Source organism: Limosilactobacillus pulli, from assembly GCF_947381555.1.
Lineage (GTDB): Bacteria > Bacillota > Bacilli > Lactobacillales > Lactobacillaceae > Limosilactobacillus > Limosilactobacillus pulli.
Genome location: NZ_CANCWQ010000009.1, coordinates 1 through 57,671 on the forward strand (window position 1 = coordinate 1; position 57,671 = coordinate 57,671).

55 protein-coding genes, 2 tRNA genes, 1 rRNA gene, 1 pseudogene and 1 other annotated feature (1 of these 60 running past the window's edge) are annotated in these 57,671 nt (G+C 46.7%); of the genes and pseudogenes, 51 read left to right on the forward strand and 8 right to left on the reverse strand.

Features of this window, described 5'->3' with window-relative positions:
* Positions 1 to 85: ribosomal RNA gene (gene rrf / locus QOS03_RS09725) — 5S ribosomal RNA — on the forward strand; the annotation flags it as partial.
* A gap of 5 nt (positions 86 to 90) precedes the next feature.
* Positions 91 to 163, forward strand: a tRNA-Thr gene (locus tag QOS03_RS04080).
* A gap of 108 nt (positions 164 to 271) precedes the next feature.
* On the opposite strand, the gene QOS03_RS09675 is transcribed toward QOS03_RS04080, so the two are convergent.
* Positions 272 to 484 (reverse strand): transposase, encoded by a 213-nt coding sequence (locus QOS03_RS09675; RefSeq protein WP_408612071.1) that lies wholly within the window; start codon positions 482 to 484, stop codon positions 272 to 274.
* A 91-nt stretch (positions 485 to 575) separates the two neighbouring features.
* Here QOS03_RS09675 and QOS03_RS04085 point away from each other — a divergent pair, with 91 nt between their 5' ends.
* Entirely contained in the window at positions 576 to 2,339 is a 1,764-nt protein-coding gene (locus tag QOS03_RS04085) for a glycoside hydrolase family 13 protein (protein ID WP_283575438.1), read from the forward strand.
* A 70-nt stretch (positions 2,340 to 2,409) separates the two neighbouring features.
* On the opposite strand, the gene QOS03_RS04090 is transcribed toward QOS03_RS04085, so the two are convergent.
* Positions 2,410 to 2,859 carry a hypothetical protein gene (locus QOS03_RS04090; protein WP_283575439.1) on the reverse strand — a complete coding sequence of 150 codons (450 nt, stop codon included), beginning with the start codon at positions 2,857 to 2,859 and terminating at the stop codon, positions 2,410 to 2,412.
* Positions 2,860 to 3,051: 192 nt separating this feature from the next.
* Positions 3,052 to 3,288: a binding site (T-box leader), on the forward strand.
* Between the two features lie 205 nt (positions 3,289 to 3,493).
* Here QOS03_RS04090 and QOS03_RS04095 point away from each other — a divergent pair.
* Together QOS03_RS04095 and bsh are read left to right on the forward strand one after the other, a co-directional pair.
* Positions 3,494 to 4,300, forward strand: a complete 807-nt coding sequence (locus QOS03_RS04095) for a 2-keto-4-pentenoate hydratase (protein WP_283575440.1) — start codon at positions 3,494 to 3,496, stop codon at positions 4,298 to 4,300.
* Positions 4,301 to 4,548: 248 nt separating this feature from the next.
* A complete protein-coding gene (bsh, locus tag QOS03_RS04100; protein WP_272208398.1) occupies positions 4,549 to 5,529 on the forward strand; it encodes a choloylglycine hydrolase in 981 nt (326 codons plus the stop codon).
* A gap of 51 nt (positions 5,530 to 5,580) precedes the next feature.
* Here bsh and QOS03_RS04105 read toward each other — a convergent pair whose 3' ends face one another.
* Positions 5,581 to 6,177, reverse strand: coding sequence for an alpha/beta fold hydrolase (locus QOS03_RS04105; protein WP_283575441.1), 597 nt, complete (start codon positions 6,175 to 6,177; stop codon positions 5,581 to 5,583).
* Between the two features lie 123 nt (positions 6,178 to 6,300).
* On the opposite strand from QOS03_RS04105, the gene QOS03_RS04110 reads away from it, so the two are divergent.
* From QOS03_RS04110 to QOS03_RS04155, 10 genes and pseudogenes are all read left to right on the forward strand, one after another.
* Positions 6,301 to 6,474, forward strand: coding sequence for a hypothetical protein (locus QOS03_RS04110; RefSeq protein ID WP_169462635.1), 174 nt, complete (start codon positions 6,301 to 6,303; stop codon positions 6,472 to 6,474).
* Positions 6,475 to 6,490: 16 nt separating this feature from the next.
* Positions 6,491 to 6,988, forward strand: coding sequence for a phosphatidylglycerophosphatase A family protein (locus tag QOS03_RS04115; RefSeq protein WP_283575442.1), 498 nt, complete (start codon positions 6,491 to 6,493; stop codon positions 6,986 to 6,988).
* 325 nt (positions 6,989 to 7,313) lie between these two features.
* Positions 7,314 to 8,741 carry an amino acid permease gene (locus QOS03_RS04120; RefSeq protein ID WP_169462642.1) on the forward strand — a complete coding sequence of 476 codons (1,428 nt, stop codon included), beginning with the start codon at positions 7,314 to 7,316 and terminating at the stop codon, positions 8,739 to 8,741.
* 1 nt (position 8,742) lies between these two features.
* On the forward strand, positions 8,743 to 9,171 hold the full coding sequence (locus tag QOS03_RS04125; RefSeq protein WP_272214891.1) for a universal stress protein: 429 nt from the start codon (positions 8,743 to 8,745) through the stop codon (positions 9,169 to 9,171).
* A gap of 39 nt (positions 9,172 to 9,210) precedes the next feature.
* On the forward strand, positions 9,211 to 10,389 hold the full coding sequence (locus tag QOS03_RS04130; RefSeq protein WP_283575443.1) for an aminotransferase class I/II-fold pyridoxal phosphate-dependent enzyme: 1,179 nt from the start codon (positions 9,211 to 9,213) through the stop codon (positions 10,387 to 10,389).
* A 168-nt stretch (positions 10,390 to 10,557) separates the two neighbouring features.
* Positions 10,558 to 11,343, forward strand: coding sequence for a sulfite exporter TauE/SafE family protein (locus tag QOS03_RS04135; RefSeq protein ID WP_283575444.1), 786 nt, complete (start codon positions 10,558 to 10,560; stop codon positions 11,341 to 11,343).
* 277 nt (positions 11,344 to 11,620) lie between these two features.
* Positions 11,621 to 12,997, forward strand: coding sequence for a hypothetical protein (locus tag QOS03_RS04140; protein WP_283575445.1), 1,377 nt, complete (start codon positions 11,621 to 11,623; stop codon positions 12,995 to 12,997).
* Between the two features lie 208 nt (positions 12,998 to 13,205).
* A pseudogene (locus QOS03_RS04145) lies at positions 13,206 to 14,465 on the forward strand (MFS transporter).
* Between the two features lie 74 nt (positions 14,466 to 14,539).
* Positions 14,540 to 14,613 (forward strand) — tRNA-Thr (locus tag QOS03_RS04150).
* A 132-nt stretch (positions 14,614 to 14,745) separates the two neighbouring features.
* Positions 14,746 to 15,909 carry a cation:proton antiporter gene (locus tag QOS03_RS04155; protein WP_283575446.1) on the forward strand — a complete coding sequence of 388 codons (1,164 nt, stop codon included), beginning with the start codon at positions 14,746 to 14,748 and terminating at the stop codon, positions 15,907 to 15,909.
* Positions 15,910 to 15,949: 40 nt separating this feature from the next.
* Here the strand turns inward: QOS03_RS04155 and helD are convergent, their stop codons facing one another.
* A complete protein-coding gene (gene helD / locus QOS03_RS04160; RefSeq protein WP_283575447.1) occupies positions 15,950 to 18,265 on the reverse strand; it encodes an RNA polymerase recycling motor HelD in 2,316 nt (771 codons plus the stop codon).
* A gap of 174 nt (positions 18,266 to 18,439) precedes the next feature.
* Between helD and QOS03_RS04165 the strand changes: the two genes are divergently transcribed.
* The 23 genes from QOS03_RS04165 (at position 18,440) to QOS03_RS04275 (ending at position 42,189) form a co-directional block, all read left to right on the forward strand.
* Positions 18,440 to 19,399, forward strand: a complete 960-nt coding sequence (locus tag QOS03_RS04165; protein ID WP_283575448.1) for a Ppx/GppA family phosphatase — start codon at positions 18,440 to 18,442, stop codon at positions 19,397 to 19,399.
* Positions 19,374 to 20,678, forward strand: a complete 1,305-nt coding sequence (locus tag QOS03_RS04170) for a hydroxymethylglutaryl-CoA reductase, degradative (protein WP_283575449.1) — start codon at positions 19,374 to 19,376, stop codon at positions 20,676 to 20,678. The genes QOS03_RS04165 and QOS03_RS04170 overlap by 26 nt, the downstream gene beginning before the upstream one ends.
* On the forward strand, positions 20,656 to 21,627 hold the full coding sequence (locus QOS03_RS04175; protein WP_283575450.1) for an IpaB/EvcA family protein: 972 nt from the start codon (positions 20,656 to 20,658) through the stop codon (positions 21,625 to 21,627). The genes QOS03_RS04170 and QOS03_RS04175 overlap by 23 nt, the downstream gene beginning before the upstream one ends.
* A gap of 16 nt (positions 21,628 to 21,643) precedes the next feature.
* Positions 21,644 to 22,360, forward strand: coding sequence for an NAD-dependent protein deacylase (locus QOS03_RS04180; protein WP_169462268.1), 717 nt, complete (start codon positions 21,644 to 21,646; stop codon positions 22,358 to 22,360).
* 78 nt (positions 22,361 to 22,438) lie between these two features.
* The gene (locus QOS03_RS04185; RefSeq protein WP_169462269.1) at positions 22,439 to 23,293 is read left to right on the forward strand and encodes a DUF72 domain-containing protein; all 855 of its coding nucleotides are present in this window, start codon (positions 22,439 to 22,441) and stop codon (positions 23,291 to 23,293) included.
* Positions 23,294 to 23,363: 70 nt separating this feature from the next.
* A complete protein-coding gene (gene metG, locus QOS03_RS04190) occupies positions 23,364 to 25,388 on the forward strand; it encodes a methionine--tRNA ligase (RefSeq protein ID WP_283575451.1) in 2,025 nt (674 codons plus the stop codon).
* Positions 25,388 to 26,182: a TatD family hydrolase gene (locus QOS03_RS04195; protein WP_283575452.1), complete on the forward strand. Its 795-nt coding sequence runs from the start codon at positions 25,388 to 25,390 to the stop codon at positions 26,180 to 26,182. The genes metG and QOS03_RS04195 overlap by 1 nt, the downstream gene beginning before the upstream one ends.
* Positions 26,183 to 26,193: 11 nt before the next feature.
* Positions 26,194 to 26,766, forward strand: a complete 573-nt coding sequence (gene rnmV, locus QOS03_RS04200; protein ID WP_283575453.1) for a ribonuclease M5 — start codon at positions 26,194 to 26,196, stop codon at positions 26,764 to 26,766.
* The gene (gene rsmA / locus QOS03_RS04205) at positions 26,756 to 27,649 is read left to right on the forward strand and encodes a 16S rRNA (adenine(1518)-N(6)/adenine(1519)-N(6))-dimethyltransferase RsmA (protein WP_283575454.1); all 894 of its coding nucleotides are present in this window, start codon (positions 26,756 to 26,758) and stop codon (positions 27,647 to 27,649) included. The genes rnmV and rsmA overlap by 11 nt, the downstream gene beginning before the upstream one ends.
* A gap of 90 nt (positions 27,650 to 27,739) precedes the next feature.
* Positions 27,740 to 27,982, forward strand: coding sequence for a Veg family protein (locus tag QOS03_RS04210; protein WP_169462274.1), 243 nt, complete (start codon positions 27,740 to 27,742; stop codon positions 27,980 to 27,982).
* 252 nt (positions 27,983 to 28,234) lie between these two features.
* The gene (ispE, locus tag QOS03_RS04215) at positions 28,235 to 29,086 is read left to right on the forward strand and encodes a 4-(cytidine 5'-diphospho)-2-C-methyl-D-erythritol kinase (protein WP_283575455.1); all 852 of its coding nucleotides are present in this window, start codon (positions 28,235 to 28,237) and stop codon (positions 29,084 to 29,086) included.
* Positions 29,087 to 29,416: 330 nt separating this feature from the next.
* Positions 29,417 to 30,640 carry an arginine deiminase gene (arcA, locus tag QOS03_RS04220; protein WP_283575456.1) on the forward strand — a complete coding sequence of 408 codons (1,224 nt, stop codon included), beginning with the start codon at positions 29,417 to 29,419 and terminating at the stop codon, positions 30,638 to 30,640.
* 304 nt (positions 30,641 to 30,944) lie between these two features.
* Positions 30,945 to 32,366, forward strand: a complete 1,422-nt coding sequence (locus QOS03_RS04225; protein ID WP_283575457.1) for a basic amino acid/polyamine antiporter — start codon at positions 30,945 to 30,947, stop codon at positions 32,364 to 32,366.
* A gap of 202 nt (positions 32,367 to 32,568) precedes the next feature.
* Positions 32,569 to 33,477 carry a metal ABC transporter solute-binding protein, Zn/Mn family gene (locus tag QOS03_RS04230; protein ID WP_283575458.1) on the forward strand — a complete coding sequence of 303 codons (909 nt, stop codon included), beginning with the start codon at positions 32,569 to 32,571 and terminating at the stop codon, positions 33,475 to 33,477.
* Positions 33,474 to 34,145: a metal ABC transporter ATP-binding protein gene (locus QOS03_RS04235; RefSeq protein ID WP_283575459.1), complete on the forward strand. Its 672-nt coding sequence runs from the start codon at positions 33,474 to 33,476 to the stop codon at positions 34,143 to 34,145. The genes QOS03_RS04230 and QOS03_RS04235 overlap by 4 nt, the downstream gene beginning before the upstream one ends.
* Positions 34,138 to 34,932, forward strand: coding sequence for a metal ABC transporter permease (locus QOS03_RS04240; protein ID WP_272208378.1), 795 nt, complete (start codon positions 34,138 to 34,140; stop codon positions 34,930 to 34,932). Before QOS03_RS04235 ends, QOS03_RS04240 begins: the two co-directional genes overlap by 8 nt.
* A gap of 266 nt (positions 34,933 to 35,198) precedes the next feature.
* Complete coding sequence (purR, locus tag QOS03_RS04245; protein WP_033935239.1) at positions 35,199 to 36,044, forward strand: pur operon repressor; 846 nt, start codon at positions 35,199 to 35,201, stop codon at positions 36,042 to 36,044.
* Positions 36,045 to 36,050: 6 nt separating this feature from the next.
* On the forward strand, positions 36,051 to 37,418 hold the full coding sequence (glmU, locus tag QOS03_RS04250) for a bifunctional UDP-N-acetylglucosamine diphosphorylase/glucosamine-1-phosphate N-acetyltransferase GlmU (protein WP_283575460.1): 1,368 nt from the start codon (positions 36,051 to 36,053) through the stop codon (positions 37,416 to 37,418).
* Positions 37,419 to 37,489: 71 nt separating this feature from the next.
* The gene (locus tag QOS03_RS04255; RefSeq protein ID WP_283575461.1) at positions 37,490 to 38,473 is read left to right on the forward strand and encodes a ribose-phosphate diphosphokinase; all 984 of its coding nucleotides are present in this window, start codon (positions 37,490 to 37,492) and stop codon (positions 38,471 to 38,473) included.
* 106 nt (positions 38,474 to 38,579) lie between these two features.
* Positions 38,580 to 39,305 (forward strand): hypothetical protein, encoded by a 726-nt coding sequence (locus tag QOS03_RS04260; protein ID WP_283575462.1) that lies wholly within the window; start codon positions 38,580 to 38,582, stop codon positions 39,303 to 39,305.
* 27 nt (positions 39,306 to 39,332) lie between these two features.
* On the forward strand, positions 39,333 to 40,085 hold the full coding sequence (locus QOS03_RS04265) for an NUDIX hydrolase (RefSeq protein WP_283575463.1): 753 nt from the start codon (positions 39,333 to 39,335) through the stop codon (positions 40,083 to 40,085).
* Positions 40,086 to 40,157: 72 nt separating this feature from the next.
* Positions 40,158 to 40,712: a cysteine hydrolase family protein gene (locus QOS03_RS04270; protein ID WP_283575464.1), complete on the forward strand. Its 555-nt coding sequence runs from the start codon at positions 40,158 to 40,160 to the stop codon at positions 40,710 to 40,712.
* Between the two features lie 31 nt (positions 40,713 to 40,743).
* A complete protein-coding gene (locus QOS03_RS04275; RefSeq protein ID WP_283575465.1) occupies positions 40,744 to 42,189 on the forward strand; it encodes a nicotinate phosphoribosyltransferase in 1,446 nt (481 codons plus the stop codon).
* Positions 42,190 to 42,237: 48 nt separating this feature from the next.
* On the opposite strand, the gene yidA is transcribed toward QOS03_RS04275, so the two are convergent.
* Positions 42,238 to 43,065 carry a sugar-phosphatase gene (yidA, locus tag QOS03_RS04280; protein WP_283575466.1) on the reverse strand — a complete coding sequence of 276 codons (828 nt, stop codon included), beginning with the start codon at positions 43,063 to 43,065 and terminating at the stop codon, positions 42,238 to 42,240.
* Positions 43,066 to 43,082: 17 nt separating this feature from the next.
* Entirely contained in the window at positions 43,083 to 44,435 is a 1,353-nt protein-coding gene (locus QOS03_RS04285; protein ID WP_283575467.1) for an HD domain-containing protein, read from the reverse strand.
* A gap of 141 nt (positions 44,436 to 44,576) precedes the next feature.
* Between QOS03_RS04285 and QOS03_RS04290 the strand changes: the two genes are divergently transcribed.
* The 6 genes from QOS03_RS04290 to QOS03_RS04315 all read left to right on the forward strand — a co-directional run bounded on the left by QOS03_RS04290 (position 44,577) and on the right by QOS03_RS04315 (position 50,003).
* On the forward strand, positions 44,577 to 44,993 hold the full coding sequence (locus tag QOS03_RS04290) for a DUF1934 domain-containing protein (protein WP_283575480.1): 417 nt from the start codon (positions 44,577 to 44,579) through the stop codon (positions 44,991 to 44,993).
* Positions 44,994 to 45,063: 70 nt separating this feature from the next.
* Complete coding sequence (gene rpoE, locus QOS03_RS04295; protein WP_283575481.1) at positions 45,064 to 45,642, forward strand: DNA-directed RNA polymerase subunit delta; 579 nt, start codon at positions 45,064 to 45,066, stop codon at positions 45,640 to 45,642.
* Positions 45,643 to 45,804: 162 nt separating this feature from the next.
* A complete protein-coding gene (locus QOS03_RS04300) occupies positions 45,805 to 47,412 on the forward strand; it encodes a CTP synthase (protein ID WP_283575468.1) in 1,608 nt (535 codons plus the stop codon).
* A gap of 201 nt (positions 47,413 to 47,613) precedes the next feature.
* Positions 47,614 to 48,873, forward strand: a complete 1,260-nt coding sequence (locus QOS03_RS04305; protein WP_283575469.1) for a UDP-N-acetylglucosamine 1-carboxyvinyltransferase — start codon at positions 47,614 to 47,616, stop codon at positions 48,871 to 48,873.
* Between the two features lie 103 nt (positions 48,874 to 48,976).
* Positions 48,977 to 49,222 carry a type B 50S ribosomal protein L31 gene (locus tag QOS03_RS04310; protein WP_169462291.1) on the forward strand — a complete coding sequence of 82 codons (246 nt, stop codon included), beginning with the start codon at positions 48,977 to 48,979 and terminating at the stop codon, positions 49,220 to 49,222.
* 85 nt (positions 49,223 to 49,307) lie between these two features.
* Positions 49,308 to 50,003, forward strand: a complete 696-nt coding sequence (locus tag QOS03_RS04315; RefSeq protein ID WP_272208370.1) for a class A sortase — start codon at positions 49,308 to 49,310, stop codon at positions 50,001 to 50,003.
* A gap of 39 nt (positions 50,004 to 50,042) precedes the next feature.
* Here the strand turns inward: QOS03_RS04315 and QOS03_RS04320 are convergent, their stop codons facing one another.
* Entirely contained in the window at positions 50,043 to 50,513 is a 471-nt protein-coding gene (locus tag QOS03_RS04320) for a low molecular weight protein-tyrosine-phosphatase (protein WP_272208369.1), read from the reverse strand.
* Between the two features lie 142 nt (positions 50,514 to 50,655).
* Between QOS03_RS04320 and QOS03_RS04325 the strand changes: the two genes are divergently transcribed.
* The 7 genes from QOS03_RS04325 (at position 50,656) to QOS03_RS04355 (ending at position 57,127) form a co-directional block, all read left to right on the forward strand.
* Positions 50,656 to 51,213 carry a LemA family protein gene (locus QOS03_RS04325; protein WP_283575482.1) on the forward strand — a complete coding sequence of 186 codons (558 nt, stop codon included), beginning with the start codon at positions 50,656 to 50,658 and terminating at the stop codon, positions 51,211 to 51,213.
* A gap of 20 nt (positions 51,214 to 51,233) precedes the next feature.
* Positions 51,234 to 52,133: a zinc metalloprotease HtpX gene (htpX, locus tag QOS03_RS04330; protein WP_283575470.1), complete on the forward strand. Its 900-nt coding sequence runs from the start codon at positions 51,234 to 51,236 to the stop codon at positions 52,131 to 52,133.
* A gap of 185 nt (positions 52,134 to 52,318) precedes the next feature.
* Positions 52,319 to 53,707 (forward strand): UDP-N-acetylmuramoyl-tripeptide--D-alanyl-D-alanine ligase, encoded by a 1,389-nt coding sequence (locus tag QOS03_RS04335; RefSeq protein WP_283575471.1) that lies wholly within the window; start codon positions 52,319 to 52,321, stop codon positions 53,705 to 53,707.
* 48 nt (positions 53,708 to 53,755) lie between these two features.
* On the forward strand, positions 53,756 to 55,270 hold the full coding sequence (locus tag QOS03_RS04340) for a DEAD/DEAH box helicase (RefSeq protein WP_283575472.1): 1,515 nt from the start codon (positions 53,756 to 53,758) through the stop codon (positions 55,268 to 55,270).
* 3 nt (positions 55,271 to 55,273) lie between these two features.
* The gene (acpS, locus tag QOS03_RS04345; protein WP_272208366.1) at positions 55,274 to 55,648 is read left to right on the forward strand and encodes a holo-ACP synthase; all 375 of its coding nucleotides are present in this window, start codon (positions 55,274 to 55,276) and stop codon (positions 55,646 to 55,648) included.
* Positions 55,641 to 56,759 (forward strand): alanine racemase, encoded by a 1,119-nt coding sequence (alr, locus tag QOS03_RS04350; RefSeq protein ID WP_283575473.1) that lies wholly within the window; start codon positions 55,641 to 55,643, stop codon positions 56,757 to 56,759. The genes acpS and alr overlap by 8 nt, the downstream gene beginning before the upstream one ends.
* 14 nt (positions 56,760 to 56,773) lie before the next feature.
* Entirely contained in the window at positions 56,774 to 57,127 is a 354-nt protein-coding gene (locus tag QOS03_RS04355) for a type II toxin-antitoxin system PemK/MazF family toxin (RefSeq protein ID WP_283575474.1), read from the forward strand.
* A 61-nt stretch (positions 57,128 to 57,188) separates the two neighbouring features.
* On the opposite strand, the gene cbpA is transcribed toward QOS03_RS04355, so the two are convergent.
* On the reverse strand, positions 57,189 to 57,671 hold the 3' portion of the coding sequence (gene cbpA / locus QOS03_RS04360; protein ID WP_169462299.1) for a cyclic di-AMP binding protein CbpA. Its footprint extends 162 nt past the window's final position; 483 of the gene's 645 nt are visible here — the last part of the coding sequence; the start codon falls outside the window, past its right edge — the gene reads right to left on this strand; the stop codon is at positions 57,189 to 57,191.

Below are 57,671 nucleotides of genomic sequence, written 5' to 3' on the forward strand. Positions count from 1 at the left end.
TCCCATGCCGAACACAGAAGTTAAGCTTCAACGCGCCGAAAGTAGTTGGGGGATCGCTCCCTGCGAGGATAGGGCATCGCCACGCATCATGCTGACTTAGCTCAGTTGGCAGAGCAACGCACTAGTAATGCGTAGGTCGAAGGTTCGAATCCTTTAGTCAGCACTATTTGATAACTCGATGATAGTTAGATCTATCATCGAGTTTTTTTGTTTTTGTCAAATCGTATTGGCGAAGATCTATTCCCTGCTTCAAAAATGAAGTGGGGATTTTTTAATAACGGATGCATTCAATGAGCCGAAGCAGATTTTTAAAGTTACGGAAGCCAAAACAGCTACGTTTTAAGTTTTTGATCTTATGCTTGATGCCTTCCATTGGACCATTGGAGTAGTCATATTTGGTACTATTAGCGACAAAATGGGCCGATTGATGAAGCGTATGGAGGTTGATCCATAGCGGTTTTGGAGTTTTATAGTTAGAGATGATATTGAGTGCTTATCTTGGCTTGATCTTATGCTGGCAAAAAATTAAAATCAACTGTAACTTAAAATACTGATTCTTAATAAAGGAGCATTTTATGAACTTTGCTGGAGTCTATCATCGCCCCGAAAGCGAAATGGCCTATCTTTATACTAAAGATATCATGCATATTCGTTTGAAAACGGCTAAAGATGATATTGCTGGTGTCAGTCTATTGCACGGTGATCCATACAGTCTGCGCAGCCGACCGGACCTACCAAAATTTTATACGCAGCCGACGCCAATGAAAAAGATTCATACCGATGAGCTGTTTGACTATTGGCAATTGGCCGTAACTGAGCCTAAGAAACGTTTAGCCTATGCCTTTGAACTGATTGATCAGTCTAACAATTGTTTTATCTATACTGACCAGGGATTTATCAAGTCAGATGATTTAAAAATGCTAGAGGACGCTAATACCTACTTTCGAATGCCTTATTTTCAAGATATTGATGCCTTTCACGCACCAAAATGGGTTGAGCAGACGGTTTGGTATCAGATTTTTCCAGAGCGCTTTGCCAATGGTGATGCTGCCAATGATCCGGTAGGCACTAAGCCTTGGGATCCCCAAACGCATCCTGGGCTCCAGGACTTTTATGGTGGTGATCTGCAAGGCGTTATCAATCATCTGGATTATCTTAAACAGCTAGGCGTTAATGGCTTGTACTTTAATCCAATCTTTAAGGCACCTTCTAATCATAAGTATGACACGCAAGATTATTATCAAATTGATCCACATTTTGGTGATGCTAAGCTGTTTAAGAAACTGGTTGAGCAGGCACATCAAAGAGGGATGCGCGTTATGCTGGATGCCGTTTTTAATCATATTGGTGATCAGTCGCCTATGTGGCAAGACGTTTTGAAAAATGGCCAGGATTCAAAGTATGCCGACTGGTTTCATATCAATCGTTTCCCAGTTACCTATACACCGACGGACAACTTTGAATTTGCCAAGGATGCGACCTACGACACGTTTGACTACACGCCACATATGCCAAAGCTTAATACGGCCAATCCCAAGGTACAGGACTGGCTTTTAGATATTGCGGGCTATTGGGTGCGTGAATTTGATATTGATGCCTGGAGGCTGGACGTTGCCAATGAGATTGACCATCACTTTTGGCGTCGTTTCCATAATGAGATGCTGACACTCAAAGATGATTTTTATATTCTGGGGGAGATCTGGCATTCTGCACAGCCATGGCTCAATGGCGATGAGTTTACCGGTGTGATGAACTATGACTATACTGGAGCGATTATTAATCATTTCATCAAACACGAGCTGAGCAGCCAAGTACTGGTTGAACGTTTAAGTCATCAATTAATGCTTTATCGCGATCAGACTAATGCCATGATGTTTAATGTGCTTAATTCGCATGATACGGCTCGTATTATGACCTTAGCCAACGAAGATGATCAGCTGGTCAGACAGACACTGGCATTTACGTTTCTACAGCCGGGGAGTCCATCAATTTATTACGGTACCGAATATGGGATGACGGGGGGCAATGATCCGGATTGTCGCAAGCCGATGAACTGGTACCCCGATGCAAAAGCGATAGCAATGCATGATTTTGTTCGTGATTTGATTAAATGGCGAAAAGAACACTGGCAGCTGATAGCACAGGGCACGATTGAACTGACTGCTTTGCCGAATGATCAAGGTATCGTAATTAAGCGTCAACTGCAGCATAAGCAGCTAACGGCAGTTTTCAATACGGGGCGCGAATCATTGGACTGTCAACTGGTGCCGTTGATTTCGCAGGGCCTGCAAAAACGGCGGCTGCGGTCTAAGGGATTCGTGATTGCCATGCAAAACTGATTATTGGCCGCGGCTGTTGAAGCTTTAGTCGTTTTGCGGCTAAATAAAAAGCCACCGCTGCTGGCGATGACTATTGCGTTCCGAATACAGCTTTGACTTTAAGGCCTTTTTGACTGCGGTACCAGCCGCGATGATCGATTTTGATCTGGGCAATGATCTGGCCGTGTGGATTTTGTACGTAGATGGGTAGATGTGTCTGGGCAGCTTTTTGCAGCGTGCTGATCTGATTGGTCAACTGATCCAGCCGACTTTTTAGCTGCTGATCGGTAAGATTCTGTGCCGATGTTTTTAAAAGAATGCGGCGTTCAGATACATCGATTTTTATGTATTGATCATGGTCTAGATTTTGGTTGAGCGATCTTTTTAGGTGTGTGGTACGACTTTGTAAAATGGTCGGATCCGGATCGGGATGATCATCAAAAATGGCCATAATTACAGCCGCAATGATGGCAACGGCAAACATCAGTCTGATCATAGCACGATAGTTTTGGCCAATTTGGCGATTGTTGTTCCACCGCATCTTCTCACCTCGCGTCGTTGATTGATTATATTTTACGCTTGGCGGGGCAATAATGTAACGACAGAATCAGCATTTTGTGGTGTTTTATAAACGTTAAATTAGAAAATGATGATAAAATTTTAAAAACCTATTGACTTTGAGGATTGTGGTGCTTATTATATAAACATAAATTAAATACGAATTAGAAAATGATTAAAAACATTGATTAGGAAGAGTAGTTCCAGCCGCAGGAAATCAGAAAGCTGACGGTAGTTGTGAGTCAGCCAAGCCCTTGAATGAAAATCGCCTATGAGTTGGGCGTCAAAAACTTAGTAAGACGCACCTGGCAGCACCCATTATCGTGCCGATGAATCCAAATTTGGGTTTGTTTGAGGTTAAGTTTGTACTTAACGAAAAAAGGTGGTACCACGCCCGTGTGACGTCCTTTAAATACTTGGCAGCAGCCGGTATTTAAGGGGCGTTTTTTAATTCGTATTCAAATCAGACAATAAAAGAGGTGAGTGTCATGAAAGACAGCGACATTAGCGATATTAATATTCAAATGCACGGTACAAAACGAACAAGACATGAACACTCACGCCGGAACCATTATAATCTGCCAGCGTGAGGCAATTAAAAATGGAGGAATCTAATTATGGCTGAACAACAAGCAACCCTGACCGACGCACAAGAAAAATTTGCTCAAGCACTGTATGATGCCTACAAGTCTGGCAGCCCATTACTGGAATCAGAATGGGAAGGCGTCGTTACCGATGACGATACGGCCTACCGCGTCCAAGATCGCGTTACGGCTTTGAAGAACCAAAAATTGGGCGGCTACAAGGTCTCATTAACCAGTGAAGAAACGCAAAAGATGTTTGACTCTGACTCACCACTGTATGGTCAACAGGTTGAAGACCACTTCTTAAAGTCGCCAGCAACGGTTAAGCTCAGTGATCGCATGGCGGCACTGACTGAAGTAGAACTAGGTTTTCGGGCCAAGGAGGATCTGTCACCGGACGACTCGCTGGAAGATCTGATGAAGAAGACAACGGTTTGCGGCACGCTTGAGGTTCCTGACTCACGCTTTAAAGACTGGTTCCCAAGTCTTTCCAAGTACAACGTTATGTCAGACTGTGCGGTTGGCGGCCTGGTTGTCTATGGTGAAGAACGCGACACGGATAAGGTCTTTGCCACGCCAGAAGATGCAGCTAAGGTTCATGCCGAGCTATATTTTAATGGCGAGAAGAAAGATGAAGGGGATTCCTCAGAAGTTCTTGGCAATCCGCTGAAGTCGCTGCAATGGCTAGTTGCCAAGCTGGCTGAACAAGGTAAGCAGTTTAAGAAAGGTCAGCTGGTGTCTTCCGGAACGTTTGTGCTGCCGCCAAAACTGGCTGCCGGCAAGTGGGAAGCCAAGTTTGATCATGGTTTTGGTACGGTTGAACTGAACGTTACCGATTAGGATTATGTTTCCCTACCTGATTTGATTTTTATAGAAATTGACAAAAAATTAGTTTAAGAATTGTTTAAAAACACAATAAGAATTGTTTAAATCTATTAATCGACAAAAACGTAAAAAAGCTGTTATAACGGGATTGGGCCCTCGTGATAGCAGTTTTTTTTATTTATGTAATACTTGTTTTAAAAATAGTTTGCACTAAAATGACGATCGAATAATGATAATTTACATTTGTAAAGGAGTAAAGGCTCATGTGTACTGCAGCAACCTATACTGCTGGTGACCACTATTTTGGTCGGAATTTGGATTTGGAACTGTCTTATGGTGAAAAGGTTACGATCACGCCGCGCAATTTTCCGCTGACGTTCCGTAAGATGCCAACGCTTGAACATCACTATGCTTTGATCGGTATGGCAACGACGGTCGACAATTATCCGCTTTATTTTGACGCTACCAATGAAAAAGGGTTAAGCATGGCTGGCTTGAACTACCCAGGCAACGCCGACTACAAGCCATACGCAGAAGGCAAGGACAACGTATCGCCATTTGAGTTCGTATCATGGATTCTGGGCCAATGCGCAACACTGGCCGAAGCTAAGGTTTTGTTAGACAAGATCAACCTGGTTAAGATCGACTTTAGCGAACAGCTGCCGCTTTCACCACTGCACTGGCTGATGGCTGAAACGGCATCTGAAAAGACTTTAACGATTGAATGTGATCGTGATGGTCTGCACGTCTATGACAATCCAGTTGGCGTCTTGACCAACAATCCTCAATTTGACAAGCAGCTGTTCAACTTGAACAACTACCAGTTCTTAAGTCCTCAGCAGCCAGAAAACAAGTTCAGCCAAGACCTTGAGCTCGATAACTACAGTCGTGGCTTGGGAACGCGGGGCCTGCCTGGCGGGATGGACTCAATGTCGCGTTTTGTCAAGGTTGCCTTTACCAAGCTTAACGCACCTAAGGGAGAAACCGAAAACGAGAACGTCGGCAACTTCTTCCACATTCTGCACTCGGTTGAACAGCAAAAGAACCTGGATGGCGTCGAGAATAATCAATTTGAGTTTACGATTTATTCATCCTGTGTCAATGCCGATCGTGGGATCTACTACTACACGACCTATGACAACAACCAAATCAATGCCGTTGACATGCACAAGGTTGATCTGGATGGTAAAGAGCTGGTTGACTATGCCTTGGCCAATGAACAAAACATCAACTGGCAAAACTAAGCAATCAAAAAACCGCCTGGAACAATTTCCAAGCGGTTTTATTTTGTCTGGTTAGCGTAATTGATTGCCTAATGATTTTAAGCCGTCATCATTAATGGCAGCCTCCATTTTGTCAATCCAGATCAGATGACCATCAAAAAGCCGGTTGCTAAGGCCTTGAGCTGCCGTGCGGTTTTGCCGGTCGCGACTGCCGCAAAAAACGGTGGTGGGGCATTGAATATGCATCAGCTGATTGGTCAGGTCGACGTCATACAACGACTGCAGCAGCGCTAAGGATGATTTTTTATCAAGCGGCCGGTCCTTAAAACTGCCTTGGGGAAGCAGTCGCCAGCGTGCAGCCTGACGTTTGAGCCGAGCAGTCGGGATCTCATATTGCGGCTTGACCAAAAGTAGATTGTCAATACGGCCGAATGCTGTTACAGCGACTTTCAGCGCGATGATGGCTCCAATGCCATCACCAATCAGCGTGACCGGCTGTGGAACCTGACGCACCAGTTGTTCAACGGCCTGTGCCAAGGACTGGTAGTCTAAAGCTGCATCGCTGAATTGACGATAATCAACGAGCCTTAGCTGATGACGACCAATATTGAGCTGTTGCCAAAATGCGGATGACTGTTTTAAATCAGGCAAGACGATGACGGTTCCCATAACTAGTGCCAACTTTCTATAGTGTTCTTTAAGAAAGCTATTTTACCACAAAACAACAATAAAAGCCGAAGTGATGGTCAGTCGCGTTATAATTGCAATGTGTTAAATTAAAGGGGGCTTACGATGCTATTTTGGCTGTTAAGGCATGGCTGGCTGATTTTACCATTTGTGTTTGTTTTTCCACTGCCAGATGGTCCCCACAAAAAGTTCTGGCTGTTGATTGAATTACTCGGTCTGATTATTATAATCATTTTATTAATCTGGTGGTGGCAGACGACAGGAAAAGCAGCGGTTTGATAATGAGGTGAAGATTTTGCTGACAAAAGACTTTAAGTATCCAGATACCAAGGCATATGAATTTGTAGTGACTCGATTAAAAGAACGCGGCGTTGATCTGCACCAGCTGGCCAAGATTGCGTTTGACCTGCAGCAGCAGTTTATTCCCGAACTAACGGAAGAAGACTGCTATAAAGAGCTGCTCAACGTCATGCACAAGCGTGAGCTGCTCAATAATGCCATGGTGGCACTGGAATTGGATCGCCTGGCGGAAGAAAATCAAATCAAAGAACCACTGCTTTCGATCATCAGAAAAGATGCAGGGGTATTTGGCGTGGATGAGGCACTGGCACTGCAGATCTCTGATATTTACGGCACGATCGGCGCAACTAACTTCGGCTATCTGGATCGCGTCAAGTATGGCATCATTAAAAGCTTTGATACCGATGAAAAACATATCAACACGTTTATTGATGATCTATTGGGAGCAATCGTCGCGGCTGTCTGCGGCAAAATCGCGCATAAGTATGCTTGATGGCGAACCGATTTAGACGACTGCTCAGACTAAAAAGAGCGCTCCTCTTGAAAGTGATTGCTGGGACGGCCAGGACATCATTTTTAAGAGGATTTTTTGGTAGATTAATTTGCTCACGATCCGTTTGATAACGCTTTTATTATCCATAAATCAAAATGGTACTACTTTATTAAAAAAAGATTAGATAGATAACTACATTAACGTTATTTGTTATAAAGCGCTTTATTGACAAAATTTGCAACGATTTAAGACAATCTTATTTACTCCCGTATTAAAAGTAGCTAAAGTTTATGTTAATTTTTGATTAGAAGGGAGCTTGCCTATGTTGTCTCTGTTTCGCAAAAAAGATGTTAATGTCTTGATCAATAATGCGTCACCACTAAAACGAACGCTCCGTACCTGGGACCTGACTTTTCTAGGAATTGGTGCCATTATTGGGACTGGAATCTTCGTTTTGACCGGTAAGGGGGCTCTTACAGCTGGACCGGCGCTTTCCGTCTCGTTTTTGATTGCGGCTATCTGCTGCGGCTTTGCCGGCCTATGTTACGCCGAATTTGCTTCTATGGCGCCGATTGCTGGTTCGGCCTATACCTATTCTTATATTGCCTTTGGTGAAATCATTGCCTTTATCATTGGCTGGGACTTGATTTTGGAATATGCGCTGAGTGCGGCTACGGTGGCGGTTGGCTGGTCGGGTTATTTTACCAGCCTGCTTGACAGTCTTGGCATTCATATTCCACAGGCTTTGGCTGCGGCAGCAGGGACGACGCCTGGTGTTACCAGTTACTTTAATTTACCGGCTTTTTTGGTTGTTTTGATCATTACCTGGATCATCTCAATGGGAATTACTCAAACCAAGCGCGTCAACGATACTATGGTTATCATCAAATTGGCCGTAATTATTCTTTTTATTGCTTGCACCGTTTGGTTTATCAAGCCGCAAAACTGGCACCCGTTCAGCCCTTACGGATGGTATTCCCATCATAATGGAACGGCAACCGGGATTATTCCTGGGGCCTCAATCGTCTTCTTTTCTTTTATTGGGTTTGATTCCGTCTCATCCAGTGCCGAAGAGACGATCAATCCCAGCAAAACTTTGCCGCGAGGAATCTTGCTCTCACTGGTGGTTTCAACGATTTTGTATTTCTGCATGACTTTGACGATGACTGGGGTCGTTCGCTATCCGGTTTTCCAAAAATACATCAATGCACCGATTTTGGCCGTGCTTGCTAAAACGGGGCAAAACTGGCTTTCAATTATTGTTTCCATTGGTGCTATTTTAGGGATGACGACCGTGATTTTGGTGCAGCTATATGGTCAGTCGCGAATCAGCTATTCAATGTCACGTGATGGTCTTTTTCCAAAGTTTTTTGGTCAAGTCGATCAAAAACATCAGACGCCTTTTAAGGGGACCTGGTTCTTCGGCATTATTACCGCGCTTGGTGCTGGCCTGATCAACCTAAATATTCTTTCTGAGCTGGTCAATATTGGGACGCTAACGGCCTTTATCTTAGTTTCGGCTGGCATCTTAATTATGCGCTATACCCAGCCTGATCTGCATCGTGGCTTCAAGGCACCAGGCGTTCCGTTTACGCCGATCGTTTCGATTGCCTTTTGTCTGATGCTGGTGGCGGGGCTCAACTGGGAGACCTGGGTACGATTCTTTATCTGGCTGGCTTTAGGGCTGATATTTTACTTTAGCTATGGCCGACGCCATTCGCACTTAAACGCAGTCAATCAAGGAGGAATTTAATATGGTATATCAAAATATCCTGGTTGGCATCGATGGCTCAAAACGGGCCGATAAAGCTTTTGAAACAGCCATTGAGCTGGCCAAGGCTTTTAGGGCCAAGCTCTATTTGGTTTGGGTCGTCAATCGTGATCGGGGGATGGATTCTTCGTTTGGGGTCAATGAAGACTTTTACCAAGACTTTGCCGTTCGAACCAGAAAAAAACTGCAACCATACTTGAAAAAAGCACTGGATAAGGGAACCAATGCCAGTGCAGAGGTGGTCGTTGGTAGTATCAAGACCATTTTAGCCTATGATTATCCCAAACAACATGATATCGACTTAATCGTTCTTGGCAGCACAGGAATTAATGCGGTTGAAAAGATGCTGCAAGGATCGCATACCGATTATGTTGTTCGTCATGCTGATGTGGACGTGCTGGTAGTCAAATAGTTAATCATTCATCAAAGTTATCATAAGGAGGAAATTTTTATGAGTAAAATCGCATCGTTGGTCCCAGAAAGTCTCAAGTCATCCAAGCCGTCATTAATTCGGGTACTTAACAACAAGTACGGCAGTGATCCAGAAATGGTCAATCTGACGGTCGGCGAACCGGATTTTAAAACGGCCGACCATGTTAAGCTGGCAGCAATTAAAAGCATCCTTGATGATCATACGCACTACCCTCACAACTGGGGGACGCCGGGGCTGCGCAATGCGATCAGTCAATATCTGGCCCGCCATTTTGATCTTCACTATGATCCAGAAGGCGAAATCTTCGTTACGGAAGGGGCTAGCGGGGCGATCAGTACGATTATCAATGGCTTGTGTGAGCCAGGTGATGTCGTGTTGATTCCGTGCCCGGCCTACACGCTTTATCGAATCAATGCCGAGCTGTGCAATGCACAAGCTGTTGAGCTTGAAACGTCAGCCCCAGACTTTAAGATAACGCCACAACTGCTTAAAGAAGCACTCGACAAGTATGGTGACAAAGTCAAAGTATTGGTACTCAACTATCCGGTCAATCCAACCGGCGTTACCTATACGCCAGATGAGCTGCGGGCCTTGGCAGACCTGCTTAAAAACTATAACGTTGCCATCTTGGATGATGAGATTTATGCTGATCTGCTTTATGAAAGCGAGCATCTTTCAATGGCCAAGCTGTTGCTGGATCAGACGCTCTACGTCAATGGTGTATCCAAGAATGCGGCCATGACCGGTTGGCGCGTTGGCTATATTTGCGGCCCACGTGACGTTTTAAAGGCTTTAGCCAAGGTTCACCAAGCAGCGATTTCCACCAATGCTACGATGAATATGGATGCTGCCCAAGAAGCTTTGCTGCATGGTGATGAAGATACGGCCAAAATGAAGGCTGAATACGATCGCCGACGCAAATTTTTAATGGCGGCAATGGATAAGATTGGTTTTGAATACACCAAGCCAAAAGGGGCCTTTTATCTATGGGTTAAGATTCCAGACGGCTTTGATGGCGATTCGATGGCTTATGCCGAACATCTGGCAGAAAAAGCCAAGGTTGCGGTTGTTCCCGCAGCAGCCTTTACCAAATTACCCGTCCGCTATTTTAGAATCTCTTATGCGGCTTCAATGGAAAAGCTACAAAAAGCAGTCGATGGTCTGGCGAAGGTGTTTGCCCAAGATCAGGCTGACTAGACCACAATATCAATCGTAAAAATATCAGCAGTGCAATGTTTTGATTTGAGCAAGACATAGCACTGTTTTTGTTTTGATGGTTTTAATGCTTTTTAAAATTGCGGGGTCTAAACTATCAATGAATGTTCTATAATAAAAAACAATTCTGACATTATTTTAGGAAAAGAGATGACGGGAGTGGGATTTGTTCTTTTGATGATTGGTATTGGTGTTTTGGCAGGCATCATTAGCGCGGCAGCCGGGTTGGCGTCTTTGGTGACCTATCCTTCACTATTGGCGATGGGCTTGCCGCCAGTGACGGCTAACGTAACCAGTGCCTTTTCAACGATTACCAGTGGCTACAGTTCACTGGCAGCATCAACTAAAGAGCTGCGAGGCCATCAAAAACAGGTCAAATTGGTTTTACCACTGGTATTGGTTGGATCAGTGCTCGGAGCATGGCTTTTGTTTGCCTTACCGGGAACCTGGTTTAAGTATCTGGTACCGATCTGTATTGGGATTGGCGGGATTATTCTGCTGTTTCCGCACCAACCCAAGCAGGCACAGTCAACCATGTCAGCCAACAGCAAGATGTTTGGCAAGTCATTGGTACAGCGCGGTTTTAATATGCTGTGGATCTTTTTGATCGGGGTTTATGCTGGCTACTTTAATGCCGGGGCAGGTGTCTTGTGCTTGACGCTGTTGACGATTATTAATCGGCAAGAAAGCTTTGCTATCAACAACGCCTTAAAAAACGTAGCAATGACGGCCACCAATACGACGGCTTGGATCGTATTTGCTCTGGAAACACCGATTCGCTGGCATTACGTTTTGCCATTGATGATTGGCAACATCATTGGCGGCATTTTAGGGCCAATCATCGTTCGTCACCTGCCAGGCCGCCTGATGCAGGTTTTAGTTGGGATTGGAGCCTTGATTTTGGCAGCTTCATTGACGATTCGCAATTTTTCATAAGGCTGGGAATAAAGTCTCAAAACAGAAAAATGGTTGAAGATTGCGTTACTTAAAGCGTTGATCTTCAGCCATTTCTATTATTAAAGTTGTTTTATTTTGTTTAGAAGAATTAGTTTTTTTCACTCTATTTTTATTGTTCCAAAACCGGTTAAAAATGGTAGATTAGGGATAATCAGATCAAAGGGGATGGCCCGATGGCAAAAATCAAGCAGTGTTTAATTTTGCTGATCAGTGGCTGGAAATTTTGATCAAAGCCCAGTTGCCAAATGCGGCAATAATGGACGATGAATTTGAATGGCAGTGCCAGGACCTGCATTTTGATCAGCCAACGATCGATCTTGACGATGCCTTTCCAATTGAGCGGCCACTGACCTCTTTGGAAGGTTTTAAAAAAATTATTGAAAAAATCAATGATCAAGTAATGCTGGGCCATGCCATCTATTGGCAATGGCAATACTGGCAAGATCACCCAGCAGATTCTCAAAAAGCGTGGCTGGTCCTGGCCTTGCAGCGGCTGAAAAAATTGGCCATAGGCAGTGTTGATTCGCCATTCGTTTTTCATGGCGTGATCGCACACATGGAACTGATCTCAAAAACCAGCGAAGATACCAAAGCTGTTGTCCAATGGCTCAAAATCGGTCGCAATGGCAAGGCTGCTTTGCAGATTATGGATGATCAATATGAGACGCTGGTCAAACAAAAGGAGAATTTAAAGGGATTTCAGCTGAACGTCTTTTTGGAACAGCTGGCTGATTATTTTAGACAGCACCATTCATTTAAATCAAGCAATGTTGAAAACGAATGGCAATTGACTTTAGTCGCAACGGATGGGCGAAAGTATCAGACACGCGGCTACTGGCTGACGGATACCGAATTGGGTGAATTGTCCCAAAAATTACGTGGAATCTGGCCAGGAGATGCTAAATTGTGGTTGTTTGATGGGTTGGTACATGCTGAAAAAATCAACCAATTGACGATTCGCTATCATCGTCAGGCTAAGCTTTATCAAATGGATGCTGGGCCGTTTTATCTTGACTATCACGAAAAAATTACGCTTGATCGCAACAATCAGGAGCTGATCTACCAAAAATGGCTCAGTGACAGCTGTAAAATGGAGTATCGCTATCACATTACCGAAGCCATCGATGCTTTATTAGACGAATTGCAGACGCCAAGCTTTTTGGCATACGTCAATGGTAACGCTGATGACGTGGTGTATGACCCTGATGATCAGCGCAGCTATTCAATTGAAATCCAGAGCGCTGATAATCAAACGCGGATCATCAATGGTTCATTTGACAAGCAGGGACTGCCGGTTGATTTTCCCAAACTGGCTATGCAGATCGAGGAATTTTTGGAGCTTTACGATGGCAATGAGCTGCTTGATCCAGCTCTGTATCATCACCAATGGCGCCGGCCTGGTCAATATATTTACTGTGACGTCTCGTTTGAAGATGGTGGCCGTACCTATTGTTATCGTACCGAAGACGAGCAATTAGCAGAAGGCGATCTGGTCAGTGTTCCCGTCGGTCATGACAATCATCCAGCAGTTGGGCGGATTGAACGAATCCAAATTGTGGACCGTAAACACGTACCCTATCCGCTGAAAAAAACCAAGCTGATCATTTGCCAATATCAATCAGACGCCGAGTGACTAAGCGAATCAATTAATAACTCAGTACAATAATTTAGATTAAGACACTTTAACCCATCGGCTGCTGGCGATGGGTTTTAGATTTGGCTGAAATGACCAGTAAATACACATGACATGATCGAACAGCACTAAAATACTATTAGAGAGAATCTTTTCAGGTCAAAAACCTTGTTATCGTTTGGAATTATGTACTGAAAGGGTGATTAGATTGAAGTTTAACAAGCAGCAATGGGAATGGATCTTTTATGACTGGGCTAATTCCGGCTATGCCATGCTGGTTACGACCGCAGTCTTTCCCATCTACTTTAAAGCCGTTGCCTTAAAAGGCGGCATTTCATCGGCTGATTCGACAGCCTACTGGGGCTATGCCAACAGCTTTAGTACCTTAATCATTGCCGTGTTGGCACCGCTATTGGGAGCTTTGGCCGATTATCCGCATGCTAAACGACGCTGGCTGAACGTATTTACTTGGCTGGGGATCGTAACAGCTGTCATCTTAGGTGTTTTGCCAGCCAGTGGCACGCTGGCCTGGTTGTGGCTGATCATCGTTTACGTGATTTCCAACATGGGCTATTCTGGCAGCAATCTTTTCTAAGACAGCTTCTTAACGGACGTGGCCGATGATGAGCAGATGGATGAAGTATCTTCAGCCGGCTTTGGCTTTGGCTATCTTGGTGGTGTGCTTTCCTTTGCGATCTTTTTAGCCGCCGAGTTGACGAATGGCTTTGGCATGATGGATGGCAATGGTGTGGCGCGTTTTAGTTTTTGGCTTTCGGCGATCTGGTGGCTGTTGTTTGCCTGGCCATTGATGAAAAACGGTCGGCAGCGCTATGGCGTTCCTGATACCAAAAATCGTATTGCCAACAGCTGGCAGCGTGTGATCAAGACCTTGCGGCACATTAACCACTATAAGCAGGCCTTTTGGTTTTTGGTAGCCTATTTTTTCTTTATTGATGGCGTTGATACGATCGTAACCATAGCAACGGTCATTGGTGAGGATCTGGGTATCAAGACGACCACGTTGATGGTAGTCATGCTGGCAGTACAGCTGATTGCAGCACCTTTTTCAAAGTTTTATGCCTAGCTGGCTAAAAAGGCATCGACACGCAAAGCCTTATTGTTAAGCATCGTCGTGTATATGTTTATCTGTCTGTATGCGTTGAAATTATAGACGGCAGCTGATTTTTGGATTCTGGCTATTTTAGTTGGGACCAGCCAGGGTGGCATTCAAGCTTTGAGTCGCTCTTATTTTGGTCGGCTGATTCCTAAAGCCGACAGCAGCGAGTTTTTCGGTTTTTATAACATTTTGGGCAAGTTTTCGGCGATTCTGGGACCGGTTTTGGTTGGGCTGGCAACGCAATGGACCGGCAACTTGCGCTGGGGAATCTTTTCTTTGGTAATTCTTTTCGTGATCGGTCTGGTTATCTTCTTGATTCTGCCGCGCCTGAACGATGTCAAACCAGAATAGGCAGAGTTAAAGATCAGACCAAACGGCTTGACTGCTGACTTGCGTGAAGCGCGATTCTTCGCTATACTACCAGTGCCGTCTTAGCTCAGATAGGTAGAGCACATCCATGGTAAGGATGAGGTCGGCGGTTCAAATCCGCTAGACGGCTCTATAAAACAGGCAGTAATTTAGAAAGGCTTTCTGCAGCTTGGCAGAAGGCTTTTTTTGATGAAGCCAATCATTGTTTTTGGTAAGATAAAAATATAGTTTTGTTTTTGAACATTGAAGAAAGGGGAAAGACATGAGTTTTATTGCCACTTTGGCGGGAATCCTTTTAGTCACGCAGCTTGTTTCACACTTGTTTGTACGGTGGGGCATTCCCGATGTCATTGGGCAGATCTTAGTCGGGGTCGTGGCAGGACCGGCCATGCTGAATTGGGTTCACCAAACGGAAATGATCAATGAATTCCAAGAAATCGGCGTGATCATTCTGATGTTTATCGCCGGTTTGGAAAGTGATCTGAACCTGCTGAAAAAGTACCTTAAGCCAGCAGTTGTCGTGGCCTTGATGGGGATGATTCTGCCAGTCGTGGTCATGGGATTTGCATCAGACTTGTTCGGGATGCAGTGGTTTGAATCATTGTTTGTTGGCGTGATTTTTTCAGCCACCTCTGTCAGCATCTCAGTGGCCGTCTTACGTGAGTATCGCCAGTTAGACAGTAAAGAAGGGGCCACGATTCTTGGCGCGGCGGTTGCCGATGATATTGGTGGCGTGATTGCACTGAGCATCTTGATCAGCATGATGCGCGGTCAGGGATTCGATGGCGAGCAGCATATGAGTCTGGGGCTGACGATCTTTTTGCAGCTGCTGTTTTTTATTGGCACCTACCTGCTGGTTAAGTTTTTAGCGCCCTATCTGATGCATGCCAGTCAACGCATGCTGACAATCGCGGCCCCTGCAGTAGCGGCAATGATCATCTGTCTGACGATGGCCGCGCTGGCTGATAAGGTTGGCTTGAGTGGCGCTGTGGGAGCATTCTTTGCTGGAATCGCGATCGGTAATACCAAGACCAGCGAAGTTGTCAACCAGAGTTTCGTACCACTTGGCTATGCCCTATTTATTCCGGTATTTTTCGTAAATGTCGGCTTGAGCATGCGGCTGGATCATTTTGTCGATTCATTACTGTTTATCATCGTCATGACGATTCTGGCTTGTTTGACTAAGCTGATTGGCTGTGGTGGTGGTGCTAAGCTGATGGGCTTTGACTTTAACAGCAGCTACGTGATCGGCAGTGGGATGGTTGCCCGGGGCGAAATGGCCTTGATTACGGCTCAGATTGGCTATGAAGCTCATCTGCTTTCGGAAAAGTACTATTCAGATGTGATTACAGTCATCGTTTTGGCAACGATTTTAGCACCATTCATCTTGAAAAACGCGCTTCAAAAAACTAAACAGACAGCATAAAAAAGTCCTCGTGCAATCACACGGGGACTTTTGCTATTGTTTATTCTTCAATCATTTCAACCAGCTGGGCCGCATTTTGATCAATTGCTGAACTGATGGGACCGGCACTGATCAAGGTCAGCTCATGCATTGCACGTGAGGCCATGGTATAGATTAGGCCAACTGCCTCAGGTCTTGACATATTTTGGTTCGAAACGTCCCAAGCAATGGCAGCGTCAAATTCCAAGCCTTTAGCCAGATAAATCGGCAAGATTACGATTCCGGTCGGCAAAACGCTGTCTTGGTTGTTGAGTAGGTGAGCGTTTGACTTAAACCGACGATGCAGTGTTTGATAAACCTGCTTTGCCTGCGCCTTATCCTTGGTTAAGATGGCAATCGTGGCGTATTTTTGATGCAAAATGGCTGCTTGCTCCAAAAGTACGGTTGAAGCTTCATTTGCATCGGCAGTTTTGATCAGCTTGGGCTTGGTACCATGACGGGTAAACGAGACGATCTGATCGCCATCTGGTAAGAGACTCTTGGCAAAATCCGTAATCTCCATGGTTGACCGATAGCTGCGTTTGAGTTCGATTAAGTTGGGCCGTTTGAAGGCCAGTGCCGTGTTTAATTCATTTAAGAGCTGTTTTGGCAGCTGCAACGGCTTAAACAGCGCCTGCTCACTGTCGCCTAGAATCGTGAAGCGAGCTTTGGGGAAGGCGTGTTTTAAATAAATCAGCATAGCTAGTGAGTAGTCTTGCATCTCATCGATAAAGACGTATTCAAACGCCCGATTCTGACCGCTGCCGCTCATCAAGTCACGCAGATACATCAATGGTGCTGTGTGCATCAGTGCCATGCGATGATATTCAAGCTGCTGGCGAAAGGCAAAGAGCATAGACTGCCACTCGTGGTCTGCGATTTTTTCAGGCAGTGCAAGCCACTGCAAAAACTTTTCGTATTGAGTGTTAAAGTCGATGAAATAGTTATTGTAGATAGCATCATAAACGATCCGCAGCCGCTTTTTGGCCAGCTGATACGATAAGTAGGCATACTGGGCGTCTTCATCTTCAAAGTCGTCAATAGTCTTTTTGCCATATAGATTATGCAGGCTGATAACGTCTTGATCGTTAAGCTCTTTGGCAATCCAATCGCTTTTGGCCACTTCACGAATCCGGCCTTTTAATTCCTTGATTAAAATGTTTTTGGTCTTGAGCAGGCGGTCGGCAATCGTCATGGCAGCCGGCTGTGTTTGGTAGATTGCCTGAACGTGGGCGGCAGTAAAGAATGGCTGCTGCCTAAAGTTCAGAGCGGTAAAACAGATGTCGTCTGCATGCTGCTGTAGATATGCCAGGTAATCTTTTACCTTATGCATGCAGTCGGAGCCTTCCAAATAGTTGGCGATTGCTAGATTAACGTCTGGATTTTGCGATCGTGTCTCATAGCGCTCAAACAACGACTCCACGTTCAAGCCCTCAAATCGTCGTCGCAAAAAGCCTTCCAGCGTTACCTGGCGCATGTTGCGCTCACCTAAGCTGGGCAATACGTCTGAGATGTAGTGACTAAACAATAGGTTGGGACTGAACAAAACGATCTGATCGGCATTGAGTGCGGCGCGACTGTGATACAGCAAGTAGGCGATCCGCTGTAAAATGGCTGAGGTTTTGCCTGATCCAGCCACCCCTTGTACCAGTAAGAGATCGCTTTTGGTATCTCTGATGATGTCGTTTTGTTCTTTTTGAATCGTTGCCACGATGTTTTGCATGTATTGATCGTTTTGATGACCCAATGCCTCTTGCAGCATCTGGTCGCCAACGGTCTCATTGGTATCGAACATGTTGACGATCTGGCCGTCTTTAATGGTAAACTGCCGCTTTTTAACCAGGGTCGTCGTCTGCATACCGGCTGGGGTCTGATACTGAACCTTGCCCAGCGTACCGTTGTAATAGATTCCAGAGATCGGTGCACGCCAGTCATAGATGATAAAATCGGTTTTGTCATCGTTCATTAATGAAGCCGTGCCGATATAAAGCGATTCGGGCTCTTTTTCGCCAGGATCCAGAATATCAATACGGCCAAAATAAGGCGACTGCTTTAATTGCTGCAGCGTGTGCAGCTGTCGTTTCAAAATAGTTTCGTTTTCTACCGTTCGCGCTACCAGTTGCCGCTGCTGCTCTAGCTCGGAGCGGGATTCAGCAATATCGTCGACTTCATAGCGGTTGATCGACGCATTTTCACCAAAATTCTTTTCCACGGCCCGCGTTTCTTGATGGGCACTGGCTAAAGCTGCCTGCGTTTTTTTAATCTGAGCATCGATCTGTTGAATCGTCCAGTCGACACGTTGCTGTTCATATTCACGTTCTGAGTATTCGTCTGCCAAGCTGAATTCCCCACTTTTTCCAAAAATTGCCTAACTATTTTAGCACGTTCGAACATGGATTGCGGGAAAAGCGAATTTTAATGGCAAAATCGGTGTTTATGATGGCAGATAATGGTAACATTAAATGGATATTGAAAAAATTAATGATCAACAAATCATGCGGAGGTGAAAGTGGTGGAAAACCTCGCAATTGTTGACCTGGGATCAAATTCAGCTCGAATGGCGGTAACTGAAATCTCTCCTGATGGGAAGTTTCGGGAAATCAAGCGCGTTAAGGAAAATACGCGTCTTTCAGAGGGGATGGGTCACGAAAAGATTCTCCAGCCCGAGGCAATGGAACGCACAATCTTGGCAATCAAGCACTTTAAGCGTCAGTACCAAGGCCTGCCCAATCTGCAAGTACAAGCGATTGCAACGGCAGCAGTGCGCCAAGCCAAGAATCGACAAGAATTTCTTCAACGGGTCAAGCAGGAAACCGGTCTGACGGTCCGTGTTCTTTCCGGCTATAAAGAGGCATATTATGACTATCTGGGCGTAGTGCGCACCTTAAAGCTCAATCATTGTCTGATCCTGGATGTGGGTGGGGCCAGTTGTGAATTGGTCTTAGTGCAGCATCGTAAGGCTCGAGACTTGATTTCACTGCCGATCGGTGCGGTTAACCTTTCCGAGCAGTATCATTTGGGGGGCTATGTGCGCAGTGCCGATCTTTTCAAGGCTCAAGCAGCAGTCTGTGATCGTCTCAATAAGATTCCATGGCTGCGCTATGCTACGCGCATGCCGATCGTTTTGTTGGGCGGGGCCAATCGTACGCTGGCCCGGATGAGTCGCTCATATCACCATAAGAATCGCGGCTCGATTCATGGTTATCGGCTAACGTCACGCGTAGTCTATGCAACCTACCGTGAGCTTTTGAGTCGTAATCTGGCTCAGCGCAAGAAGATGCCTGGTTTGGAACCAGATCGGGCTGATATTATCATCGGCGGGATGCTGCCATTGGTGACGCTTTTGGAACGCAACAGCGATGGCCGCGTGATCTTTTCGGAAAGTGGCGTTCGTGAAGGGATTATTACCGAATATATTCAGCAGCGTGAAAAACGGAGTCAAAACGATGAAAAACAACGATACAAACAATGATAATTCTGACTGGATGCATGGACTCTACCGACTGTCGGATGCTCAGCGACGTCAGATCATCAGTGATCGATTTAAGCTGAATGATGACAAACGAGAGCTTTTGGCTCGCAATGCCAGTCAGCTAGGCAATCAGCTGATCGAAAACTATCTGACTGATTATCGATTACCGGAAGGTTTGGTTACCAACCTGGTCGTTAACGATAAAACGTATGCCATACCAGTGGTTACTGAAGAACCTTCTGTTGTAGCAGCAGCGTGCAACGGTGCTCGACGCGTGGCTTTAAGCGGCGGTTTTTTTGCTCCGGATGCCAAGCGAGCGATGCTGGGACAGGTTGTCTTAAAAAACGTTGCTGATCCAGACAAGCTGCAAGACTGGCTGACCAGTCACGAAACCGAGATTCTGGCGGTTGCCAATGCTGCGCATCCTTCAATGCAAAAGCGTGGCGGTGGGGCCAAAAAAATTCGGCTCAGAAAAATTGATCCGTTTGTCAGTGTTGATCTGATTATTGGCGTAGGCGAAGCCATGGGAGCCAACACGGTCAATACAATGGCCGAGGCGGTTGCTCATTACCTAAAAGCTCATAATTATGACGTCTTGACGGCTATTTTAACCAACGCGGCATTCATGAGCCTGCAGATGGCTTACTGTCGCGTTGACTTCAAGTATCTGGCAACACCAACGCTGGATGGCAAAACCGTGGCGGCACGGATCGCAGAACTCAGTAAGCTGGCCCAGGTGGATCCATATCGGGCAGCTACGCACAACAAAGGAATCATGAATGGCATTGATGCATTGATGATCGCCAGCGGCAATGACTGGCGTGCGATTGAAAGCGGAGCATACGCCTATGCAGCAAGCAGCGGTCAGCTTAAAGGACTCAGTACCTGGGAAATTGACGGTGATGCCTTATTGGGTCGCATAAAACTGCCATTACCGGTGGGAACGGTTGGTGGCTCAATCGGCCTGAATCCAATGACGCGGCTCAATTTTAAGATTAATGACATTCAATCAGCTGAAGAATTGGCAAAAGTAGCTGCCAGCCTTGGTCTTGCCCAAAATCTGGCAGCGTTGCGAGCCCTGGCTACCAGCGGCATTCAAGCGGGCCATATGCAGATGCAGTATCGTTCACTGGCGGTTGTGATAGGAGCAAAGGATAAAGAAATTCCGGCCCTGGTCAAGAAGCTCAAGCAAATGCCACAGGTCAGTCAGGCAGTTGCCAAAAAAGCACTGCAGGAATTGAGAAAGGATTCAACAAATGACAGAAGAACAACCGATTAAATTAAATCAAGAAGCGCAAAGTCTTTTGGATGCCGTTAATGCCATCTATCCACAAGGCAGCGTTTTTGTGCAGTTTGAAGGCGAAAAATCCGGCTGGCTCAGACATGATCAGGCACGTCAGACCACATTGCCTGGGGGCTTGGTAATCACGGTAACCGACTTGACGGCACCTGACTATACTGCCTCACATGAATTACTGCACCTGCTGATGCTTTTGCGTGGTTTTCCCCAGATCTTTTTCCAGCTTTCACTGGGCAATGAAGAACTTGATGAGCAGATGATGATCATGGCGACCGATCTTTACGACATGGTCATGCATCGCGTCGTAGTTTCTGAGCAGCGCAAGCACGGCTTGGTTGACGATCAGATCGAAGAAGAGTACTTTAAGGGCATCGAGCATACCTTGACGCCGGAGTCCGATCAGGTTGATGATGAACGAACGATGCGGCTGCTGACGCTTTTAGATGCATTGGTCTTTTATGGTACCGGTGATCATCTGGATGAATACAAGGCACGAATGACCAAGCTTTATCCATTGGCAGCTAAAGCAGCTGAGCAGATGTATGAAAAACTGGTTGTAAAGCCGATTGACTCGCCGTTTGACCTGCGTCGCAACGTCGTCAAGCTGTTTGAGCTGTTTGATGAGCAGATGACGGCTTGGAATCTGCCTAAATTGCACAACAAGGAATTTGTTACGCTGTCACCAGTCTTGAGTGAGCGACAATTGCGCTTGAGCGTACGCCAGGTGTTTGAAATCTTCCATTCTGACATGAAAGATCGGAAAACCGGCAAGCGGGCCTACATCGGCGTACGGCGCAATGACGGGCAGAACTCATTTACGATTCCAGCACCTGAAAACGATGCGCCAGCTGAATTTTTAAAGCTGTATGATGAACCAGTGGAAAAGCTGCTGACGGACCTGAACGTGCCATTTATTGTTAGAAAATAACTAAGGAAGTGGTTTGATGGATGCTAAAGATCAAGAATTATTCGATCAGGCAAAACAGATTGTCTTTTTAACCGGCGCTGGCGTCTCAACGGCTTCGGGAATTCCGGATTTTCGCAGTGCCAATGGCTTGTATACACAGAATCACAATGCAGAGTACTACCTGAGCCATCGTTATTTTGAAACGGATCCGGATGGCTTTTACGAGTTTTGCAAAAAGAACCTGTATTTTCCTGATGCACTGCCTAACCCGATCCATCAAAAGCAGGTTGCCTTAGCTCTTCAAAATCGAGCGGTAATCATTACCCAAAATATCGATAATCTGTATGAGCTGGAGTTTCAAAGACAAGGTGCCAAGCCCAAGCATCTGATTGACTTTCATGGCAATCTGTATCATGTTTACTGTGAGAAATGCGGGCAGACGGTGCCAGTCAGTGAGTATTTAAACAGCCGGCTGCACAGTACCGATCAAGGCCCGCTGCGTCCTGATATTGTCTTGTATGATGAGGGCATCAAGCAAGATGACATCTTGGATTCGGTGCATGCCATGCAAAAAGCTGATTTAGTGGTAATCGTTGGTACCAGCATGCGTGTTTATCCGTTTGCTGGCTTGTTGGAGTATCGCAATCCGCAGGCTAAGGTAATAGCAATCAATCAAGAAAAGCTTGATTTCCCATTTGACTTTGAAATGATTCAAGCCGATGCTACCAGTTTCTTTGCCCAACTGCATGCCTAAAAGCCACTCAAGGCCCAGCCTGCCGCTGCAGACTGAGCCTTTCTTAATCCAGCCGTTTAAAGCGAAAGGGGCGGTTTTATGACTCAGATTACCATTGGACTGACGACTTGGTCAGAGCATCCAGCACTGATAAAAAATCAGCGCCAGACAACGACGCTCAATGAATATGCTCAGCATTTTCCAACCGTTGAACTCGATACGTTTTTTTATGCTCTGCCTAAGCCGACGACGGTTCAAAAATGGCTGACCGAGGTACCGCGCAATTTTCAGTTTATCGTTAAGGCACATCGACTCATGACCCAGCACGAAAAACTGGATAAGCAGGAACCAACGCTAAAAGAGGTATTTGAAAGCTACCGTTCTGCTATCATGCCGCTGGTTGCCGCTGGCCGGTTAAAGTGCGTGCTGTTTCAGTTTCCGCCTTTTTTTGATGCACAGCTGGATCATATTGACTATCTGCGTCAGATCCGTTTGCTGATGGGCAATCTGCCACTGGCCGTTGAATTTAGAAATGCCAGCTGGTATCAGCCCGCGATCTTGCAGCCGTTGACTGAGTTTTGTCGCGATTTAAAGATTACCCTGGTGGCTGCCGATGAGCCGCATGATACGCTGACCAGCGTGCCATTTTATCTGATTGTGACCAATCCTGAACTGGTATTGATTCGACTGCACGGTCGCAATCGCGAAGGGTGGAATCATCCAGACAAAGAATGGCGCAAAAAAAGGACGCTCTATCGCTATTCAACGACTGAGCTGCAAGGACTGGCAGCATTAATTGACAATCTGCAGCCGGCTCCAAAAGAGATCTGTGTTATCTTTAACAACAACTCCGGAAAGGACGCGGCTCCCAACGCCATGGAGCTGCAGAAGATCATGCATCTAAGTTTTAATGATTTGGCGCCGCATGATCCTGAACAGTTGAATCTGTTTTAAAATCAGTAAAAACGGTTCATTTTATGTTAAACTAAAGATTATTAAATCCGTATTAGAAAGAAGGGCCAACATGGCTGAACAAAAACCAACCTACTATATCACGACACCTATCTACTACCCATCTGGCAAGCTGCACATCGGCAATTCCTATACCGAAGTTGCCTGTGATGCTGAAGCCCGCTTCAAGCGTCTCGATGGCTACGACGTCTTCTTTTTGACTGGGACCGATGAACATGGTCTCAAGATTGAAGAAAAGGCTGAAAAGCTTGGTATGGAGCCGCAAGCTTACGTTGATGAGATGGCAGCCGGTATTAAAAAACTGTGGAAGAAATTGGAAATCTCCAATGATAAATTTATTCGGACCACCGATGACTATCACGAAAAGGCCGTCCAAAAAATCTTCCAAAAGTTTGTTGACCAAGGTGACATCTACAAGGGCGAATACGTTGGCTGGTACTCAGTTGACGACGAAGAATACTTCACCGAAAGTCAGCTGGCTGAAGTCTACCGTGATGAAAACGGCAATGTTACTGGTGGTAAGGCACCGTCTGGTCATGAGGTTGAGCTGGTTAAAGAAGAGTCCTACTTCTTTAAGATGAGCAAGTACGCGGACTGGCTGATGAACTACTACAAAGAGCATCCTGACTTTATCGAACCGCACACGCGGATGAACGAAATGGTCAAGAACTTCTTGGAACCTGGCCTGGAAGACCTGGCAGTTACGCGGACCTCATTCAACTGGGGGATCAAGGTGCCAAATGATCCAAAGCACGTCGTCTACGTCTGGATCGATGCACTGTCCAACTATATTACGGCACTAGGCTATAGCAGTGATGACGACAGCTTGTTTAAGAAATATTGGCCAGCTGACGTTCACATGGTTGGTAAGGAAATTGTGCGCTTCCACACCATCTATTGGCCAATCATGCTGCACGCCCTGGGACTGCCATTGCCAAAGCACGTTATCGGTCATGGCTGGCTGACGATGAAAGATGGCAAGATGAGCAAGTCCAAGGGTAACGTCATCTACCCAGAAACTTTGGTTGATCGCTATGGCCTGGATGCTACGCGCTACTACCTGTTGAAGGCAATGCCATTTGGCAATGACGGTGTGTTTAGTCCTGAAGACTTTGTCGACAAGATCAACTATGATCTGGCAAATGACCTGGGGAACCTGCTGAACCGGACCGTTGCCATGATCAACAAGTACCAAGGTGGCGTTTTAAAGGGCGAAAATGCGGTAACGACCGCCTATGATCAAGACCTTGAGAATACGGCTGAACAAGTCTTTGCCGAATATAAAGATCTGATGGACAAGACGCATTTTGCCGATGCCTTGAGTGCCGTTTGGAAGTTGATTGCACGTGCCAACAAGTACATTGATGAAACCACGCCATGGCTGCTGGCTAAAGATGAAGCCAAAAAAGAAGAGCTTTCTGATGTAATGACGCACCTGGCTAAGAGTCTGCGCATGGCAGCCGTAATGCTGCAGCCAGTAATGACGCATGCGCCAAAAGAAATTCAGGAACAGCTTGGTCTGCCAAAAGAAGACATCTCCTTGACTAACCTGTCATTTAACGACTTCCCAGCTGAAGTCAAGGTTGTAGCCAAGGGAACGCCAATCTTCCCACGGCGCGATGTTGAAGAAGAGGTTGCCTTTATCAAGAGTCAGATGAGTGCCAACCAAAAGGCCAAGGGTCGCAAGGCAATGGCTGAAGCGGCTGAAAAAGCCAAGCCACAGACTGAGACGTCAGAATTGAAAAAAGACATTCGTATCGATGTTTTTGACAAGGTTGATCTGCGGGTTGCTCAGATTAAGGCAGCTGACCATGTTGAAGGGGCCGACAAGCTGCTCAAGTTCCAGCTGGACGATGGTACGCCTGAGGGACGTCAGATTCTGTCCGGTATTGCTCAATGGTATCCAGATCCAAGCGTGCTAGTTGGCAAGAAGGTATTGATCGTTGCCAATTTAAAGCCACGTAAGATGCGCGGCGAATTGAGTCAAGGCATGATCCTTTCTGATGAGGATGCAGCCGGCAACGTACAGGTCGTTACGGTTCCAGAAAATATGCAACCAGGGACGACGGTCTGCTAATGTCTGGATTAAAACCAAACTTAAAAATCTATGACTCACATACGCATCTAAACGATGATGTCTTTTATAGTGACGTTCCGGCTTATCTAGCAAGGGCACGGCACTTTGGCGTTGTTGAAATGAATATGATCGGTTCCAATGAACTGCTCAATCAGCGTGCTATTGAGCTGGCGCATCGCTATCAAGGAATGCATGCCGTGATTGGCTGGCATCCTGAGGACATTGCGCGTTTTGATGCAGCGGCTGAAAAAACGCTTTTAAATCAGCTTGAAGATCCCTCCGTCGTTGGTATCGGTGAGATTGGATTGGATTATTTTAACGATGAGCATTCACCGCATGATGATCAGAAGCGAATTTTTGAGCGTCAGCTGGCAATTGCCAAAGACATGCATCTGCCAGTCTCAATTCATTGTCGTGATGCGTTGGCTGATACCTATCAGATTTTGAAGTCCGCGCATGTAGATGAGTTTGGCGGCGTTATGCATAGTTTTAATGGTGATGTTGGATGGATGAAACGCTTCTTAGATTTAGGAATGGAAATCTCCTACAGTGGCGTTGTAACGTTCAACAGTGCCAAAGACGTGCAAGAAGCGATGCTAAAAACGCCATTGGAGCATTTGCTGGTTGAAACGGATGCACCATATCTAACACCGGTGCCATATCGCGGCCAGCAAAACGAACCAGGCTTTACGCGCTTTACAGTCGAAAAAATCGCTGAATTGCGCGAACAATCGTCAGTTGAGGTGGCGTTGGCAACGTTTGACAATGCCAGTCGTCTGTTTTTGAATCATTAATGAAAGGCCTTATGAAAAAGATTAAAGAAGTCATTGTTGTCGAAGGCAAGGATGACACCAAACAAATTGCTAAGGCCGTCAACGCCGACACGTTTGAAACAAACGGGTCGGCGTTGTCGTCAAGCGGCCTTAAGCAGTTGGCAGAACTACAGAAAACGCGTGGCTTGATCGTGTTTACCGACCCTGATTTTAATGGCGAGCGGCTGCGCAAGATGATTAGCCAGGCTGTTCCTGGCGTCAAGCATGCTTTTATCAGACGCGATCAGGGAGTTCCTGATGAGGCACATGGCAGCCTAGGCGTTGAACATGCAAATCCAGCGGTTATCAAGGCGGCATTGGAGCATGTCTATACGCAAGAGACTGAACCAGAAGTTGCCATTACGCCAGCGACGATGCGCCAGGCTGGTCTGGTAGGCGGCAATAACGCCCGCACACGACGCGAACGGCTCGGACAGCTTTTGGGAATCGGCTATGGCAATGCCAAGCAGATGTCTAAGCGACTTAACATGTTTCGCGTCAGTGCACAGCGATTTGAAACGGCCATTGAAAAAATTAATCAGGAGGAAAAACGCGATGAGCAGTAATCCGGAAATCGGCAGCTTGAATCGGACCCGAGCCATTATGAAAGAATATGGCATTCATGCTAAGAAGGGTTTTGGCCAGAACTTTTTGACGGATCTCAACGTCTTGAAAAACATCGTCAGAGCAGCTGAGATTACCAAGGCTGATAACGTGATCGAGATTGGACCAGGGCTGGGGGCCTTGACCGAACAGCTGGCTCAGGCGGCTGGCCAGGTGGTGGCACTGGAGATTGATACTGACTTGTTGCCGGTTTTGGGTGAAGTACTCTCACCATATGACAATGTTAAGGTGATTAATCAAGACGTCTTAAAAGCGGATCTACCGGCACTGATTCAAGAACAGTTCACTGACCCCAGCCGGCCAATCAAAGTCGTTGCCAATCTGCCTTATTACATTACCAGTCCAATCCTGATGCGGCTGTTGGAGAGTCCAGTTGAATGGGCGGCAATCTGCGTTATGATGCAAAAAGAGGTTGCCCAACGCTTAACGGCACAACCAGGGACCAAGGAGTATGGAGCATTGACGCTGGCAATTGAGTATCGCATGCAGGCACGGATTGCATTTGGCGTTTCCAGACATGCATTCGTCCCATCACCAAATGTCGACTCGGCCATTGTGGTGCTAACGCGACGGACTCAGCCATTATTGGATAAGCCGTTTGATGAAGGAAGATTCTTTGGGTTCGTAAAGAGCTGTTTTGCTCATCGACGCAAGAGTCTGTGGAACAATCTCAAGCCACTGGCAGGTAAGGATACCGAAAAACAGGAGACGGTTCAGACCGTATTAGCTGAATTAAACGTTTTGCCCCAGATCCGTCCAGAAAAATTAACGTTGGAACAATTTATTGCCTTAGCTAATCAGCTTCATGATCATAAACTGTTTTAAAAAATAAATTGATTTTTACCATCAGTTATGATAGAATTTGACTTTTTGATAATTCTTGCCTTATAATGGTTTTTTGTGAGGTGAGAATATATGCCAACGACAATTGAAGGCATCAAGGAAAAGCTTGATGCACAGGTAGGCCAAAAAGTACTGGTCACGGCGCAGGCTGGTCGTAAAAAGGTTACCCAGCGTCAAGGCATTTTAAGCGAGACGTATCCAGCAATTTTTATCGTCAAGCTTAACAAGCGTGAAGGTTCTTTTGATCGGGTCTCCTACAGCTATGCCGATCTTTTAACCAATAATATCTCTTTGACATTTGAAGAGGCTGAATAGCTCATATTAAGAGGTTGGGAATTAACCCAACCTCTTTATTATTCTCTGGATAATAATGCCTCAGCCAGCCTTGTGGAGGTTCGAAGACAAACTCCGAAAATCGGTCGAAGCTGATTTCCAGAGTTTTTTCTCACTCTCTTTTTAATTAAGAAAAATCTTAAGGATCAGTACGGTCTTTTGAGAATAGTTGCAACCCAGTCAGGCACATTTGTATAATAATTAAAAATCACTTGTCAAAAGGGGGGTATGACCTTGATCATAACTGAAAAAGCTCCCGCCAAAATCAACCTGGCGCTGGATACCCCAATGCGCTATATTGATGGTCTGCCACGCTGGGACATGGTAATGAACTCAATCGACCTTGCAGATTACGTTACGATTGAGACGCACCAGCACCAGCATCGTATCAAGGTTTATACCGACAGCGGCTTTTTACCCAACGATCAGCGCAATCTTGCCTATCAGGCTGCTCATATTCTCAAGAATCGTTTCCATGTTGATGAGGGCGTAACGATCAGAATCAAGAAACGAATCCCGGTCGCAGCAGGGCTCGGCGGTGGCTCGTCGGATGCGGCTGCCGTCTTAAGAGGACTCAATCAAGGCTGGAAGCTGGGACTTTCCTTAAAAGAGCTGGCGCAGCTGTCGCTTTCGATCGATTCTGACGTACCCTACTGCGTCTACAGTCGAACGGCTCACGTAACCGGTCACGGTGAGCAGGTCGAGGTGCTAAGATCATTTCCGCATTACTGGGCGGTCGTTGCTAAGCCTAAGATCAGTGTTTCAACGCCAACGATTCTGCGGCAGATTAATTATGAAAAGCTGCAGCACCTGGATGTTGATTCATTGGTTGAGTGCATTCAAGCTGGACGCTGGCAGGAATCTTTTACCTATATGGGCAATGTATTAGAGCCGGTTACAATGAAAGAATATCCTGAAATTCGTCAACTCAAGCAGCGGATGGAAAAGCTGGGGGCCGATGTAGTTCAGATGAGCGGCACGGGGCCGACCGTTTTTGCGCTGTGTCATAATGAGTCAAGGGCTCGGCGGCTGCATAACAGCTTGTGCGGCTTTTGTCGGGAGGTCTATTTAGCCATGCTTTTATAGCAGCATTGGTCTCAATCAGGTTTTGACCCTGGTTGAGACCTTTTTTATTCATTTTGCAATTTACGATAATGAACAATTGATGCGTATGCAACTATTAGTTGTGTGTCAATTGTTCATTTTCAAATTTATTTAAAAAAACGATATTCTAATTCTATACATTATTTGCCTAAAATATATTCATAAATTGATTTAGTAAGTATATTCTAGAAAACGTATTCATTTTATATAAAACTGCCGCAAAAACGTTGATTTCACAGGATTGACAACGCTTACTTGACGGGTTATATTAAGAACGTAGTCAAGTAAGAAAACAAAAGGAGTGACTGTATTATGCCAAGTCCAATTCATGTAACTTCGGAAATTGGCAAGCTGAAGACGGTTATGCTGCACCGTCCTGGCCGTGAAATTGAAAACCTCACGCCAGACTCGATGTACCGTCTGCTGTTCGATGACATTCCATACCTGCCAATCGCGCAAGAAGAACACGATTACTTTGCTCAAACGCTGCGCGACCAAGGCATTGAAGTTCTGTATTTCGAAAAGCTAGCTGCTGAAGCACTGGCTGACCAAGACGTTAAGGAAGAATTTGTTGACCGCATGATTGCCGAATCCGGTTACGCAGCTGGTTTGATCCACGACGTTTTGAAGGAATACCTGCTGGCCATGAACACTCAAGACATGGTTAACAAGATCTTCGAAGGGGTTCGTCGTGAAGAAATCGATCTCCCACACATGACGCTGCAACAAGCTGCTGAAGATGCTGATTGGCCATTTGTTATGGACCCAATGCCAAACGCATACTTCACTCGCGACCCACAAGCATCAATTGGTGATGGCATTTCCATCAACCGGATGACTTTCCCAGCTCGTCAGCGTGAATCCTTAATCACTGAATACATCATTAAGCACCACCCACGTTTTGCTGGTCAAGTCAATGTATGGCGTGACCGCAACCACGAAACGCACATTGAAGGTGGGGACGAACTGGTATTAAGCGACCACGTATTTGCCATCGGTATCTCCCAACGGACGACTGCCGACGCAATCGAAGACATCGCTAAGAACCTGTTCAAGAAGTCGAACTACGACACGGTCATTGCCATCAAGATTCCACACAACCACGCAATGATGCACCTTGACACTGTCTTTACGATGATCGACTACGACAAGTTTACGGTTCACCCAGCTATCCTGGATGAAAATGGTCAAGTCGACAACTGGGTTCTGCACCCAGGCAAGGACGGCGAAATCACGATGGAACACCACACGGACATCAAGGAAGTGCTTAAGAAGGCCCTGAACAAGGACGACATTGACTTGATCCCAACTGGTAACGGTGACCCAATCATCGCTGCTCGTGAACAATGGAACGACGGCTCAAACACGTTGGCAATCGCACCTGGCGAGGTTGTTACCTACAACCGTAACTACGTATCCAACGATCTGCTGCGTAAACATGGCATCTTAGTTCACGAGGTTCGCTCAAGCGAATTGTCTCGGGGTCGTGGTGGTCCACGTTGCATGTCCTGCCCAATTGTTCGTGAAGACCTCTAAAAGCAGGTATGCGGCATAACCGCATAAAATCACGTGCCGATCAATGAGATTTGGCGCATATTAAAAGTGAAAGTTGGATCATCGCGATATAAATTCGCAACGGTACGACTTTCGCTTTTTTCGATTAAGAATTAAAATAGTATTAGACAATTCTCGATCATTTATTTTTTAAGGTGTGTAAGGGTTCAGAGGTGGGCGATTGAGTAAGAGTCGAAGTGCTTTTAAGTCATTTAAGCGAGTTTAGGTTTGATTTGTTTGATGTCGAGTGGCTAGTCGATCTACGAATAGAAACGAGGGGATATTTATGGATACTCAAAAGAAAGGTATCGGTAAGGGCGAACTGATTGCCCTGATCGTTAGTTCATGTATCGGTACCGGTATTTTCGGGATTACCAGCGACGTTGCGGCTGCGGCTGCACCTGGTCCAGCTCTTTTGGCCTGGCTGTTCGTTGCCTTTGGTTTCCTGATGCTGGTGCTTTCTTTAAACAATTTGTCCAACAAGCGGCCAGACTTGGAAGGTGGGATCTTTGCCTATGCCGGTGAAGGTTTCGGTCCACTGGGTGAATTTATTTCTGGCTGGTCCTACTGGCTGTCAGCCTGGCTGGGTAACATTGCCTTTGCTACGATGCTGATGAGTTCAATTGGGACATTTATTCCAACCTTTGAAGGTGGCCAAAACGTTCCATCAATTATTGTTGCAATTATTTTCTGTTGGCTGTTAACGATTTTGGTTAACAATGGTGTCGAAAGTGCCACCTTCGTTAACATGATTGGGACGATCTGCAAGATTGTGCCATTGGTAATCTTTATCATTATTATGTTTGTCTGCTTCAAGGGCGGCATGTTTACAGCTGACTTCTGGGGCAAGGTAGCAAGCAACGCTACTAAAGGCACGACGACTGGCTCGGTTTGGACTCAAATGAAAGGTACGCTGATGACTCTGATCTGGGTATTTATCGGGATCGAGGGGGCATCAGTTATGGCTCACCGTGCAAAGTCTCGTTCTGAAGCTGAACAAGCCTCTGTTATTAGTTTCATTCTGCTGGTAATCATCTACGTTTTGATTTCTGTTCTGCCATATGGTGCACTGACGCGTGCTCAATTAGCCGGCATGGGTCAACCAGCCATTGGCCACGTTCTGGAAATGACGGTTGGTCACTGGGGTGCCGTATTGATTAACGTTGGTTTGATCATTTCAACGATTGTTTCTTGGCTGTCTTGGACGATGCTGCCAGCCGAAACGACGATGCTGGTTGCTGATGACAAGGCGATGCCAAAAGCTTGGGGCAAGGTTAACTCCAAGAACGCACCAACGACTTCGCTGATGATCACGGCCGTTTTGCAGACGATCTTCCTGTTCTCGCTGCTATTTACGGAAAAGGCTTATGAATTTGCCTACTCACTTTGTGCCGCCGCAATTTTGTTCTCCTACCTGTTTGTTGGTCTCTACCAAATGAAGTTGAGTTCCGAACGTAAGGAATGGGGTCAATACACGGTTGGTTTACTGTCGGCACTGTTTATGTTTGCCTGCATGTTCCTGGCTGGTTGGCAAGAAGTGCTGCTGGTTACGATCAGCTTTATTCCTGGCTTCTGTGTCTACTACGCTGGCTGCAAGGAAAACAATCACAAATTCTCTAAGGCTGAGCTGTGGACGATGGGCCTGATTCTGGTATTGAGCGTTGTTGCCATCGTATTGGTATGCAATGGTACGATCACCATTAGCTAGTGATTTTTGACGGATGATTGTCATTGAATGAATCAAGACTATTTAAAAGCTTAAAGACGAATTTAAATCGTGTTGGAATTTCTCCAGCACGATTTTTTTATATAAAGGATTGCGCAGCCGTACAAAATTAGGTAAGATAGTTAACGTTGCTAAATAGTAATTATTACTATTTAATTAAATGGATTTTTAAAGAGGTGAAAAAATGGATCGACGCTTTTGGGAAATGACAGCTGGTCTGGGATTGCTTTTGGCCGTAATTCTTGGTCTGGCAGCCACTGATTGGCGACCACAGCAAAAATCACAGCGTTCAATCAGGGTTGTGACCAGCCTGAATTTCTATGGTGAAGCAGCTCAAGCGGTTGCGGGAAAGTATGGCCAGGTTACCTCTGTCATTGATAATGCCGCGATTGATCCTCATGACTATCAGCCATCAACGGTTCAGGCTGAACAGGTTGCCAAGGCCAATGTCGTAATCTTAAATGGCCTGGGCTATGATCAATGGATGAGTGATCTGGTTAAGGCCAATGCCGATGATTCACAAATCGTCGTTAATGTTGGCAGTCAAGTTGCCAAGCGAAAAAACGGCGATAATGAGCATGTTTGGTATCGACCACAGACAATGAAAAAATTAGCCGATCAGCTGGCCAAAAAATATGCCAGCATTGATCCAAAACATAAACAGTATTATTACCGCAATGCCCAAAAGTATGTTCGTTCCCTAGGCGTAATTGATCAGCAGATTGAAAAATGTCGGATACTGGCCCGAAAACAGAAAGTTGACGTCAGCGAACCGGTTTTTGACTATGCCTTAGAGAATCTGGGCTATCAAATCAATGATCGTCATTTTGAAAAAGCCATTGAAGACGGCAACGACCCATCGCCACAAGATATTCAGCAGCTGCAAGAAGACATTGAGGAGCATCGGATTGCTTTTTTTGTCAACAACAAGCAGTCTGACAGCAAGACGATTGACAATCTGGTCGCATTAGCCAAAAAGAATCACGTCCCAGTTCTCAACGTTACCGAATCACAGCCCAACGGCAAAACATATCGGCAATGGATGATGGGGCAGTATCGGCAGCTTTACCAAATTCTACAGCGAGGTGAATGATCATTTCTCTTATTACAGTTAAAAATCTGACCCTAGCCTATGGCGACAAGGATATTGTTGATGGCCTAAGCTTTTCGCTGACAGCCGGAGATTTTTTGGTCGTCATCGGGGATAATGGCGTGGGTAAGACAACGCTGGTGCGGGCACTTTTAGGACAGCTCAAGCCGAAAAAAGGCACGATTGCCATGCAAGAAAAACTGAAAATTGGCTATGTACCGCAATTTCGCAATCTTGATGAAGAGTATCCGCTGTCAATCAAAGACTTTGTGGCCTTAAACGCCGGCAAGAGTCTGCGGCCATGGCTAAATAAAAAGGAACGCCAGCATTTAAAGCAGATTCTGGAGCTAACGGATCTGATTCGCATTCAAGAACGCCAGCTGGGCCAAGCCTCAGGCGGTGAAAAGCAGCGTGCCTATCTGGCGCAGGCACTGTTGGGCAGCCCGCGGCTTTTGATTTTGGATGAGTCGACGGCCAGCCTAGATAATGAAATGAAATACGAGCTGCTGGATCTGGTTGCCAAGCTGCAAAAACAGGGCTTGAGCGTGATTTTTATTACACATGACTGGGAACTGGCGCAAAAATACGGTACGCGTTATCTGAAGATGATGCCGGGTCACTATCAGACGGGGCCAATCGCTGAGTTTCGGCAGGGGGTAAAAAATGTTTGAGTTGAGTTTTATGCGCAATGCATTCATGGCAGGAACGTTTATCGCCATCGTTAGCGGAACGATCGGCGTCTTTGTAATGGCGCGCAATATGTCTTTTTTGACGCATACCCTGTCAGAGATTGGCTTTGCGGGGGCTTCATTTGCCGTCTTTGCTGGCTGGCCAGCCTTAAATGGCATGCTTTTGTTTACCATGCTGAGCTCAGTTTTGGTCGGACAAATGAGTATCAAAGAATCACGTCGGGAGGCCGTGATCAGTGCGGTTTCGGCGCTGTTTATCGGGCTGGGCATCTTGTTTTTGTCACTGTCTAGTCAAACGGCCAGCTCGGCTACCAGCATTTTGTTTGGCAGCGTGGTCGGTATCAGTAAACATGAGGTCTGGCAGCTGGTGGGGCTGTCGCTTTTGGTATTGGCGGTCGTGCTGATCGGCTATCGGCAGCTGAAGTTTGACTCGTTTGATGCGGTTGGTGCACGGGTCAATGGCGTCAATGGTACGATCGTCTCGATCATCTTTTTGCTTTTGTTGGCACTAAGCGTCAGCGTGGCAGCCCAGATTGTTGGCTCGCTTTTGATCTTTATTTTGCTGACGCTGCCGGCAGCCAGTGCTAAGTATTTTACGCATGGCGTGGCCAAGATGATCGTTTTGGCGATTTTGTTTGCAATGCTGGGGACCTGGCTGGGACTTTACCTGGGTTATCTAACCAATTGGCCGGTCAGCTTCTTTATTGCGGTGATTGAGGTGACAATCTACATATCCGCATTGATTTTCCAGCATTTGGTCAACGATTAACAGAAAGTGTTAAAATAAGACACGGCTCAAGCTTTGGGCGGTGTTTTTTAATTTTGGTCGTAAAATGCACTAATGATAATGTTTAGTCCGGAATTTCTCTTTTTTGCTTATCTAAATTGGTTAATCCTTTTAGGTGCCGTGATTATTATGATTATTTACCGAAATAGCTTGTAAGATTATAAATAAAATTGCGGTAAAAGACGAACTATTATGGTATGATTTGAAGGTATCAATAATTATTAGCTCAAGTAAAAGAGGGAGATCACATGAAAGTCAGACGCAGTAATCGCTTGGTTGATATGACGCGCTATTTGATGGAACACCCACGGACATTAGTTTCATTAAAGTTTTTTGGTGAACGTTACGGCTCGGCCAAGTCATCAATCAGTGAGGATCTAAGCATCATTCGGCGGACGCTGCACACATGGGGCGTTGGTCGTCTGGAAACTCTGCCTGGTGCCAGTGGCGGAGCCCGTTTGACGCTGCTCTACTCTGAAGAGAATGCTGCGCAGGTCATTGATGATCTGGTTAAGGCAGTTGATGACGACAGCCGTCTTTTACCAGGTGGTTATGTCTATCTGTCAGATCTTTTGGGTCGACCAGACGTGCTGCGTGAAGTTGGTCGCTTGATTGCAACGCAGTACGTTGACGATGACGTTGACGTGGTGATGACGGTTGAAACCAAGGGGATTCCGATTGCACAAAGCGTAGCAATGTATCTGAATAAGCCATTCGTAATCGTGCGCAACAGCTCACACATTACTGAAGGATCAACGGTCAGCGTCAACTATGTTTCTGGTTCATCACAACGGATCAAGAAAATGGAGCTTTCGCGGCGGACACTTAAGGAAGGCGCCAATGTAATCGTGGTGGACGACTTTATGAAGGGTGGCGGCACGCTGAACGGCATGAAGTCGCTGATCGAAGAGTTCGGCGCTCACTTGGTTGGCATGACGGTATTTGCTGAGGGACAATTCAGCGGTCAGCGACTGGTTGACGGCTGCACGTCTTTAATTAAGGTTCAGGCAGTTGATGACACGACCAACAAAAAAATCACTGCTCAGCCAGGCAGCTACATGGAAGCCGTATTTGGCAATAAAAAGGAGAAATAAATCAATATGACGCAACGCAATGCAATTATTCTCGCGGCCGGCAAGGGTACGCGGATGAAGTCCAAGCTTTATAAAGTATTGCACCAGGTATGTGGCAAAACGATGGTTGAACATGTCTTGGGTCAGCTGGAAAAAGCCAAGATCGACAACATCGTAACGGTAGTTGGCTATGGTGCCGAAACCGTTGAGCAGACGCTGGGCAATCGGACCAAATATGCTTTGCAAAAACAGCAGCTGGGGACCGGTCATGCCGTTATGCAGACTGAGCAGCTGCTGGGTGATCAAAAGGGTGAAACGCTGATCGTTAGCGGGGATACGCCTTTGTTTACCGCTGCGACCTTTAACAAGATGTTTGAATACCATGAGCAGCGTCATGCGGCAGTCACCATTTTGACTTCAGTGGCACCGGATCCAACCGGCTATGGTCGTATTGTTCGTAATGACGTGGGCATCGTTGAGCGGATTGTTGAACAAAAGGATGCCACGCGTGAAGAACAGGAGATTCACGAAATCAATACTGGGGTCTACTGCTTTGACAATGAAAAACTGTTCCAGGCCCTGAAATTAATCAATAATGACAATGCTCAGGGCGAATATTACCTGACCGATGTCATCGGTATTTTAAAGAGCCATGGTGAAATCGTCACGGCCTACCGGATGAATGATTTTGATGAATCAATGGGGGTCAATGACCGCGTTGCCTTGGCCCGGGCCAACAAGATCATGAGAAAGCGCATCAACACTCAATTGATGCAAGACGGTGTTACCATGGTTGATCCCGACACGACCTATATTGATGCCGACGTCAAGGTGGGACGTGATACGGTTATTGAAGGCAACGTCGTAATTAAAGGCAATACGACAATCGGCAGTGACTGTTTTATTGGAGCCCATTCCGTAATTACGGATTCCGTGTTGCATGATGACGTTAAGGTTTATGCCTCAACGCTGGAAGAATCCGAAATGCACACCGGTTCCGACATTGGCCCCAATAGTCACCTGCGTCCGCAAGCTGAAATCGGCAAGGGCGCTCACATCGGAAATTTCTGTGAGATCAAGAAGGCCTACATTGGTGAAAATACCAAGATCGGTCATCTGAGTTACGTTGGCGATGCAACCTTGGGCAAGAACATCAATATTGGCTGCGGCGTGGTCTTTGTCAACTACGATGGTTCTAAAAAGCATCACACCAACGTTGGTGATCATGCTTTTATCGGCAGCAATTCAAACATCGTTGCACCAGTTAATATTGCTGAAGACTCATTTGTTGCGGCTGGATCGACGATTACGGACAGTACTGAGCGTTTCGACATGGCAATCGCACGGGCACGTCAGGTCAATAAACCGGATTATGCCAAGAAGCTTCCTTGGTAACAGTTGCTTTTTGTGCTTTAAATCAATATGATTAGAGTGTTGGAAAAAGTATGCAGATTTCGGAGGACCCCATGAAAGAACGTTATGCTGACCCTAAATTAAAAATCTTTGCCCTAAATTCCAATCGTCCCTTGGCAGAAAAGATTGCCGAAGAAGTTGGCGTGGAACTGGGTAAGCTTTCGGTTGACCGCTTTAGCGATGGCGAGATTCAGATCAACATCGAAGAAAGCGTTCGTGGTGATAATGTCTACGTGATTCAGTCAACCTCAGCTCCTGTCAATGACAACCTGATGGAGCTGATGATCATGATCGATGCCTTGCGTCGTGCAAGTGCCAATACGATCAACGTGGTCTTGCCATACTATGGCTACGCACGGCAAGATCGTAAAGCGCGGAGCCGGGAACCCATCACGGCCAAGCTGGTTGCCAACATGCTGCAGAATTCCGGCGTAACGCGGATCGTTGCCCTCGATCTGCATGCAGCTCAGATTCAAGGCTTCTTTGATATTCCGGTTGACCATCTGATGGGGGCACCGCTTTTGGCTGACTACTTTATCAATGGAGGCGTGGCTGCCAATGCCGTTGTTGTCTCGCCTGACCATGGTGGGGTTACGCGGGCACGGGCCCTGGCTGAGTTTTTGAAGGCGCCAATTGCCATTATCGACAAGCGGCGGCCACGGCCAAACGTTGCCAAGATCATGAACATCATTGGTGACGTTAAGGGTAAAAAGTGCATTATGATTGATGACATGATCGACACTGCCGGTACGATCTCAAAAGGTGCGCAGGCACTGATGGATGCTGGTGCAGAAGAAGTCTATGCTTCAGCAACTCACGCCGTTTTATCCGGTCCAGCCATCGAGCGTTTGGATAACTCGCCATTAAAACAGGTCGTCGTTACGGACTCAATCCAGCTGCCGGCTGAAAAGCAGATTGACAAGATCGTGCAGGTTTCGGTGGCGCCGCTGATTGGATCAGCCATCAAGCGGATCAACGAAAATCGCCCGGTCAGTCCATTGTTCAACAATCGTTTTGAACAAGCCAACGAAGATTGATCAAACTATGCTTCAGGAGTCGCTGATGGGCGGCTCTTTTTGATTTTGAGGCAAAGTGGCAGTCCATGTTATACTGGTTGAGGCAAGACATAAAGGAGCAAAAAATATGAAAATCAAAACTTCGATGAAGCGACTCATGCTGGGCATGGCTTCAGTAATGGTCATGTTTGGCCTGGTTGGATGTGGCAGTACGTCTACTCAGTCCAGCGAGTCGTCTTCTGCGTCGTCACAATCTTCTACCAAGACGACAGCTGCTTCCAAGGCGCGGGATACTGCCAATAATCAGATCATGTCCGGTCAGTACAAGGAAGCATTGAAAACGCTGCTGGCAGTTAAGAATCCCGATTCACAGACTCGCAGCATGATTAAGGATCTGCAAAAATACTTAGCGGCTCAAGATGCCTATAACGATCAGGAATATGAGGAGGCTGCCAGTGATCTGGCTTCGGTATCGTCAAGTTCCAAGCCAATGCGCTCTGCGTTTATCAGCATGAAAAACAAGGTCAAGCAGGCTCAGCAGTCAGCTTCAACCAGCTCTGCCAGTCAGACCAGCATGAGTACTTCGAACAGCACGAGTGCTTCATCGGCTGCCAGTTCATCCAGTTCAGCGGCTAACTCACAGGCGGCCAGTCAGACTGGTATGGACGTGATTGATGCGTTTGCAGCCAAGATGAGCTTTAACCAATCCAGTTATGGAATCATTCCAGAGGGTAAGGATGGCGACGTGTACACCTTTGAAGTTCGTCAAAACAATGATGACAATACCGTTGCCCACTTGATTGGCATCTATCAATATAATGCCGTAACCGGTGCGGTGGAAAAAATCGGCTAATATTCAACTAAGAAGGTGAGAAATGGAATGAGCGAGGAAATTATTGCCCGTCCGTTGATTACAATCACCAACATCATTTGGAGCTTTAATCGGCAGACGCATGAAATGCAGCTGCTTTTGATCAAGCGATCGGAAGCCCCATTTCAAGATGCCTGGGCCTTGCCGGAAACGCTTTTGCGCAGTACGGAAAGTGCCGATGATGCAGCATTGCGCCTGATCAAAGACAAGATTGGTCTTGAGGTACGTTCAACGGCAACTGAACAGTTGGCAACATTTACGGCTCCACATCGTTCAGTGGGGGAGCGGGCCTTGGCGTTGGCCTACATGACTTTTTTGCCGGCCATGCCCAAACTAAAGCCTGGTTATGGTGCGGTAGCTGCAGAATGGTTTGCTTTTGAGAATTTCGGCCATCATTATTTATTAAGTGATGGCAAGCAGCAGTTTGATCTTTCTGATACCTCACAGGCCTTGGCGTTTGATCATGATCAAATCGTTACGACGGCCATTCAGCGGATTCGCAATAAGCTGGACTACCAGCCAACGGTTCTGCAGGTGTTAGGACCAACGTTTACGCTTAAAGAGGCCCGTGAGGTTTATGCGCCGTTTTGGCAGTTGCGAGCTGACCAGATTGATAATTCCAATTTTCGCAAAACGCATCAGCATCTTTTTAAAGAAGTCGGGACGGCTACCACGCGCAAGCGCAGCGGTCGGCCTCCTAAGATATATGCATTGGCGAGCTTGCCAAATCCATTGGAAAGGAGTAAAGTTGACAACAATTAAAGTCAACTTTACTTTTTTTGCACTTATTAAAGTAATTTATACTTTTATCCAGTAATTCGAGAGGTGAAACAAATGGCAAACGAGGCACTGCTGATTATTGACTATACCAACGACTTTGTTGCTGATGATGGTGCCCTGACCTGTGGCAAGCCCGCCCAGGCTCTAGACGATCACATTACAGAACTGGCCGACTCATTTTTAAAGGCCGGTAAGTGGGTCTATCTGCCAACCGACGTTCATCAGCCAAATGATCCGTATCATCCGGAAAGCAAATTATATCCCCCGCACAACGTTAGAGGAACCTGGGGTCGCAAGCTTTATGGTCAGCTTGGCAATTGGTATGAAGAGCATAAAGATGATGAGCATGTCATTTTAATGGACAAGACGCACTATTCATCATTTTGTGGCACGCCCTTGGATCTGCGCTTGCGTGAAAGAAAAATCGACACGCTGCATTTGACCGGAGTCTGCACGGATATTTGCATTTTGCATACGGCGATTGCTGCCTATGATCTGAATTACCAGATCGTCGTACATGAAAAAGCCGTAGCAACTTTTGATCCAACTGGTCAAGACTGGGCAATGCGGCATTTTAAAAACGTATTGAACGCACGAATTAAAGATTAAGCAAAGTTAGATAAGTTGAGGGAGAGAGAAAATGGCAATGTCTGAAGAATTGTTGACGGATCTGTATGAATTTTCGATGGCCAATGGTTACTATGCGACCCTGCCGCATGACCAAGAAGCGGTTTTTGACGTCTTTTACCGCAACGTTCCCGATAATGGCAGCTTTGTCATTGCGGCTGGGCTGGCCCAGGTTGTTGAGGCCTTGGAGAATTTTCACTTTACGGATGATGACATCAATTACTTGCGATCATTAAATCTGTTTTCGGCTGGCTTTTTAGACTACCTGGCCAATCTGGAGTTTTCCTGCACGGTTCGGGCAATTCCGGAAGGTACGCCGGTATTTCCACGGGAGCCAATGCTGACGGTTAAGGGCCCATTGCTGCAGTGTCAATTACTGGAAACGTTTGTATTAAACATCTTGAACCATCAGTCACTGATTGCTACCAAGTCGCGCCGTATCTGTGCGGCAGCTGAAGGACGTGCGGTGATGGAATTTGGCGCGCGGCGGGCACAGGGACCAGATGCCTCGGTTTTTGGTGCACGGGCTGCTGTCATCGGTGGGTGTACCAGCACGTCCAACTGTTTGGCAGCCAAGAAATTTGGCCTGGTGGCTGCTGGGACGATGGCACACAGCTGGATTGAAAGCTATCCTGACGAACTGACGGCTTTTCGGGCATGGGCTCAGATTTACCCCGACAGTGCCTCACTGTTGGTTGATACCTATGACGTCTTAAAGAGCGGGGTGCCAAATGCAATTAAGGTCTTTAAGGAATTGCGGGCTGCTGGTCATGAGCCAATTGGGATTCGGATTGATTCCGGTGATTTGACTCAATTGGCAACCAAGGCACGGCAAATGCTGGATGAAGCTGGATTTGAAAATGCTAAGATCACGGCCTCCAATGCGCTAGATGAAACCGTGATCCAAGCACTGCTCAAAGAAGGGGCACCACTGGATAATTTTGGGATTGGTGAAAAGCTGATTACCAGCTCGACTTCACCGGTTTTGAGCGGAGTCTACAAAATGGCGGCCTTAAAGGTAGATGGTCAATGGCAGCCAAAGATCAAGCTCAGCAACAGTCGTGAAAAGGTAACGCTGCCCGGCGACAAGATGGTCTATCGGCTCTACAAAAAGGATGTCCCCAAGGCTGCCTTTGCCGATGTGATTGCACTGGCCGATGAAGAGCTGCCAGCCACGCTTTATGCAATCAATGCTGATCCATTGGCAACCAATGATGAGATTGAATTGAGCAACTTTATTGCCAAACCATTGCAACAAGAAGTCGTTGGTCAAAATGCACAGCCAATTGAAACCAATGTCATGAAGCTGCAAGCCTCAATGAAGCATCAGCTGGCTGAGCTGCCAAAAGCAACCCAGCGGCTGATCAATCCAGATATTTGCCAGGTATATCTGACGCCAAAGCTGTTTAAGCTGCAGCAACAGTTGATTAAAGAACACCATCAAAGGGCCCAGGGCTAGGCCATACAAAAAAGCGTCGCACCATCTGCGACGCTTTTTTGTTGATTATTAGGCATTTAAGACATATTTTTCAATAGCTTCGGCAACCCCATCGTGATTATTGTCATTTTCGGTAACTACATCAGCCATCTGCAAAGTGTGTTCAATTGAGTTGGCCATTGCAACGCCGGTTCCGGCAAATTCAATCATGGACTCATCATTTTGCGCGTTGCCAATTGCCATAACGTTGTCGGCATTCAGTCCCAGCTTATCAGTCAAAGCAGCCAAGGCCACGCCTTTGCTGGTCTGCTTGTTGATCAGTTCCAGGTAGAAGGCCTCGCTGCGAACGACGCGGAAACGATTGCTTAGTTCTTTTGGCATATTGGCCAAAGCAGCGTCGATCTTTTCTTTTTCATCGGTCATCATGGCTTTGCCGATCGTAATCGATTCGCGCATGTGATTTAGCTGATCCATGCTGCGGTAGCGCAACGGCATTGATACCAGATTGGACTCGTAGACCGTGTATGGATTGATATCCTGATTAGGCGTGTAAATGTAGTTGCTGGTTTCAATGATAGAAGAGACGTTTTGCTTGCGGCAGTACGCTTCAAAGTCAATATAGTCGTCAAAATCGACCGTGTAGTGAGCCAAAACGGTGCCATCAGTAGCCTGGGCCAGGGCACCATTATAACAGATAACGTATTCGCTGGCAGAATCAGCCAGGCCCAGTTGGTTAACGTAGGCCTTGACGCCAGTCATCGGACGACCGGTACACAAAACGATCCGAACGTCGCGTTTGGTAGCCTCATTGATAGCGGCAACGGTTGCCGGGGTGATTTGACGATGGTCGTTGATCAGCGTGCCATCAATATCAATGGCAACAAGTTTGATTGACATAAAAAAACCTCCTGAGTTTAGTTGGCAATGACTTGGTTGTTTTTGATACAGTGTTGAAATGCTTCGTAGATCGGCTCAAAAATCTCGATGTCGTCTTGTTCAGTCAGCATCTCGCGCGGGAAAAAGAAGCGCTGATCGCCAGCTTCACGACCTGAGACGCTTGCTACCAGCGTGCTGACCTGTGACAGCTCAACCAGCTCACCATTAGGATAGATGAGCTCAATTTGAGTCTGGGGCTTAAAATCTTGTGGGTTATAGGTGTCGTAGGGCAGCTTGTAGCTGGAGTCGACAGCTGTATAGTAGTCAACATCAAAACCAGCCGTGGCAATCAGCTCACGCAGCCTTGGCAGCATAAAGCGCGTTTTTCGATCATAAACCGCGGATTTAAACGGTCGCCGGTTGATAAAACGCTGTGCCAGATCGCTGAGAATGCGATCGCTGGAACTCATCCAATGAATAAAATAAGTAGTCAAAACGCCATCGTCAAGTGTCAGGTAGTCGTTTAAATCATAGTGGCCATTGAAAAACGGCATCAAGAGCTTAGGCGTGAATTCCGGCTGATACTGACTGGGATGCTGATAAAGCCACTTGGCCCGCATCAGTAAGTGATCCAAGATAACCTCCATTGAGCGTGAGACTGGATGAAAGTAAACTTGTAGATACATCTGCAGCCGGCTGAGAATGTAGTCCTCGACGGCATGCATGCCATTAATTTCAAAAGCAATGCCATCCTTGACTGGCCGCATCATGTGCAAGACGCGATCCAGATCGAACTTGCCATAATTGGTCCCTGTATAATATGAGTCGCGCTGCAGGTAGTCCATGCGATCGGCATCAACTTGGCTGGAGATCAGCTGCACTACTTGCGGATTTTGATAGGTATGATCGATCACGCTGGCAACCTTTTGGGGAAAATCCTTGCCAACGCGCTGTAAAATCCGGTTGATGCTGGTTGATTCGCTGGTGATGATGCGTCGGGTGATCTGCTCATGATCAGTGTGAAAAATATGTTCAAACGTATGTGAGTATGGTCCATGCCCCAGATCATGAAGCAAGGCTGCACATAGGGCAACTGGTCGCTCTTGATCATTCCAGAGACCATCATTTGGTGACTGCTGAGGATAGTTGCGCTGAAACAAATTGCAGATGCGCCGCGTAATTTCATAGACGCCCAGACAATGACCAAAGCGGGAATGCTCGGCGCCATGAAAGGTCATCGAAGAGGTGCCGAGCTGCTTGATTCTGCGTAGCCGTTGAAATTCCGGCGTATCAATCAAGTCGAGAATGATTTGATTGTCAACGATAATCGTGCCGTGGATCGGGTCGCGAAAGACTTTTTCCCGCGGCAGCTGTTCATCTTTAAATGTCATGACTAATCCTTTCCTTAGAAAAAACAGTTGATTTAATTATACAAAAATATTATTTAACCCGCATTGGTTGAGAAATTAAAAACAATCCGCGTATAATCAAATTGAAAAAATCGAACAAAGGGGGCCAAGTCTATCAAATCCATTGTACCAGTCAAGGTCAGCTTAAATACAAAGATGACTCAAGATGGCAAAAGCGATCATTATCATTTTGAAGAAGACGGTCAATTCGTAACGCTGGAAAACGGTCAGCACTATCTGCGCTATGTCGAGCATCAGGGCAGCCAGGCCACACCGGTTCAGTTTCGAATTGCAGAAGACGAGATTCACTTGATCCGCAGCGGCGCACAGAAAACGCATTTTAAGTTTGCTAATGGCGGCGAAAATATGACGCATTATCAAACAGAATATGGGCGGATTACCTTGCGCGTTGTTACCAGTCGTATGGATGCCGACTTGAATCTGGCAGCCGTTGCCGGTCAAATCGAGATTCACTATCAGCTGCTGATGCAGGATCAATTGATTGGTAACTATCAGATTCAATTGCAATTTGGCGCGTAATATCGTATTATGTAGAGTAGACTTTTTGAGACTTTTTGAAGGGATGTGCACCAGTTTGGATTTAACCCATTTGGATTTAAAGGTTTTCGATGGCCAAGACAAGTCAGAACTGTCCATGATCGAAGTAGCGCACGCTATTTTGGCCTACCATGGTGAAGCAATGGCGTTCGCTGATTTGACCAACGAGGTTCAGCAATATCTTGGTAAGAGCGATGAGGAGATTCGGGAACGGCTCCCACAGTTCTACACGGACCTGAACGTCGATGGCAGTTTTATTTCCCTTGGTGACAATACTTGGGGCCTGCGTGCATGGTACCCATATGAATCAATCGATGAAGCCACGGTTGGCGAAAACGAAGAAGAAGAGGATCGTCCAAAGAAGAAGCGTCGCAAAGTCAATGCCTTCTTGGCAGGTGCTGATGAAGACGACGTGATCGACTACGACAACGATGATCCAGAAGATGACGATCTGGCTGACGTTGACGACGAAGATGACAGCAGCAGCGAAGAAGAAGATTACGATAACCCAGATTACGATGAAGACAATCCTCTGGGTGACGACGATGAGGATACCAATCTGGAAGATCAGCTCTCATCAGAAGGCTTCGATGACGAAGACGACGATGAAGATGACGACGAAGAAGAATAAATAATACATCACTCTTGACTAACCAGTCTGGTCTTTGTATTATTTTACTTGGGCTCCCAAGTTTATCTTGGGACTTTTCGTTTTAAAAGGCTCCCTGTTTCAATGAAATGGGGAGCCTTTTTGTATTAGAGAACCGGACGCAGTTCCAAAAGGAGATAAATAATGACTAAATACATTTTCGTAACTGGTGGGGTTGTTTCATCATTGGGCAAAGGGATCATTGCTGCATCTCTTGGCCGATTGCTGAAAAACCGGGGGCTGAAAGTGGCCATTCAAAAGTTTGACCCATACTTGAACGTGGACCCTGGGACGATGAGCCCTTACCAGCACGGTGAGGTTTTCGTTACCGATGATGGTACAGAAACCGACTTGGACTTGGGACACTACGAACGGTTCATTGACAATAACTTAAACAAGTACTCCAACGTTACGACTGGTAAGATTTACTCAGAAGTGCTGCACAAGGAACGGCGTGGCGACTACCTTGGTCGGACGGTTCAGGTAATTCCACACATTACCGATGCCATTAAAGACAAAATCAAGCGGGCCGGCGAGAGTACGGATGCTGAGATCGTGATTACTGAAATTGGTGGTACGGTTGGGGATATCGAATCACAACCGTTTATGGAAGCTATTCGGGAAATGAAAAAGGATGCCGGCGCCGAGAACGTGCTCTACATTCACGCTACGCTGATCCCATACCTGCATGCAGCTGGCGAAATGAAGACTAAGCCGACTCAGCACAGCGTTCGTGAGCTGCGGGGTCTGGGAATTCAGCCTAACATCTTGGTCGTACGGACGGAAGCACCGATTACCGACAGCATGCGCAAAAAGATTGCCATGTTCTGTGACGTTGATGAAAATGCCGTTATCGAATCGCGCGACGTCAAGGTTTTGTATGAAATTCCACTGAAGCTGCAAAAGCAGGGAATGGACCAACTGGTAGTCGACCACTTTGGCCTGGACGTTCCAGAAGCTGACATGCGTGACTGGACCAATATGATTCACCACATTGAAAATGGTCTGACCAACACGGTAACGATTGCGATGGTTGGTAAGTACACGGATTTGCAAGACGCCTACATCTCAGTTAACGAAGCGCTGCGCCATGCCGGCTACCCAGCCAACGCTAAGGTTAAGATTGACCACTTCAACTCTGAAGACATCAACGATGAAAACGTGGCTGAAAAGCTGGGCAAGTATGATGGAATCTTGGTTCCCGGCGGCTTTGGCTCTCGTGGGGTCGAAGGAATGATTGCCGCAATCAAGTACGCACGTGAAAATGACGTACCATATCTAGGGATCTGCCTGGGGATGCAGACGGCCTGCATCGAATTTGCTCGTGACGTACTGGGCTACAAGGATGCCAACTCAACCGAGTTCAATCCAAACACTGAACACAACATCATTGATCTGATGCCGGATCAAGAAGATGTTGAAAATATGGGTGGTACGCAGCGACTGGGTTCATACCCATGCAAGCTCAAGGCTGGGACCAAGGCTGCGGCTGCTTATGACAACAAGACGATGATCCATGAGCGCCATCGTCACCGTTACGAATTCAACAATGGATATCGTGAAGCTATGGAACAAGCCGGTTTGGTTATTTCTGGTGTCAATCCAGATCGTAATCTGGTTGAAGTCGTAGAACTGCCAAAGAACAAATTCTTCGTTGCAGCTCAGTACCACCCAGAATTCCTGTCACGGCCAAACCGTCCAGAAGGTCTGTTTGCTGCCTTCGTTAAGGCGGCTGCCGAAAATCAAAAATAATTAGTCTGTATCATAAAAAACGACGCGATCAGAGATGGTCACGTCGCTTTTTAGACTGGCAAGGCGTAAGTTATGAAGATTGTTTGAAAAGGTTGTAATTTAGCGGTTTATTAATTATCATTAAAGCTGACTGTTTTAAAAATAAAGAAAGATTCAACTTAGAAAACAATTATCAATTTTGTAAGCGAGGAAAAGACAATCATGAAAAAAATGATCATTCAAGGAGGAAACCGACTTTCGGGCGAAGTAACCATCGGCGGAGCCAAGAACAGTACCGTGGCTTTGATTCCGGCGGCTATTCTGGCCGATACGCCTGTTCAGTTTGATACCGTGCCGGATATCTTGGATGTTCACAATCTGATGATTATTTTGGAGTCAATGAACGTCAAATCATCGTTCAAGCATGGCGTCTTAAATATTGACCCCACTCAAATCATGGAAGCTGAACTGCCCAGCAAGGCGATCAAGAGTCTGCGGGCTTCCTATTATTTCATGGGAGCCCTGCTTGGCCGTTTTCATCGAGCAACGGTAACTTTCCCAGGTGGCGACAACATTGGTCCTCGGCCAATCGACCAGCACTTGAAGGCTTTCAAGGCTTTAGGCGCCAACGTCAGCGAATCGGGCGGTACCGTAAAGATGGACGCGCCAAACGGACTGCATGGAACGCGGATTTTTATGGATATGGTTTCAGTTGGTGCTACGATCAACGCGGTCTTGGCCGCCGTACGGGCTCAGGGAACCACGATTATCGAAAACGCGGCTCGTGAACCCGAAATCGTTGACTTGGCAACCTTCTTGAACAACATGGGGGCTAAGATTCGTGGTGTTGGGACTGATACGATTCGCATCACCGGCGTTGATACGCTGCAATCAATGAACACGCATACGATCATTGCCGACCGGATCGAGACCGGGACCTACCTGTCATTGGCTGCTGCAATGGGTGATGGAATCATGTTGAACAACGTGATTCCAGAACACTTGGAGGCTTATACCAGCAAGCTGGTTGACATGGGGGTTGACCTGCAGATCGACAGCGATAAGATCTATGTTCCCAAAACCGACCACCTCAAGCCGATCAGCGTCAAGACGATGCCTTACCCAGGTTTTGCTACCGACCTGCAACAGCCATTGACGCCGCTGCTTTCCAAGGCTGACGGAGAAAGCACGATTGTTGATACGATCTATCCAAAACGAGTCAAGCACGTCCCTGAACTGCAAAAGATGGGAATGAATATTGAGACCCAAGATGGCCAGATCGTCGTTCGTCATACGGAAAAACCGCACGGTGCCGATGTTAAGGCTGGTGAGATTCGGGCCGGAGCGTCCTTAATGATTGCTGGCTTGATGGCAGATGGTCAAACGGTCATTCATGATGCCGACCATATTTTGCGCGGTTATGACCGAGTTGTCTGGAAACTTAACCGTTTAAATGCCGACGTTAGAATTGAAGAAGAATAGAAAATGACAGAGTAGTTGCAAGTTGGACAAAGATATGTTAATCTGTGAAGGTTGATTATCTATGTTTCAGGCAATGATTCATGGCAAAAGGAGCGTAAAATTTATGAAACAAGGAATTCATCCAGATTACCACTTGGTAGTTTTTGAAGACTCAGCAACCGGCTACAAGTTTATCTCCGGTTCTACTGCTACTTCTAAGGAAACCGTTAAATGGGAAGACGGCAACGAATACCCACTGATCCGGGTTGAAGTTACCTCTGATTCTCACCCATTCTACACGGGCAAGCAAAAGTTCACGCAAGCCGATGGTGCCGTGGACAAGTTCAACAAGAAGTACGGCCTCAAGTAAGCCGCATCTTGGCCAAAAGTCTCACTGCTGGATTTTCCGCGGTGGGGCTTTTGTTTTATCATTATAAAAGTCGAGGAAGCAAAACATGCATCGCAAGTTAAACTGGCTGCGCTGGAGTGCCGCGGCAATTCTCTTTATCGTTGGCCTGGTCTTGATCTTCAACCAGCAGATTAAGTCAGCATTAGTTGATAGCTATCGTCCTGCGGTAACGCGCAAGGCAGTAGTCAAAAATCAAAAGAAAAAGGCCAGCTATGATTTTGACAGTGTTCAAGACCTCAGTCTGCAAAGCGTTGCCGAGGCCCGTGCCAAAAAACAAGCCATCAACGTGATTGGTGAGATTGCCATTCCTGACATTGATATGGTACTCCCAATAGCCAAAGGGGTTGACAATACCACGTTAGCGCTGGCGGCTGGAACCATGCGCGAGGACATGCAGATGGGCAAGGGTAATTATGCGCTGGCTGGACATAATATGGCCAATGGCAGTAAAATCTTGTTCTCGCCGCTTTACTACCATGCTAAAAAAGGTCAGATGATCTATCTGACTGATATGGATCGCGTTTATGAATATCGGATCTATCAGCGCAAGTTTATTAAGGCCACTGACGTTCAAGTCGTCAACGATACCAAAAAGGCCATCGTTACCTTGATTACATGTGATGATACTGGGAAGGGCCGCTTGATGATTCGCGGTAAATTGGTGCGCAGCGAGAAGTTCTCCCAGGCACCTAAAAAAGCCCAAAAAGCCCTCAGCAGTAAATACACGACTGGGCGCGATTAACCAAAAAAGGATCAGACGCAAAATGCGCCGATCCTTTTTTTATTTGGTCTGCAGCTGTTCTTTAACGACGTCCAGCCAATATGGCAAAGCTTCGGCCAAACTGTCGTAGGTGTCCTGGAAACGATGCGTATACCAGGGATCGGGAATTGACGTGCCCTTTTTGCCTGGTACTATGTCAAAGGCCTCGTAGATTTTATCACGGTCTTTTTTAGGTGCAATGGCTTTTAAATGGCGGATATTCATATCGTCCATACCGATGATCAAGTCGGCCGTATCAAAGTCGGCTTGGCTGATTGGTCTTGAGATTAGGCCTTCAGTTGGCAGATGGTACTTGTGCATGATTTTTAAGGCACCAGGATGGGGACCATTACCTTCTTCTTCATAGCTGGTTGCAGCGGAGTCGACTTGAACCTGGTCAGCAAGATGATTTTGGGCAATCATCTGTTTAAACATCGCCTCTGCCATTGGTGAGCGGCAGATGTTGCCCAGACAGACGAATAAGACTTTCATAAAAAACTCCTTATCAATACTTTTACAAATTATTCTATAAAAGTTTAAGTTTTTATGCAAAACAGCAAAATCATTTTATTCACTTATCATTAACTGTTATCATTAAGAAAATCAATCTCTTAAGGAGGAGTAGTAGTTTATGATGGCAGCAATTATCGTTGCAGTAGTCGTGATTCTGCTGATTGTATGGTATGTCAGCATGTACAACGGCTTTGTCACCACGCGCAATCAAGTTGAGGAATCGGCCAGTCAGATTGACGTTCAGCTGCAGCGTCGAAACGACCTGATTCCAAATCTGGTTAATACGGTTAAAGGGTACAGCAAATATGAAGCTGGTACGCTGGAAAAGGTTACCGCGTTGAGAAATCAGCTGGCTGGTATGAATATGGAAGATGATCCGCAAAAGACCATGGAAATTTCCAATCAGCTGAGTGGCACCTTAAAGACGCTGTTTGCCGTTAGCGAAGCCTATCCAGACTTAAAGGCCAGTGCGGAGTATCAAAAACTGATGGAAGAACTGACCAATACGGAAAACAAGATCGCCTACTCGCGTCAGCTCTATAACAGCTGCGTACGGCGCTTTAACGAAAAACTGCAGGCTTTCCCATCCAATCTGGTCGGTAAGATTCATCACTTTACCGAGTTTGAATACCTGCAGGTGCCAGCTGAGGCTAAGGAAACGCCAAAAGTTGAGTTTTAAAATCGAGCTGAGGGACACGCATGCTTTATCAACAAATTAATATGAATAAGCGGCGGACGGTCTACGTAGTCTTCGGCTTTTGTCTGCTGGTAGCCCTGGTTGGTGCCGCAGTCGGCTATTGGCTGGCTGGTTCGGCAGTTGTGGGTATCATCATGGCATTAGTGATTGCTTTGATCTATACTTCGGTGATGATCGGTCAGTCAACGGATGTCGTGATGAACATGAATCATGCCCATGAGATTCATTCGGCAGCGGAGTCACCAGAACTCTGGCACGTCGTTGAAGATATGGCAATGGTTGCACAGGTACCAATGCCGCGGGTTTTTATCATTGATGATCCCAGCCCCAATGCATTTGCAACTGGCAACGATCCTGAGCATTCGGCAGTCGCTGCCACGACCGGCTTGATGCAGATGATGAATCGAGAAGAGCTGGAAGGCGTGATGGGCCATGAGATAACGCACGTCCGCAACTACGATATTCGCTTGCAGACGATTGCATTGGCACTTTCGGCAGCCATCTCGTTTTTGGTCAATCTGGTCAGCAATTTTTGGTGGCTGGGCGGTGGCCGCCACGATGATGACGAAGATCGTGGGGTCAACATTTTTGGTATGATCGCCTCAGTGCTTTTGATTATCCTGGCTCCTTTGGCAGCTGCCATTGCCCAGATGGCCTTGTCGAGAAATCGCGAGTATCTGGCTGATGCCGGTTCGGTAGAATTAACGCGCAATCCACAAGGGATGATCAGTGCCTTGCGTAAGCTGGAACATGCCGAACCAATGCAGCAGGCAGATCCAAGCAGCGCCTCGCTTTATATTACCGATCCAGAAGAAAACGCCAAGCGTCATCGCTGGCTGGATCATCTTTTTGATACGCATCCGCCACTGGAGGATCGGATCACCCGACTGGAAGAAATGTAGCATATTTTAAAACAAGGGTTCATGGATACCGATTGATAGCCATGAGCCTTTTTTGATGCTTAAAAATTAAGAACTATGCAATTGATAAATTTATAACCCTCGTTTTGTGATCATAAGGGTGATATAATTAATCAGTTAGACTAGTCGGTACGAAAGTTCAAAAATAAACAAAAGAGGAAATTTTCATGAAGATGAGTTTAGCCGAGATTGCCAAGGCAATTCGGGTGCAAAATGATATTGCAAAATGGCAGGATCTGGAAGCGACCAGCGTGGCTTTTGACAGTCGTGCCTTAGAAGACGGGGCACTGTTTGTTCCATTGATGGGTGAACAAGACGGACATCAATACGTCGCCAATGCATTTGCAAATGGCGCGGTAGCATCGCTTTGGGCCAGCGACCACGATCTGCCGGAAATGGATCGGCCACTGCTGGTGGTTGATGATCCGCTGCAGGCCTTACAGGAACTGAGCCAATACTACCTGCACAAGATCAATCCGTTCGTGGTTGCCGTAACGGGCAGCAATGGTAAGACGACCACCAAGGATATGACGGCTGCAGTCCTGGCAAGCCAAATGAATGTAACCAAAACCTATGCCAACTTCAATAACGAGATTGGTGTACCGGTTACGCTGCTCAATATGAATCCCAATACAGAAGCCGTTGTGGTTGAAATGGGAATGGATCGTCCAGGACAATTGGATTTTTTGAGCAAGTTGACTACGCCTGACATTGCAGTCATCACGATGATTGGTGAAGCGCATATTGAATTCTTTGGTACGCGCGACAAGATTGCCGATGCCAAAATGGAGATTGTACACGGCCTCAAAGAAGACGGTACGCTGGTCTACAACGGGGATGAGCCGCTGCTTAAAGAACGGGCCGCCAAGATCAAGCAGTACACCAAGACGTTTGGTCGTGAATTGGGTAATGATCTGTATGCTACCAGTGTTACGACTGCACCTAGCCATGTTACGTTCCAGGTCAATGAATGGCCAGGATTGAGTTTTGATCTGCCAATGGGTGGTGAATACAACGTCAACAACGCCTTGGCAGCCATCACGGTTGGCAAGCTGCTGCACGTCAAGCCGGAAAACATGCAGCAGGCCTTGGCTGGCGTTGAATTAACGGCCAACCGTGCTGAATGGATTCAAGGCGATGTTGGCGAGGCGATCTTAAGCGATGTCTATAATTCCAATCCAACGGCCGTTAAGCAGGTTATCAAGACGCTGGCCACGGTCAAGACCAATGGCCGACATATTGCCGTATTGGGCGACATGCTTGAATTAGGCGATGCTTCGGCCAAATTGCATGCCAGCTTGGCTGAGGCAATTTCGCATGATCAGATTGATGCCGTTTACCTGGTTGGCAAGGAAATGAACAATCTAAAAGATCAGCTGATTAAAGACGGTTATCCACAAGCAGATATCCATAGCTATGATGCTGATCAGCTTGAGCAGCTGACAAGCGAGCTCAAAGCAGTACTGACAGCTGACGATGCCGTTTTGATGAAGGCCAGTCATGGCATTCATTTAGAAAAGGTCCTGGCAGAATTGGCCAGTGCCAATGAAAAGTAATCATAGTCATGAACGATCATGATTGAAAATTAAGGAGAATATATTTAAGTGAAATTTGGAGAATTAGGGTTGTCAAACAGCCTGCTTAAAGCCATCAAGCGCAGCGGCTATGAAGAAGCTACGCCCATTCAAGAACAGACGATTCCGATGGTTTTAAATGGCGATGACGTGATTGGTCAAGCTCAGACCGGTACCGGTAAGACGGCCGCATTTGGGCTACCGATCCTTGAACACATCGATACCCAGAATCCGGCTATTCAGGCACTGATTATCTCACCAACACGTGAGCTGGCAATTCAGACGCAAGAAGAGCTGTATCGACTTGGTAAGGACAAGCGGGCGAAGGTTCAGGTTGTCTACGGCGGTGCTGACATTCGTCGTCAGATCAAGAGCTTAAAGCACCAGCCAGAGATTTTAGTTGGTACGCCGGGCCGGCTGCGTGATCACATTCGACGCCACACGGTTGATCTCAGTCAGATTCATACGCTGGTCTTGGATGAGGCCGATGAAATGCTGAACATGGGCTTTTTGGAAGATATTGAGGCCATCATTAACGAAACGCCGGTAACGCGGCAGACATTGCTGTTCAGTGCTACGATGCCGCCAGAAATCAAGCGGATCGGCATGCAGTTTATGAAGGATCCTAAAACCGTACGCATTCAGGCTCAAGAGCTGACGACTGACCTGGTGGATCAATATTACGTACGGGCACGCGACTACGAAAAATTTGATATCATGACCAGATTAATCGATGTGCAGGATCCGGACCTGACGATCGTATTTGGTCGGACCAAGCGGCGTGTCGACGAACTGTCCAAAGGCTTGACGGCCCGTGGCTACAACGCGGCCGGTATCCATGGTGACTTGACGCAGGATCGACGGACCAAGATCATGAAGCGGTTTAAAGAAGGCAAGCTGGATATTTTGGTGGCTACCGACGTTGCGGCGCGGGGACTTGACATTTCAGGCGTTACCCATGTCTACAACTACGATATTCCATCCGATCCCGACAGCTACGTACACCGGATTGGTCGAACGGGTCGTGCCGGGCATCATGGCGTCTCACTAACGTTTGTTACGCCAAATGAGATGGATTACCTGCATGAGATCGAAAAATTGACCAAAGTCCGGATGCTGCCCTTAAAGCCACCTACGGAAGAAGAGGCCTTTAAGGGTCAACTGGCCAGTGCCGTCAGCGAAATTGATGAATTGATTGCCCAGCCATCTACGCAGCGCTATGCCGAAGCTGCCCAAAAATTGCTGGAAACGCATGATGCGCTTGACTTGGCAGCAGCTTTGCTTAACGATATGACCAAAGAGGCGGCCAGTCAGGTACCAGTTAAGATTACGCCGGAACGACCATTGCCACGGCGCAAACGTCGCCAAAACAGTGGCTATCGTACCGGCAGCTACCGTCATGGTCATGGCAGCTCATCACACCGCAATTATCGTGGCGGCAAGCGCAGCGGCCAAAGCAAGAGCCGGCGCAGCTATCGCGAGGACTCAAACAACAAGAATCGACGTGGGTTTAACATTCGGCGACGTGGCGGTCAGGAACAATAGCCAATGATTCAAGGATTTGGAATTGATTTAACGGAAATTGCCCGCGTTAAGCGTGCCGTTGATAAAACGCCCAGCTTCGTTAAGCGGATTCTAACGCCGCCTGAACTGGAGCAATTAGCGACGCTGGGCGGTCGGCGCCGATACGAATATATCGCCGGTCGCTGGTCGCTAAAAGAGGCTTTTGCCAAGGCTTGGGGAACCGGGATCGGTCGCGAGGTTGGCTTTCAAGATATTGCGATCGTCAATAACCAAAGTGGTCGGCCGATCGTGGTTAAATCACCATTTGAAGGTCAGGTGTGGGCATCGGTCAGTCATACCGCCGATCTGGTAATGACTGAAATCATTTTGGAAAGGACAAGCGATCAGAGAAATGATTAGCGCACAATTGCGTGATGCCGCAATGGTAGTTGACCTAAAGGCATTGAAACACAACATCAAACAGCAGCAGGCAGCTCTGCCAGCCAACAGTCGAATCTTGGCGGTCGTCAAGGCCGATGCCTATGGACATGGTGCCGTTCCGGTTGCCAATGCCGCTAAAGAAGCTGGTGTGGATGGTTTTTGCGTAGCCATGCTGGATGAAGGACTGGAATTAAGAAATGCCGGAATTGATCGGCTGATGCTGGTTTTGGGATTGACACCGGTTCATTATGCACCGATTGCGGCTCTAAATGACATCTCACTGACGGTTGGCAGCACTTCTTGGCTAAAAGAGTATGCCGAGTTGGCCAAGCATGAGTCGCTGCCACCATTAAAGGTCCATCTGGCACTTGATACCGGTATGGGCCGCATTGGGTTTCAAAGCGTAAAAGAGTTTAAGGAAGCCCTGGATCTGGTTAGACAGCCGGTATTTGTCTTTGAAGGGATGTTTACGCACTTTGCAACGGCCGATGAGGCTGACGATACCTACTTCAAACGTCAGCTGCAGCGCTGGCAAGAGTTTTTGGATGCTGTTGATCAAAAACCGCCTTACGTTCATATGGCTAATTCCGCTGTTGGCATGTGGCATCGCGAAACGATCGCAGCCAATACGGTACGGATGGGCATTTCAATGTACGGCTGCAATCCATCTGGTCATGAACTGCCGGATTCATTGGATTTGCGGCCGGTTGCCTCAATCATTGCCAAAACAACCTTTGTCAAGCATCTCAAGGCTGGTGAGTCGGTCAGCTATGGCGCAACCTATACGGCTCAAAATGACGAATGGGTAGCTACCTTGCCAATTGGCTATGCAGATGGTTATCTACGGCGGATGCAAGGCTTTAAGGTGTTAGTGGATGGTCAAGAATGTGATATTTTGGGTCGCATCTGCATGGATCAGATGATGATTCGACTGCCTGAGTCCATGCCGGTTGGTACCGAGGCTGTCTTGATGGGAACTTCTAAAGACAAGACGCTTTTTGCAACTGATCTGGCTGACTACGCGCACACGATCAACTATGAAATCTTGACCAGTATTACACCACGTTTATTGCGGCGTTATCAAGACTAGGCAGGCGATGATGAATGGGGAAGATACGGATTCAACGCGGTGATGTTTTTCTAGCTGATCTATCACCGGTAATCGGCTCGGAACAAGGCGGCGTACGGCCAGTTCTGATTATTCAAAACGATGTCGGTAACCGCTACAGTCCGACGACGATCGTAGTCGCCATTACGGCCCAACTAACCAAGAATACCTTGCCGACGCACGTTAAAATCAAAGCATCCGAATCGGGAATCGCCTATGATTCGATTATTTTACTCGAACAGCTGCGTACGATCGACAAGCAGCGCTTAAAAAAGCATTTAACGCGGTTTGACGATCGGATTATGAAAAACGTTGATCATGCACTGCATATCAGTTTGAATCTATCGTAAACAAAAAGATCCAGTCATATTTGGCTGGATCTTTTTGTATATGGAAAAATCAATTTTTCAATTAGTAATTTGGATGCAGGTCTTCAATTTCTGGGACCTCAAAGCCTTTGCGATTCAACCGCTTAACGACTTTATCAACCAAAGCCTGGTCGGCACTGGCTGGCAACGTAAACAGGATCTGCTTGTTGTGAGTCTGAGTTGGATCAAGGTTTAACGAGATGACGTTGGCAATGTCGGTAAAGCGCGTGATCTCTTTGGCTGCCGTTACCAAGGCGCCTCGTTCATCAGGTACCGTTACCGTCAGAACATAGCTGCCGGCATTGATGTTCCAGGCCTCAGCCAGCATGCGTAAAACGCGGCTGTGCGTCAAGATACCGTAAAAATGGTTGTCCTCATCTAAAACCGCAATGTATGGTAAGTCGCGAATGGTAAAGAAGACGTTGAAGAAAGCGGCCTTGATTGAGATGAACTTGGTTGAGTTCTTTAAAAGGCTGGTAACGGGCAGATCCATGTCTCCATGCCGAGATTTATGCCGATAGATATG

Coding starts and splice junctions, on each gene's coding strand:
- rnmV (WP_283575453.1), top strand. CDS start 26,194: ATGAAAAAGATTAAAGAAGTCATTGTTGTCGAAGGCAAGGATGACACC.
- QOS03_RS04265 (WP_283575463.1), top strand. CDS start 39,333: ATGAGCGAGGAAATTATTGCCCGTCCGTTGATTACAATCACCAACATC.
- QOS03_RS04255 (WP_283575461.1), top strand. CDS start 37,490: ATGAAAGAACGTTATGCTGACCCTAAATTAAAAATCTTTGCCCTAAAT.
- QOS03_RS04300 (WP_283575468.1), top strand. CDS start 45,805: ATGACTAAATACATTTTCGTAACTGGTGGGGTTGTTTCATCATTGGGC.
- yidA (WP_283575466.1), bottom strand. CDS start 43,065: ATGTCAATCAAACTTGTTGCCATTGATATTGATGGCACGCTGATCAAC.
- QOS03_RS04110 (WP_169462635.1), top strand. CDS start 6,301: ATGCTATTTTGGCTGTTAAGGCATGGCTGGCTGATTTTACCATTTGTG.
- QOS03_RS04305 (WP_283575469.1), top strand. CDS start 47,614: ATGAAAAAAATGATCATTCAAGGAGGAAACCGACTTTCGGGCGAAGTA.
- rsmA (WP_283575454.1), top strand. CDS start 26,756: ATGAGCAGTAATCCGGAAATCGGCAGCTTGAATCGGACCCGAGCCATT.
- QOS03_RS04315 (WP_272208370.1), top strand. CDS start 49,308: ATGCATCGCAAGTTAAACTGGCTGCGCTGGAGTGCCGCGGCAATTCTC.
- QOS03_RS04185 (WP_169462269.1), top strand. CDS start 22,439: ATGACTCAGATTACCATTGGACTGACGACTTGGTCAGAGCATCCAGCA.
- QOS03_RS04140 (WP_283575445.1), top strand. CDS start 11,621: ATGGACGATGAATTTGAATGGCAGTGCCAGGACCTGCATTTTGATCAG.
- QOS03_RS04285 (WP_283575467.1), bottom strand. CDS start 44,435: ATGACATTTAAAGATGAACAGCTGCCGCGGGAAAAAGTCTTTCGCGAC.
- htpX (WP_283575470.1), top strand. CDS start 51,234: ATGCTTTATCAACAAATTAATATGAATAAGCGGCGGACGGTCTACGTA.
- QOS03_RS04335 (WP_283575471.1), top strand. CDS start 52,319: ATGAAGATGAGTTTAGCCGAGATTGCCAAGGCAATTCGGGTGCAAAAT.
- purR (WP_033935239.1), top strand. CDS start 35,199: ATGAAAGTCAGACGCAGTAATCGCTTGGTTGATATGACGCGCTATTTG.
- QOS03_RS04310 (WP_169462291.1), top strand. CDS start 48,977: ATGAAACAAGGAATTCATCCAGATTACCACTTGGTAGTTTTTGAAGAC.
- QOS03_RS04325 (WP_283575482.1), top strand. CDS start 50,656: ATGGCAGCAATTATCGTTGCAGTAGTCGTGATTCTGCTGATTGTATGG.
- QOS03_RS04090 (WP_283575439.1), bottom strand. CDS start 2,859: ATGCGGTGGAACAACAATCGCCAAATTGGCCAAAACTATCGTGCTATG.
- QOS03_RS04175 (WP_283575450.1), top strand. CDS start 20,656: ATGACAGAAGAACAACCGATTAAATTAAATCAAGAAGCGCAAAGTCTT.
- alr (WP_283575473.1), top strand. CDS start 55,641: ATGATTAGCGCACAATTGCGTGATGCCGCAATGGTAGTTGACCTAAAG.
- QOS03_RS04210 (WP_169462274.1), top strand. CDS start 27,740: ATGCCAACGACAATTGAAGGCATCAAGGAAAAGCTTGATGCACAGGTA.
- QOS03_RS04270 (WP_283575464.1), top strand. CDS start 40,158: ATGGCAAACGAGGCACTGCTGATTATTGACTATACCAACGACTTTGTT.
- QOS03_RS04355 (WP_283575474.1), top strand. CDS start 56,774: ATGGGGAAGATACGGATTCAACGCGGTGATGTTTTTCTAGCTGATCTA.
- QOS03_RS04085 (WP_283575438.1), top strand. CDS start 576: ATGAACTTTGCTGGAGTCTATCATCGCCCCGAAAGCGAAATGGCCTAT.
- QOS03_RS04195 (WP_283575452.1), top strand. CDS start 25,388: ATGTCTGGATTAAAACCAAACTTAAAAATCTATGACTCACATACGCAT.
- arcA (WP_283575456.1), top strand. CDS start 29,417: ATGCCAAGTCCAATTCATGTAACTTCGGAAATTGGCAAGCTGAAGACG.
- QOS03_RS04170 (WP_283575449.1), top strand. CDS start 19,374: ATGAAAAACAACGATACAAACAATGATAATTCTGACTGGATGCATGGA.
- QOS03_RS04125 (WP_272214891.1), top strand. CDS start 8,743: ATGGTATATCAAAATATCCTGGTTGGCATCGATGGCTCAAAACGGGCC.
- QOS03_RS04180 (WP_169462268.1), top strand. CDS start 21,644: ATGGATGCTAAAGATCAAGAATTATTCGATCAGGCAAAACAGATTGTC.
- bsh (WP_272208398.1), top strand. CDS start 4,549: ATGTGTACTGCAGCAACCTATACTGCTGGTGACCACTATTTTGGTCGG.
- QOS03_RS04225 (WP_283575457.1), top strand. CDS start 30,945: ATGGATACTCAAAAGAAAGGTATCGGTAAGGGCGAACTGATTGCCCTG.
- QOS03_RS04155 (WP_283575446.1), top strand. CDS start 14,746: ATGAGTTTTATTGCCACTTTGGCGGGAATCCTTTTAGTCACGCAGCTT.
- QOS03_RS04095 (WP_283575440.1), top strand. CDS start 3,494: ATGGCTGAACAACAAGCAACCCTGACCGACGCACAAGAAAAATTTGCT.
- QOS03_RS04105 (WP_283575441.1), bottom strand. CDS start 6,177: ATGGGAACCGTCATCGTCTTGCCTGATTTAAAACAGTCATCCGCATTT.
- acpS (WP_272208366.1), top strand. CDS start 55,274: ATGATTCAAGGATTTGGAATTGATTTAACGGAAATTGCCCGCGTTAAG.
- QOS03_RS04320 (WP_272208369.1), bottom strand. CDS start 50,513: ATGAAAGTCTTATTCGTCTGTCTGGGCAACATCTGCCGCTCACCAATG.
- QOS03_RS04135 (WP_283575444.1), top strand. CDS start 10,558: ATGACGGGAGTGGGATTTGTTCTTTTGATGATTGGTATTGGTGTTTTG.
- metG (WP_283575451.1), top strand. CDS start 23,364: ATGGCTGAACAAAAACCAACCTACTATATCACGACACCTATCTACTAC.
- QOS03_RS04235 (WP_283575459.1), top strand. CDS start 33,474: ATGATCATTTCTCTTATTACAGTTAAAAATCTGACCCTAGCCTATGGC.
- QOS03_RS04230 (WP_283575458.1), top strand. CDS start 32,569: ATGGATCGACGCTTTTGGGAAATGACAGCTGGTCTGGGATTGCTTTTG.
- QOS03_RS04260 (WP_283575462.1), top strand. CDS start 38,580: ATGAAAATCAAAACTTCGATGAAGCGACTCATGCTGGGCATGGCTTCA.
- QOS03_RS04130 (WP_283575443.1), top strand. CDS start 9,211: ATGAGTAAAATCGCATCGTTGGTCCCAGAAAGTCTCAAGTCATCCAAG.
- QOS03_RS04240 (WP_272208378.1), top strand. CDS start 34,138: ATGTTTGAGTTGAGTTTTATGCGCAATGCATTCATGGCAGGAACGTTT.
- QOS03_RS04275 (WP_283575465.1), top strand. CDS start 40,744: ATGGCAATGTCTGAAGAATTGTTGACGGATCTGTATGAATTTTCGATG.
- glmU (WP_283575460.1), top strand. CDS start 36,051: ATGACGCAACGCAATGCAATTATTCTCGCGGCCGGCAAGGGTACGCGG.